General features: G+C 56.4%; 56 protein-coding genes (2 of these 56 only partly in view). 28 read left to right on the top strand and 28 right to left on the bottom strand.

Annotated features, from left to right (window positions below):
• Positions 1-240 carry the 3' portion of a putative phage terminase, large subunit gene (locus tag KPHS_48040; RefSeq protein ID YP_005229104.1) on the top strand. Its footprint begins 1,422 nt before the window's first position, so only the last 240 of its 1,662 coding nucleotides appear in the window; the start codon falls outside the window, past its left edge; the stop codon is at positions 238-240.
• A gap of 2 nt (positions 241-242) precedes the next feature.
• Positions 243-434, top strand: coding sequence for a hypothetical protein (locus tag KPHS_48030; protein ID YP_005229103.1), 192 nt, complete (start codon positions 243-245; stop codon positions 432-434).
• Positions 435-587: 153 nt separating this feature from the next.
• Here KPHS_48030 and KPHS_48020 read toward each other — a convergent pair whose 3' ends face one another.
• The 10 genes from KPHS_48020 to KPHS_47930 all read right to left on the bottom strand — a co-directional run bounded on the left by KPHS_48020 (position 588) and on the right by KPHS_47930 (position 9,054).
• Positions 588-884, bottom strand: coding sequence for a DNA-binding protein Fis (locus tag KPHS_48020; RefSeq protein ID YP_005229102.1), 297 nt, complete (start codon positions 882-884; stop codon positions 588-590).
• Positions 885-908: 24 nt separating this feature from the next.
• Positions 909-1,781, bottom strand: a complete 873-nt coding sequence (locus KPHS_48010; RefSeq protein YP_005229101.1) for an FMN-linked protein — start codon at positions 1,779-1,781, stop codon at positions 909-911.
• A 450-nt stretch (positions 1,782-2,231) separates the two neighbouring features.
• Positions 2,232-3,113 carry a 50S ribosomal protein L11 methyltransferase gene (locus KPHS_48000; protein YP_005229100.1) on the bottom strand — a complete coding sequence of 294 codons (882 nt, stop codon included), beginning with the start codon at positions 3,111-3,113 and terminating at the stop codon, positions 2,232-2,234.
• 11 nt (positions 3,114-3,124) lie between these two features.
• Complete coding sequence (locus KPHS_47990; protein ID YP_005229099.1) at positions 3,125-4,576, bottom strand: sodium/panthothenate symporter; 1,452 nt, start codon at positions 4,574-4,576, stop codon at positions 3,125-3,127.
• Positions 4,566-4,808 carry a YhdT family protein gene (locus tag KPHS_47980; RefSeq protein ID YP_005229098.1) on the bottom strand — a complete coding sequence of 81 codons (243 nt, stop codon included), beginning with the start codon at positions 4,806-4,808 and terminating at the stop codon, positions 4,566-4,568. The genes KPHS_47990 and KPHS_47980 overlap by 11 nt, the downstream gene beginning before the upstream one ends.
• 110 nt (positions 4,809-4,918) lie before the next feature.
• Positions 4,919-6,268: an acetyl-CoA carboxylase biotin carboxylase subunit gene (locus KPHS_47970; RefSeq protein YP_005229097.1), complete on the bottom strand. Its 1,350-nt coding sequence runs from the start codon at positions 6,266-6,268 to the stop codon at positions 4,919-4,921.
• A gap of 10 nt (positions 6,269-6,278) precedes the next feature.
• Positions 6,279-6,746, bottom strand: a complete 468-nt coding sequence (locus tag KPHS_47960; RefSeq protein YP_005229096.1) for an acetyl-CoA carboxylase — start codon at positions 6,744-6,746, stop codon at positions 6,279-6,281.
• A gap of 22 nt (positions 6,747-6,768) precedes the next feature.
• Positions 6,769-7,221 carry a type II 3-dehydroquinate dehydratase gene (locus tag KPHS_47950; protein ID YP_005229095.1) on the bottom strand — a complete coding sequence of 151 codons (453 nt, stop codon included), beginning with the start codon at positions 7,219-7,221 and terminating at the stop codon, positions 6,769-6,771.
• A 223-nt stretch (positions 7,222-7,444) separates the two neighbouring features.
• A complete protein-coding gene (locus KPHS_47940) occupies positions 7,445-8,053 on the bottom strand; it encodes a protein-methionine-sulfoxide reductase heme-binding subunit MsrQ (RefSeq protein YP_005229094.1) in 609 nt (202 codons plus the stop codon).
• A complete protein-coding gene (locus tag KPHS_47930) occupies positions 8,053-9,054 on the bottom strand; it encodes a putative sulfite oxidase subunit YedY (RefSeq protein ID YP_005229093.1) in 1,002 nt (333 codons plus the stop codon). The genes KPHS_47940 and KPHS_47930 overlap by 1 nt, the downstream gene beginning before the upstream one ends.
• 228 nt (positions 9,055-9,282) lie before the next feature.
• Between KPHS_47930 and KPHS_47920 the strand changes: the two genes are divergently transcribed.
• From KPHS_47920 to KPHS_47840, 9 genes are all read left to right on the top strand, one after another.
• Positions 9,283-9,474, top strand: a complete 192-nt coding sequence (locus tag KPHS_47920) for a hypothetical protein (protein YP_005229092.1) — start codon at positions 9,283-9,285, stop codon at positions 9,472-9,474.
• A 79-nt stretch (positions 9,475-9,553) separates the two neighbouring features.
• The gene (locus tag KPHS_47910) at positions 9,554-11,494 is read left to right on the top strand and encodes an RNase E specificity factor CsrD (RefSeq protein YP_005229091.1); all 1,941 of its coding nucleotides are present in this window, start codon (positions 9,554-9,556) and stop codon (positions 11,492-11,494) included.
• 305 nt (positions 11,495-11,799) lie between these two features.
• Positions 11,800-12,843 carry a regulator of ftsI, penicillin binding protein 3, septation function gene (locus KPHS_47900; protein YP_005229090.1) on the top strand — a complete coding sequence of 348 codons (1,044 nt, stop codon included), beginning with the start codon at positions 11,800-11,802 and terminating at the stop codon, positions 12,841-12,843.
• A 70-nt stretch (positions 12,844-12,913) separates the two neighbouring features.
• Positions 12,914-13,906 (top strand): cell wall structural complex MreBCD transmembrane component MreC, encoded by a 993-nt coding sequence (locus KPHS_47890; protein ID YP_005229089.1) that lies wholly within the window; start codon positions 12,914-12,916, stop codon positions 13,904-13,906.
• Positions 13,906-14,394 (top strand): rod shape-determining protein MreD, encoded by a 489-nt coding sequence (locus tag KPHS_47880; protein ID YP_005229088.1) that lies wholly within the window; start codon positions 13,906-13,908, stop codon positions 14,392-14,394. Before KPHS_47890 ends, KPHS_47880 begins: the two co-directional genes overlap by 1 nt.
• 7 nt (positions 14,395-14,401) lie before the next feature.
• Positions 14,402-14,983: a Maf-like protein gene (locus KPHS_47870; RefSeq protein YP_005229087.1), complete on the top strand. Its 582-nt coding sequence runs from the start codon at positions 14,402-14,404 to the stop codon at positions 14,981-14,983.
• A 2-nt stretch (positions 14,984-14,985) separates the two neighbouring features.
• On the top strand, positions 14,986-16,455 hold the full coding sequence (locus KPHS_47860) for a ribonuclease G (RefSeq protein ID YP_005229086.1): 1,470 nt from the start codon (positions 14,986-14,988) through the stop codon (positions 16,453-16,455).
• Positions 16,456-16,492: 37 nt separating this feature from the next.
• Positions 16,493-20,290 carry an AsmA2 domain-containing protein gene (locus KPHS_47850; RefSeq protein YP_005229085.1) on the top strand — a complete coding sequence of 1,266 codons (3,798 nt, stop codon included), beginning with the start codon at positions 16,493-16,495 and terminating at the stop codon, positions 20,288-20,290.
• Positions 20,291-20,378: 88 nt separating this feature from the next.
• Positions 20,379-21,824 (top strand): protease TldD, encoded by a 1,446-nt coding sequence (locus tag KPHS_47840; protein ID YP_005229084.1) that lies wholly within the window; start codon positions 20,379-20,381, stop codon positions 21,822-21,824.
• 35 nt (positions 21,825-21,859) lie between these two features.
• On the opposite strand, the gene KPHS_47830 is transcribed toward KPHS_47840, so the two are convergent.
• On the bottom strand, positions 21,860-22,771 hold the full coding sequence (locus KPHS_47830; protein ID YP_005229083.1) for a putative LysR-family transcriptional regulator: 912 nt from the start codon (positions 22,769-22,771) through the stop codon (positions 21,860-21,862).
• A 149-nt stretch (positions 22,772-22,920) separates the two neighbouring features.
• Here KPHS_47830 and KPHS_47820 point away from each other — a divergent pair, with 149 nt between their 5' ends.
• The 4 genes from KPHS_47820 (at position 22,921) to KPHS_47790 (ending at position 26,392) form a co-directional block, all read left to right on the top strand.
• Positions 22,921-23,124, top strand: a complete 204-nt coding sequence (locus tag KPHS_47820; protein ID YP_005229082.1) for an AaeX family protein — start codon at positions 22,921-22,923, stop codon at positions 23,122-23,124.
• 7 nt (positions 23,125-23,131) lie between these two features.
• Entirely contained in the window at positions 23,132-24,064 is a 933-nt protein-coding gene (locus KPHS_47810; RefSeq protein ID YP_005229081.1) for a putative membrane located multidrug resistance protein, read from the top strand.
• Between the two features lie 65 nt (positions 24,065-24,129).
• Complete coding sequence (locus tag KPHS_47800) at positions 24,130-26,037, top strand: p-hydroxybenzoic acid efflux subunit AaeB (RefSeq protein ID YP_005229080.1); 1,908 nt, start codon at positions 24,130-24,132, stop codon at positions 26,035-26,037.
• 79 nt (positions 26,038-26,116) lie between these two features.
• Positions 26,117-26,392 (top strand): barstar family protein, encoded by a 276-nt coding sequence (locus KPHS_47790; RefSeq protein YP_005229079.1) that lies wholly within the window; start codon positions 26,117-26,119, stop codon positions 26,390-26,392.
• Between the two features lie 50 nt (positions 26,393-26,442).
• On the opposite strand, the gene KPHS_47780 is transcribed toward KPHS_47790, so the two are convergent.
• The 3 genes from KPHS_47780 to KPHS_47760 form a co-directional block, all read right to left on the bottom strand.
• Positions 26,443-26,559: a YcfR family protein gene (locus tag KPHS_47780; protein YP_005229078.1), complete on the bottom strand. Its 117-nt coding sequence runs from the start codon at positions 26,557-26,559 to the stop codon at positions 26,443-26,445.
• 248 nt (positions 26,560-26,807) lie between these two features.
• Positions 26,808-27,071: a peroxide/acid stress response protein YhcN gene (locus KPHS_47770; RefSeq protein ID YP_005229077.1), complete on the bottom strand. Its 264-nt coding sequence runs from the start codon at positions 27,069-27,071 to the stop codon at positions 26,808-26,810.
• A 375-nt stretch (positions 27,072-27,446) separates the two neighbouring features.
• Positions 27,447-27,917, bottom strand: coding sequence for an arginine repressor (locus KPHS_47760; RefSeq protein YP_005229076.1), 471 nt, complete (start codon positions 27,915-27,917; stop codon positions 27,447-27,449).
• Positions 27,918-28,331: 414 nt separating this feature from the next.
• On the opposite strand from KPHS_47760, the gene KPHS_47750 reads away from it, so the two are divergent.
• Entirely contained in the window at positions 28,332-29,270 is a 939-nt protein-coding gene (locus KPHS_47750; RefSeq protein YP_005229075.1) for a malate dehydrogenase, read from the top strand.
• A gap of 136 nt (positions 29,271-29,406) precedes the next feature.
• Here KPHS_47750 and KPHS_47740 read toward each other — a convergent pair whose 3' ends face one another.
• The 3 genes from KPHS_47740 to KPHS_47720 all read right to left on the bottom strand — a co-directional run bounded on the left by KPHS_47740 (position 29,407) and on the right by KPHS_47720 (position 32,492).
• Entirely contained in the window at positions 29,407-30,465 is a 1,059-nt protein-coding gene (locus tag KPHS_47740) for a serine endoprotease (RefSeq protein ID YP_005229074.1), read from the bottom strand.
• Positions 30,466-30,552: 87 nt separating this feature from the next.
• A complete protein-coding gene (locus KPHS_47730; protein YP_005229073.1) occupies positions 30,553-31,920 on the bottom strand; it encodes a serine endoprotease in 1,368 nt (455 codons plus the stop codon).
• Between the two features lie 173 nt (positions 31,921-32,093).
• The gene (locus KPHS_47720; RefSeq protein YP_005229072.1) at positions 32,094-32,492 is read right to left on the bottom strand and encodes a cytochrome d ubiquinol oxidase subunit III; all 399 of its coding nucleotides are present in this window, start codon (positions 32,490-32,492) and stop codon (positions 32,094-32,096) included.
• Positions 32,493-32,682: 190 nt separating this feature from the next.
• On the opposite strand from KPHS_47720, the gene KPHS_47710 reads away from it, so the two are divergent.
• The 6 genes from KPHS_47710 (at position 32,683) to KPHS_47660 (ending at position 37,189) form a co-directional block, all read left to right on the top strand.
• The gene (locus KPHS_47710; RefSeq protein ID YP_005229071.1) at positions 32,683-33,810 is read left to right on the top strand and encodes a putative ATPase; all 1,128 of its coding nucleotides are present in this window, start codon (positions 32,683-32,685) and stop codon (positions 33,808-33,810) included.
• A gap of 265 nt (positions 33,811-34,075) precedes the next feature.
• Positions 34,076-34,504 carry a 50S ribosomal protein L13 gene (locus tag KPHS_47700; RefSeq protein YP_005229070.1) on the top strand — a complete coding sequence of 143 codons (429 nt, stop codon included), beginning with the start codon at positions 34,076-34,078 and terminating at the stop codon, positions 34,502-34,504.
• Between the two features lie 15 nt (positions 34,505-34,519).
• The gene (locus KPHS_47690; protein YP_005229069.1) at positions 34,520-34,912 is read left to right on the top strand and encodes a 30S ribosomal protein S9; all 393 of its coding nucleotides are present in this window, start codon (positions 34,520-34,522) and stop codon (positions 34,910-34,912) included.
• 311 nt (positions 34,913-35,223) lie between these two features.
• Positions 35,224-35,862: a stringent starvation protein A gene (locus KPHS_47680; protein YP_005229068.1), complete on the top strand. Its 639-nt coding sequence runs from the start codon at positions 35,224-35,226 to the stop codon at positions 35,860-35,862.
• Positions 35,863-35,865: 3 nt separating this feature from the next.
• Positions 35,866-36,360 (top strand): ClpXP protease specificity-enhancing factor, encoded by a 495-nt coding sequence (locus tag KPHS_47670; protein ID YP_005229067.1) that lies wholly within the window; start codon positions 35,866-35,868, stop codon positions 36,358-36,360.
• 124 nt (positions 36,361-36,484) lie between these two features.
• Complete coding sequence (locus KPHS_47660; RefSeq protein YP_005229066.1) at positions 36,485-37,189, top strand: N-acetylmannosamine-6-phosphate 2-epimerase; 705 nt, start codon at positions 36,485-36,487, stop codon at positions 37,187-37,189.
• Between the two features lie 54 nt (positions 37,190-37,243).
• Here KPHS_47660 and KPHS_47650 read toward each other — a convergent pair whose 3' ends face one another.
• Complete coding sequence (locus KPHS_47650; RefSeq protein YP_005229065.1) at positions 37,244-38,662, bottom strand: glutamate synthase small subunit; 1,419 nt, start codon at positions 38,660-38,662, stop codon at positions 37,244-37,246.
• 9 nt (positions 38,663-38,671) lie between these two features.
• Positions 38,672-43,132: a glutamate synthase large subunit gene (locus KPHS_47640; protein ID YP_005229064.1), complete on the bottom strand. Its 4,461-nt coding sequence runs from the start codon at positions 43,130-43,132 to the stop codon at positions 38,672-38,674.
• A gap of 715 nt (positions 43,133-43,847) precedes the next feature.
• Here KPHS_47640 and KPHS_47630 point away from each other — a divergent pair.
• A complete protein-coding gene (locus KPHS_47630) occupies positions 43,848-44,738 on the top strand; it encodes a TIGR01212 family radical SAM protein (RefSeq protein YP_005229063.1) in 891 nt (296 codons plus the stop codon).
• Between the two features lie 51 nt (positions 44,739-44,789).
• Here the strand turns inward: KPHS_47630 and KPHS_47620 are convergent, their stop codons facing one another.
• Both KPHS_47620 and KPHS_47610 read right to left on the bottom strand, forming a co-directional pair.
• Entirely contained in the window at positions 44,790-46,073 is a 1,284-nt protein-coding gene (locus KPHS_47620) for a putative transport protein (RefSeq protein YP_005229062.1), read from the bottom strand.
• Positions 46,074-46,158: 85 nt separating this feature from the next.
• Positions 46,159-47,175: a putative dehydrogenase, NAD(P)-binding, starvation-sensing protein gene (locus tag KPHS_47610; protein ID YP_005229061.1), complete on the bottom strand. Its 1,017-nt coding sequence runs from the start codon at positions 47,173-47,175 to the stop codon at positions 46,159-46,161.
• On the opposite strand from KPHS_47610, the gene KPHS_47600 reads away from it, so the two are divergent.
• The 5 genes from KPHS_47600 to KPHS_47560 all read left to right on the top strand — a co-directional run bounded on the left by KPHS_47600 (position 47,143) and on the right by KPHS_47560 (position 52,631).
• Positions 47,143-47,307, top strand: a complete 165-nt coding sequence (locus tag KPHS_47600) for a hypothetical protein (RefSeq protein YP_005229060.1) — start codon at positions 47,143-47,145, stop codon at positions 47,305-47,307. The two genes, KPHS_47610 and KPHS_47600, sit on opposite strands and share 33 nt — an antisense overlap.
• Before the next feature lie 164 nt (positions 47,308-47,471).
• Entirely contained in the window at positions 47,472-48,536 is a 1,065-nt protein-coding gene (locus KPHS_47590; protein ID YP_005229059.1) for a mannonate dehydratase, read from the top strand.
• Between the two features lie 146 nt (positions 48,537-48,682).
• Entirely contained in the window at positions 48,683-51,022 is a 2,340-nt protein-coding gene (locus KPHS_47580; RefSeq protein YP_005229058.1) for an aerobic respiration control sensor protein ArcB, read from the top strand.
• A 233-nt stretch (positions 51,023-51,255) separates the two neighbouring features.
• A complete protein-coding gene (locus KPHS_47570) occupies positions 51,256-51,909 on the top strand; it encodes a sigma cross-reacting protein 27A (RefSeq protein ID YP_005229057.1) in 654 nt (217 codons plus the stop codon).
• Positions 51,906-52,631: a monofunctional biosynthetic peptidoglycan transglycosylase gene (locus tag KPHS_47560; RefSeq protein YP_005229056.1), complete on the top strand. Its 726-nt coding sequence runs from the start codon at positions 51,906-51,908 to the stop codon at positions 52,629-52,631. The genes KPHS_47570 and KPHS_47560 overlap by 4 nt, the downstream gene beginning before the upstream one ends.
• Positions 52,632-52,694: 63 nt before the next feature.
• Here KPHS_47560 and KPHS_47550 read toward each other — a convergent pair whose 3' ends face one another.
• The 7 genes from KPHS_47550 to KPHS_47490 all read right to left on the bottom strand — a co-directional run.
• Complete coding sequence (locus KPHS_47550) at positions 52,695-52,967, bottom strand: phosphohistidinoprotein-hexose phosphotransferase component of N-regulated PTS system (Npr) (RefSeq protein YP_005229055.1); 273 nt, start codon at positions 52,965-52,967, stop codon at positions 52,695-52,697.
• Positions 52,964-53,818, bottom strand: a complete 855-nt coding sequence (locus KPHS_47540) for an RNase adapter RapZ (protein YP_005229054.1) — start codon at positions 53,816-53,818, stop codon at positions 52,964-52,966. The genes KPHS_47550 and KPHS_47540 overlap by 4 nt, the downstream gene beginning before the upstream one ends.
• 45 nt (positions 53,819-53,863) lie before the next feature.
• On the bottom strand, positions 53,864-54,352 hold the full coding sequence (locus KPHS_47530) for a sugar-specific enzyme IIA component of PTS (protein YP_005229053.1): 489 nt from the start codon (positions 54,350-54,352) through the stop codon (positions 53,864-53,866).
• Positions 54,353-54,422: 70 nt separating this feature from the next.
• Positions 54,423-54,710, bottom strand: a complete 288-nt coding sequence (locus KPHS_47520) for a putative sigma(54) modulation protein (protein YP_005229052.1) — start codon at positions 54,708-54,710, stop codon at positions 54,423-54,425.
• A 22-nt stretch (positions 54,711-54,732) separates the two neighbouring features.
• On the bottom strand, positions 54,733-56,166 hold the full coding sequence (locus KPHS_47510) for a DNA-directed RNA polymerase subunit N (RefSeq protein YP_005229051.1): 1,434 nt from the start codon (positions 56,164-56,166) through the stop codon (positions 54,733-54,735).
• A 47-nt stretch (positions 56,167-56,213) separates the two neighbouring features.
• Positions 56,214-56,939 (bottom strand): putative ABC transporter ATP-binding protein YhbG, encoded by a 726-nt coding sequence (locus KPHS_47500; RefSeq protein YP_005229050.1) that lies wholly within the window; start codon positions 56,937-56,939, stop codon positions 56,214-56,216.
• Positions 56,940-56,945: 6 nt separating this feature from the next.
• A protein-coding gene (locus KPHS_47490) for a lipopolysaccharide ABC transporter substrate-binding protein LptA (RefSeq protein YP_005229049.1) crosses the window boundary here: on the bottom strand, positions 56,946-57,170 show its final stretch. The gene runs 321 nt beyond the window's last position; the window shows 225 of its 546 coding nt (coding positions 322-546); the start codon falls outside the window, past its right edge — the gene reads right to left on this strand; it ends in the stop codon at positions 56,946-56,948.

The following is a 57,170-nucleotide window of genomic DNA, read 5'->3' as shown; positions in this document are numbered from 1 at the left end:
AACCGCAAGGTGGTGCGCCATCGTGGCGATCCGGTTCTGGCCTGGGCGATTGGAAACGTGGTGATGGAGTCCGACGCCAACGCCAATATCAAGCCCAACAAAAAGAAATCCTCTAACAAGATAGACCCTGCGGTTTCTGCGCTTATGGCGTTCGGCACATTCCAGGCAGAGCACGAGGATTTTGCATTCGATATGAGCGATAGCCATAAGCAGCGACTTGCCGAATTTACCGGGATTTGAATATGCTCAAACACAAGAAAATTGAATCTGTGATCGACGAAATGGCACGTCAATTGGGCCATGAACTTAACGGGCAGGATAAGCTGGTAATCCGCACTAAAACAGCTATGGTTTTGGCCGCTAAACAGCGGCACCGCCAGCGGATGGAAGCGCCACCCTATCAGTGGAAAAAGCCCGATAAATTAAGGCGTTGAAAGAGGTTCATCCCCCATAAAGCACCAGTATTGTTCTGGTGCTTTTTTGTTTGTTCAGACAAAGCTGTATAAACATCTGTATAAACATTAATAAAAAAGGCGCTATCCCATGCCGAGTAGCGCCTTTTTATTCAATAACATAGCTGAAATGTATCAGTTCATGCCGTATTTTTTCAGTTTTTTACGCAGCGTACCGCGGTTGATGCCCATCATCAGAGCAGCGCGGGTCTGGTTACCACGGGTGTATTGCATCACCATGTCCAACAGGGGCTGTTCAACTTCAGCCAGTACCAGCTCATACAGGTCATTCACATCCTGACCGTTCAGTTGAGCAAAATAGTTCTTCAGTGCCTGTTTAACCGAGTCACGCAGGGGCTTTTGAGTTACCTGATCCTGAGAGTTAACGGTAGAAACGGTCAGTACGTCAGAATTTACGCGTTGTTCGAACATAGTTCTGTCAGCTCTTTATTTCTATTACGCAAAATTTTCGAAGTATGCCTCCAACGCCTCCAGCTGTTCGCTGGCATCCTCAATGGCGTTGAATGTGCGCCGAAACTGGTCATCTGGAGCATGTTCCTGAAGATACCAGGAGACGTGTTTACGCGCGATTCGGTACCCTTTTGCCTGACCATAAAAGTCATGCAACTCCCGAACGTGCGCACAAAGCAAGCGCTTCACCTCTGCCAGCGGCAGCGGGGGCAGCAGCTCTCCAGTGTCCAGATAATGCTGGATTTCCCGAAAGATCCAGGGTCTTCCCTGAGCTGCACGGCCTATCATCAGGGCATCAGCCCCTGTATAGTCGAGCACAGCTCTGGCTTTAAGCGGGTCAGTAATGTCGCCATTCGCGATAATCGGAATGGAAACTTTCTGCTTAACTGCCCGAATACTGTCGTACTCAGCGTCTCCGTTAAACAAACAGGCGCGGGTGCGTCCGTGAATAGTCAGAGCCTGAATGCCACACTCTTCGGCCAGTTGGGCAATCTCTACGCAGTTACGGTGTTCCGGTTCCCAACCGGTGCGAATCTTGAGAGTCACAGGAACGTCCACCGCGTTAACGACCGCCGTCAGGATCGACTTCACCTGGTCGGGGTACTGCAAGAGGGCTGAACCTGCAAGCTTGCGATTCACCTTTTTCGCCGGGCATCCCATATTGATATCAATAATCTGGGCGCCGCTTTCCACGTTAATCCGCGCGGCGGCAGCCATCTCTTCCGGCACGCTACCGGCGATTTGCACGGTACGAATACCGGGCTCATCGATATGCACCATCCGTAAACGGGACTTGTCGCTCTCCCACACCTGTGGGTTAGAAGACATCATCTCGGAAACGGTTAAACCCGCTCCCATCTCGTAGCACAGCGTCCGGAATGGTCTGTCAGTAATGCCAGCCATGGGCGCTGCGATCAGGCGATTTCTGAGCTGGTGGTGTCCGATGCGCATGAGTTAAGAAATGACCATACTGTGACTGCAAGGCGGCGTATATTACGCATTTTTTGCACGAGATGAAAGGCCAAACTTTGAGCAATCCTCTGTTGCAGATCAATGAATCCGGGACTAGCGTAAAAGGGATGAATAAATACTTATATTAATCATTGATTTAATGGATGATGGATAATTTGTGTCCATTTATAAAATCATAAAACTTCTCGATTTTTCTTGGATAAACTGGCCGCATGGCGATATAAAACGCTGTTTTTGTAGCCAAAAAAGTGCTCTGTAGTGCGATCTGCCTCTCATTTCCTGGCATTATTTGGTGGCTACTGGAAACAAAAATGCGGCCCGTAGGCCGCATCGCGCTTAGTTTTTCCGGCCGGTAATCCGGCACCACTCTTCCTTCTCGACCACCGGGTCAAGGGCGAAGAGATCGGCATAGGCTTCACAGACGCTCTCCGCCTGGCTGGCAAGGATGCCGGAAAGCCCCAGCAAACCGCCTGAAACGGGCAGGACGCTGATTAACGGCGCCAGCTCACGTAACGGGCCTGCCAGGATATTCGCGACCACCACGTCGGCTTTCATCGACTCCGGTTGGTCCTGAGGAAGATAGAGCTCCAGGCGTTCAGAAACGCCGTTACGCTGCGCGTTATCACGACTGGCCTGAATAGCCTGCGGGTCGATATCAATCCCGATTGCTTTTGCCGCCCCCAGCTTCAGTGCGGCAATCGCCAGGATGCCGGAGCCGCAGCCGAAATCAATCACCGTTTTTCCGTTGAGGTCGAGTCCATCCAGCCACTGCAGACACAAGGATGTCGTCGGATGCGTACCGGTGCCAAAGGCCAGACCCGGATCGAGCATCACGTTGACGGCATTTTCATCCGGAACATCGCGCCAGCTTGGGCAGATCCATAGCCGCTCCCCGAAGCGCATGGGGTGGAAGTTATCCATCCATTCCCGTTCCCAGTCTTTATCTTCCAGCTGCTCGATCTTATGCGCGAACCCGGCGCCCAGCAGCGGATGCTGCTCCAGTTGGGCAACGACCGCTTTCATATCGGTTTCAGCATCGAACAGGCCGATTACGTCGGTATCCCCCCACAGGCGGGTTTCCCCGGGCAATGGCTCAAATACCGGCGTATCGTGCGTATCCTGGAAGGTGATCGAGACCGATCCGGCCTCCATCAGCGCATCGCTAAGATCTTCAGCGTTCGCGCCGGTGGTATTTAGTTTCAGTTGGATCCATGGCATAGCAAAACTCTTTATTTATCAGTAGTCAAAATGGGGGACTGTGGGGCGGGACGACCGAAACTGTTCCCCGTCACAAACGCCAGCAAACTCAGCAGCAGCGCGGGAACGATCGGGTGAAAGCCCAGAAACTGCACTTTCAGCGTGGCCAGTACGGCATACAGGACGCCGCCTACGATCATCGCGCTCAGCGCGCCAGCCGCGTTGGCGCGTTCCCAGTAAAGGCCCAGCACCAGCGGCCACAGGAAGACGGCTTCCAGGCCGCCGAAGGCCAGCAGGTTCAGCCAGATTATCATCTCCGGCGGCCGCCAGGCCGCGAGCAGCAACAAGACCCCCAGCAGGAGCGTGATGCCGGCGGACATGCGTTTAAGCCGCTTTTCGTTAGTCGCCTGATCCGGCCGCCAGTTCAGGTACAGATCTTTGATGATCGTAGCGGAACTTTGCAGAAGTTGGGCATTGATCGTCGACATAATCGCCGCCATCGGCGCGGCAAGGAAGATCCCGGCGGCAAAGGGCGGAAGCACTTTAACCATCAGCGTCGGGATCACCAGATCCGGCACGGTTAAATCGGGGATCACCGCCCGGCCTAATGCCCCAGCCAGATGCATGCCAAACATCAGGATCGCCACCACGATGGTGCCGATAATGATGCCGCGATGCACGGCTTTGCTGTCTTTGTAGGAGATACAGCGCACTGCGGTATGTGGCAGACCAATAACGCCGAAGCAGACCAGCACCCAAAACGAGGCCATAAAGGTTGGCGAGAGGATATCCTCCGCGCCCTGCGGGGACACCAGCTTGACGTCGATCGACTGCAGCGTCTCTACCGCATGGCCAACCCCCCCGGCGGCGTGGATCACGCCCACCAGCAGCACGATCGTGCCGATCAGCATTACCATGCCCTGCATCGTGTCGTTGAGCACGCTGGCGCGAAAGCCGCCATAGGCGGTATACAGCGCGATGCTGACCCCGAAGATCAGCAGGCCGGTATCGTAAGGAATACCGGCAGCCGTCTCCAGCAGGCGGGCGCCGCCGATAAACTGGACGGTCATGGCGCCGACAAAGGCCACCAGCAGACTCAGGCTGGCCAGCCAGACCAGCAGGCGACTCTGATAGCGAGCAAACAGCATGTCATTGAGGGTGACAGCATTATAGCGACGCGCAAGGATGGCGAATTTTTTCCCCAGCACGCCCAGCGACAGCCAGATGGCGGGGAGCTGGATCATCGCCAGCAGCACCCAGCCCAGGCCGTATTTATAGGCGGCGCCGGGTCCGCCGATAAATGAGCTGGCGCTGATATAGGTGGCGGTTAGCGTCATGGCCAGCACGAAGCCGCCCATCGAGCGGCTGCCGAGAAAGTACTCATTAAGAAAGCTACCTGAGGCGCGTTTTCTCATGGCGTAGAGGGATAAACCGAACACCACCACCAGGTAGGCGATCAGGGGAATAATGACCTCAAACTGCATCATCGTCCTCCAGAGAAATATCGCGGAAAATCAGTTTGACCATCGCCCAGCACAGCAGAATGAACAGCAGCGGTACCAGCAGGCAGGCCATTTCAAACCAGTGTGGCAGGCCGGTAAAGCCAATAGCCACCCCCGGCAGATAGGCGGCGGCCAGCCAGGCGGCAAGGTAGAGAAGGGTCAGCCACAGCGCCCAGCGCGCTTCTTTGTGGGCCTGAACAAAGCGTTTGTCCATTTTTTGTCCCTTGAGGATGAAGAAAGCGGGGATTGTACCGCATGGTATAGATGAGGAGAGAGAAAAAGAAAAAAGGCCGGTTTACCCGGCCTTTTGCTGAGAGAGCAGAATTATTTTTCCTGCAAGCCGAGTTTTTTCTCCAGATAGTGGATATTGGTGCCACCATGCTGGAAATTCTCGTCGCTCATAATGCGCATCTGCAGATCGACGTTGGTTTTGATGCCATCGATGATCAGCTCCTGCAGCGCATTCTTCATGCGGGCAATCGCCACGTCACGGCTTTCGCCGTAGCAGATCAGTTTACCGATCATGGAGTCATAGTACGGCGGTACGGTGTAACCGGCGTAAATATGTGACTCCCAGCGCACGCCAAAGCCACCCGGCGCGTGGAAACGGGTGATTTTGCCCGGGCTCGGCAGGAAGGTGTTCGGGTCTTCGGCGTTGATACGGCATTCCACCGCATGGCCGCGAACTACCACTTCATCCTGCTTGATGGACAGCGGCTGGCCGGCTGCGATACGCAGCTGCTCTTTGATCAGGTCAACGCCGGTGATCATTTCAGTTACCGGATGCTCTACCTGGATACGGGTGTTCATTTCAATGAAGTAGAACTCGCCGTTTTCGAACAGGAACTCAAAGGTACCCGCCCCGCGGTAGCCGATATCCACACAGGCTTTCGCGCAACGCTCGCCGATGTAGCGACGCAGTTCCGGGGTGATGCCCGGCGCCGGCGCTTCTTCGACCACTTTCTGATGACGGCGCTGCATGGAGCAGTCGCGTTCAGCCAGATAGATCGCGTTACCCTGACCATCCGCCAGCACCTGAATTTCAATGTGGCGTGGGTTTTCCAGGTATTTCTCCATGTAGACCATGTCGTTGTTGAAAGCCGCTTTGGCTTCCGCTTTGGTCATGGAGATGGATTGCGCCAGTTCAGCGTCGCTACGTACAACGCGCATACCGCGACCGCCGCCGCCGCCGGAGGCTTTGATGATCACCGGATAGCCGATGCGTTTGGCATGGGCGCGGTTAGCGTCCATGTCGTCGCCCAGCGGGCCATCAGAACCTGGAACGGTCGGAACGCCAGCTTTCTTCATGGCGGTGATGGCGGACACTTTGTCGCCCATCAGGCGGATAGTGTCGGCTTTCGGGCCGATGAAGATGAAACCGGAACGCTCAACCTGCTCAGCAAAATTAGCGTTCTCAGAGAGGAAGCCATAACCCGGGTGAATCGCTACCGCGCCAGTGATCTCAGCGGCGCTGATAATGGCCGGAATGTTCAGATAGCTTTTTACGGACGGAGCCGGACCGATGCAGACCGTCTCATCCGCTAACAATACGTGTTTTAGATCGCGATCCGCAGTGGAGTGCACAGCGACAGTCTTGATGCCCAGTTCTTTACAGGCACGCAGGATGCGCAGTGCGATCTCGCCACGGTTAGCGATGACAATTTTATCCAGCATGTTCGCCTCGTTACTCGATAACTACCAGCGGCTCGTCGAATTCTACCGGTTGGCCGCTTTCGATCAGAATGGCTTTCACCACGCCGGCTTTGTCGGCTTCGATCTGGTTCATCATTTTCATCGCTTCGACGATGCACAGGGTGTCGCCCACGTTAACTTTCTGGCCAACTTCCACAAACGCTTTCGCGTCCGGGCTCGGCGTACGATAGAAAGTACCAACCATCGGGGAACGTACGATGTGACCACTGATTTCCGCTTTCGCCGGCGCTTCAGCCGCAGCAGCTGGTGCGGCAGTCGCGGCGGCAGGCGCCTGAGGCTGCATCATCGGCGCAGCATAAGCCTGCTGCATAACCGGATAGCTTGCGGCCGGTGCAGAGCGGCTGATGCGAACAGACTCTTCGCCTTCAGAAATTTCCAGTTCGGAGATACCTGATTCTTCAACCAGCTCGATCAGTTTTTTAATCTTACGAATATCCATGAGTGGGTTCCGTACTCTTTGTTTAGTGTGATTGTGACAGGCGTTTTACCGCCGTCTGTAAAGCGTATGAATAACCATCCGCCCCCAGCCCGCAAATGACGCCAGCGGCGACATCTGACAGATACGAGTGCTGGCGGAAGGGTTCGCGTGCATACACATTGCTCAGGTGAATCTCGATAAACGGGATGTTCACGGCGAGCAAAGCGTCACGGATTGCTACGCTGGTATGCGTGAACGCGGCCGGATTAATCAGGATATAGTCCACGTTGTCTTTAGCCTGATGAATTCGGTCGATTAACGCATGCTCCGCGTTGGACTGCAGGTGATCCAGACTCACATTCAGCGCCGCCGCTTCAGATGTTAAACGGTTAACAATTTCAGCCAGCGTGAGAGGGCCATACTTCTCAGGCTCGCGGGTACCGAGCATGTTAATGTTTGGACCATTCAAAAGCAAAATGTGAAACTTCACTGCCATTGTGTGGCGATCTCCTGCCATTTTCGGGTAAAAAACAACATATACCTTCAATGCGCCCTTGTCACCTTTTCAGGGTCAGAAAACCCCGTCAGGAAAACCAAAGTCGCACATTATAACGATTTCGTAGCAATTGGCAGCTAAATACTGGTCTTATCAGGGAAGATTATCAACCGCTATCTGAAAAAGAGTCGCGGTTGATAAAGGATCTGCGGGAAACTGCACATTACCGGATTGCGCGCCACCACTGGCGGAACTTCTTGTAACGCCATGTCAATAGCCCCGCTGCCAGCAGGGCATATATAACGGGCTGCGGCGAGACGATCTTCACTGACCACAGGTAGTGTATCGGCGCGAGGATCACCACCAGATAGACGAAGTTGTGTAAAAGTTGCCAGCGACGCCCCAGTTTTCGCTGCATCGCTTGCGTGGAGGTCACCGCCAGCGCCAGCAGAATCGCCCAGCTGATCATGCCCAATGTCAGATAGGGGCGGGTGATAATCTCCGAGCCCAGCAGCGCCAGATTGTTAATGCCCAGCTCCAGTAGGGTATAGCTGGTCAGGTGCAGCGTCGCCCAGGCAAAACACCATAAACCTAACAGCCGACGAACGCGAATCAATAATGGCTGCTTCGCATAGCGCGCCAGCGGAGAGACCAGCAGCGTCGCCAGCAGAAACTTAAGCGCCATTCTGCCGGTAAAGTGCTGGATATCCTTGGCTGGATCGGCGCTAAAGTAGCCCTGGTGCCCGGCCCAGAATAACCAGACCAGCGGCAAAAACCCCGCAAGGTGAAGTAAAACCTTCAGCCAGACGATCTGTTTGACGGTGAAACGCACTAGAAGTTCTCCCGCAGATTCATGCCGCGATACAGCGACGCCACTTCGTCGGCATAGCCATTAAACAGCAACGTCGGTTGACGCTTCACATCGAGCACGCCGCCGGCGCCGATAAACCGCTCGCTAGCCTGCGACCAGCGGGGGTGATCGACGTGCGGATTGACGTTGGCGAAGAAGCCGTATTCGTCCGGCGCCGCCAGGTTCCAGGTGGTTGGCGGCCGCTCGCGGGTCAGCTCGATACTAACAATGGATTTTATGCCTTTAAAACCGTACTTCCACGGCACGGTCAGGCGGACCGGCGCGCCGTTTTGCGGCGGCAGCGCTTTGCCATACACCCCGACGGTGAGTAGCGTCAGCGGGTGCATCGCTTCATCCAGCCGTAGCCCCTCCACGTAAGGGTAAGCGAGCCCCCCGCCGATAAACCGGTCTTTCTGGCCGGGCATTTGATCCGGAGCATAGAGGGTTTTGAAGGCCACATAGCGCGCGCTGCTGGTGGGCTCCACCAGCGCCAGCAGTTTATGCAGCGGGAAGCCGACCCAGGGGACCACCATCGACCAGGCTTCCACACAGCGCATACGATAAATGCGCTCTTCCAGCGGGAAGCGTTTGGTCAGATCGTCATGGTCAAGGGTCAGAGGTTTCGCCACTTCGCCACCGATGGTGAGCGTCCAGGGATCGGTGCGCAGGCTACCCGCGTTCGCCGCCGGATCGGCTTTATCGAGGCCGAATTCATAAAAATTATTGTAACCGGCGACCTTATCTTCCGGGGTAAGCGTCAAATTAGCCTGCCACTCGGCGGGTTTAGCAAACTCCAGGGCCTTGCCCGCTGGCGCTGGTGGGCGGTCGTGGCCTTTAAACCAGTCCAGCAGGTCGGCCTGCGCGGCGGCGGGAAGGGAAAGCGCGGTCGCGCTGATGCCCAGCATTTTCAGCATCTGGCGCCGCTTGAGCATAAAAACGGATTCGGCCGTGACGTCGGCTTCCGTCAGTTTTTTTCTTTTCATGGTGTCCTCCGTCATGCGTTTTCCTAAGCATGACGGAGACGGCGATGAATGGCGAATATGTCACGAAAAATTGCACATTAGGATGAGGAGCCGCCGCCGAAGCAGAGGCGCGGTCGTCCAGGAATCATCGGAAAGTGGCGCAAGGCGTTTCCTTTGCCGCGCATGACCCGGCATCTTTAGCAGGGAAAAGGGGGCGGTAAGCTGGCCAGACGGTATAGCGGTAATAATTTGCGTCGTTGGCGCGGGTTTGCCATCCTGCGTCTAAAATTAAAGCGCTTCTGGCGCAGGCCGCAGGCTGGCGACGATTGGCAAATTTTTTCTGCAAACTATACTCGCTATCGGCATACTTTTACCGATAATACGCATTCCATTGCCAGACTCGCCATCTTTGATAGTATGCGTCGCGCTTTAAAAGGTTAATGCTTGCGGCAAGGCGCGCGCCGGCACGGGAGCCTGATGGTTCATCGGGTAGTCATTCACTCGCGGAGTTAACACAGGGATGCGATTAACGACGAAGTTCTCAGCCTTTATTACGCTGCTAACTAGCCTGACCATCTTTGTCACGCTGATTGGCGCTTCGCTGAGTTTTTATAACGGCATTGAGAACAAGGTCGAAAACCGCGTTCAGGCGGTGGCGACCATGCTGGATAACCGGCTCATCACCACCTCTTTCGATAAGCTTGAACCGCAGTTGGATGAGCTGATGACGCCGATCGAGATCGTGCATATCGATTTCATGCTCAACGGCAAACCGCTCTACAGCCATTCCCGACCCGATAGCTATCGCCCGCTCGGCAGCCATGAGCAATTCCGTGAGATCACGGTTCAGTCGCTTAAACATCCTGGTATTACGCTGCATCTGGTCTACGTTGACCCGATGGTGAACTATTTCCGTTCGCTGTCGATCACTGCCCCGCTGTCGATCTCCATTGGCTTCATGGTGGTGATTATTTTCTTCGCCGTCCGCTGGATCCGCCGCCAGCTGGCCGGCCAGGAGCTGCTGGAGCTGCGTTCCACGCGTATCCTGAGCGGCGAGCGCGGGCCGCAGGTGCGCGGGTCGGTCTATGAATGGCCGGCCAGCACCAGTAGCGCGCTGGATATGCTGCTGTCGGAGCTGCAGTTCGCCAGCGATCAGCGCAGCCGGATGGATACGCTTATTCGCTCCTACGCGGCGCAGGATTCGAAAACCGGACTGAATAACCGCCTGTTTTTTGACAATCAGCTGGCCACGCTGCTGGAAGACCAGGAGAAGGTGGGAGCCTACGGCATCGTGATGATGATCCGTCTGCCGGAGTTTGATCTGCTACGGGACAACTGGGGACGGGCGGCGGCCGAAGAACATTACTTTACGCTTATCAACCTGCTCTCTACCTTTATTATGCGTTACCCCGGCGCGCTGTTAGCGCGCTATCACCGTAGCGACTTCGCCGTGCTGCTGCCGCACCGTACGTTGAAAGAGGCGGATAGTATCGCCGGCCTGTTGCTGAAGGCGATGGATGCGCTGCCTCCAACGCGTATCCTCGATCGCGACGATATGATGCATATCGGCATCTGTTCTTTCCGCAGCGGGCAATCGGCGGCGCAGGTGATGGAACATGCGGAAGCGGCGACGCGCAACGCGGTGCTGCAGGGCAGCAACAGCTGGTCGGTCTATGATGACACCCTTCCGGAGAAAGGTCGCGGCAACGTTCGCTGGCGAACGCTGATCGAACAGATGCTGAGCCGCGGCGGGCCGCGGTTGTACCAAAAACCTGCTGTCACCCGCGACGGGCGGGTACATCATCGTGAACTGATGTCGCGGATGTACGACGGTAAAGAAGAGGTGATTGCAGCGGAATACATGCCGATGGTGCTGCAGTTTGGCCTGGCGGAGGAGTATGACCGCCTGCAGGTAACGCGCCTGCTGCCGTTTTTAGGCTTCTGGCCCGAGGAGAATTTGGCGCTCCAGCTGTCGGTGGAGTCGCTGATCCGTCCGCGTTTCCAGCGCTGGCTGCGCGATGCCTTGATGCAGTGTGAAAAATCGCAGCGTCAGCGGATTATTTTTGAACTTGCAGAGGCAGATGTTTGTCAATATATCGGCCGTCTGCAGCCGGTTATGCGATTGGTTAACGCTCTGGGCGTTCGGGTGGCAGTGGTTCAGGCGGGGTTAACCCTGGTTGGAACCAGCTGGATCAAGCAGCTGGATGCGGAGCTGATCAAACTGCATCCGGGTCTGGCGCGCAACATCGAAAAGCGCAGCGAGAACCAACTGCTGGTGCAAAGCCTGGTGGAAGCCTGTAAAGGCATGCCTATGCAAGTTTTTGCGACGGGCGTACGCAGCCGCAGCGAGTGGTTGGTACTGTCCCAATGCGGTGTCACGGGCGGGCAGGGGGAATTTTTTGCCGCCTCACAGCCACTTGACACAAATGTGAAAAAATATTCGCAAAGATACTCGGTTTGATCTGCCGTTTAGCGTGATTTCACGTAGAATAACGCGCGCCATCGTGAAGGGGGTGTGCTTGTCTACCTGCCGGATCATCGCAATGTAAATGCCAGTGACCCTCCTTTGACAGGTTACAAATTCAGGCGTGGAGCGCTGCTGAAGATTTCAGCAATGAACGGAGTCGGGAAAATTTGTAACAAAGGAAATGAACTGCACTAATTTTCACCGCAGCAGGTGATTTTTGCGCCTTGTCGCTGCTGCGTGTGGTTGGTAAAGTAAGCGGATTTTGTTTTCCGCCCCAGCTTTCAGGATTATCCCTTAGTATGTTAAAAAAATTTCGTGGCATGTTTTCCAATGACCTGTCCATTGACCTGGGTACCGCGAATACCCTTATTTACGTAAAAGGACAAGGCATCGTATTGAATGAGCCTTCCGTGGTGGCCATTCGTCAGGATCGTGCCGGATCGCCGAAAAGCGTCGCCGCCGTGGGTCATGAAGCGAAGCAGATGCTCGGCCGTACCCCGGGTAATATCGCGGCGATTCGCCCGATGAAGGACGGCGTTATCGCTGACTTCTTCGTGACGGAAAAGATGCTGCAGCACTTTATCAAACAAGTGCACAGCAACAGCTTTATGCGCCCGAGCCCGCGCGTGCTGGTGTGTGTACCGGTTGGCGCAACCCAGGTCGAACGTCGCGCTATTCGTGAATCCGCGCAGGGCGCAGGCGCCCGTGAAGTCTTCCTGATCGAAGAGCCGATGGCGGCAGCGATTGGCGCAGGCTTACCGGTTTCTGAAGCGACCGGCTCCATGGTGGTGGATATCGGTGGCGGTACCACTGAGGTGGCGGTTATCTCCCTGAACGGCGTGGTCTATTCCTCTTCTGTACGTATCGGCGGTGACCGCTTCGACGAAGCCGTTATCAATTACGTGCGTCGTAACTACGGCTCCCTGATCGGTGAAGCGACCGCTGAACGTATCAAGCATGAAATCGGTTCGGCTTACCCGGGCGATGAAGTGCGCGAAATTGAAGTGCGCGGTCGTAACCTGGCGGAAGGCGTGCCACGCGGCTTCACCCTGAACTCAAACGAAATTCTTGAAGCGCTGCAGGAGCCTCTGACCGGCATCGTGAGCGCGGTCATGGTTGCCCTTGAGCAGTGCCCGCCGGAACTGGCGTCTGATATCTCTGAACGCGGGATGGTTCTCACCGGCGGTGGTGCGCTGCTGCGCAACCTGGACCGTCTGTTAATGGAAGAAACCGGTATTCCAGTCGTGGTTGCTGAAGATCCGCTGACCTGCGTAGCGCGTGGCGGCGGCAAGGCGCTGGAGATGATCGACATGCACGGCGGCGACCTGTTTAGCGAAGAGTAGTCAGCCTGAAGGTCCGGGGCGGCATACGAGCTGCCCCTGGTCTTTACTGACACGAGAATACGCATAGCCTATGAAGCCAATTTTTAGCCGTGGCCCCTCGCTACAGATTCGCCTTATTCTGGCGGTGCTGGTGGCGCTTGGCGTGATTATCGCCGACAGCCGCCTGGGTACGTTCAGTCAAATCAGAACGTACATGGATACAGCCGTCAGCCCTTTCTACTTTGTCTCTAATGGTCCCCGGGAACTGCTCGACAGCGTATCGCAGACGCTAGCTACCCGCGACCAGCTCGAACTGGAAAACCGCGCGCTGCGCCAGGAGCTGTTGCTGAAAAACAGCGATCTGCTGATGCTGGGCCAGTACAAGCAGGAGAACGCGCGCCTGCGTGAACTGCTTGGCTCGCCGCTGCGCCAGGACGAGCAAAAAATGGTGACGCAGGTCATCTCAACGGTCAACGACCCTTACAGCGATCAGGTGGTTATTGACAAAGGCAGCGTGAACGGCGTCTATGAAGGCCAGCCGGTTATCAGCGATAAAGGCGTCGTGGGGCAGGTCGTGGCCGTGGCGAAAATGACCAGCCGGGTGCTGCTGATCTGCGATGCCACTCATGCGCTGCCGATCCAGGTTCTGCGTAACGACATTCGCGTCATTGCCGCCGGTAACGGCTGCACGGACGATCTCCAGCTTGAGCATCTGCCGGCGAATACCGATATTCGCGTCGGCGACGTGCTGGTGACCTCCGGTCTCGGCGGTCGTTTCCCTGAAGGGTATCCGGTTGGGGTAGTCTCCTCGGTGAAACTGGACACCCAGCGCGCCTATACCGTGATTCAGGCGCGTCCGACGGCCGGGCTGCAGCGCTTGCGCTATCTGTTGCTGCTGTGGGGCGCCGATCGTAATGGCGCTAACCCGATGACCCCGGAAGAGGTTCATCGGGTGGCTAACGAACGTCTGATGCAGATGATGCCGCAGGTACTGCCTGCGCCGGATGCGATGGGGCCGCAGATGCCGGCGCCCGCCACCGGGTTGACGCCGCCTCAGCCGTCGCAGCCTGCAGGGGGGCAATAGTGGCAAGTTACCGTAGCCAGGGACGCTGGGTTATCTGGCTCTCGTTTCTTATCGCGCTATTGCTGCAAATTATGCCCTGGCCGGCGGACATCAGCGTTTTCCGGCCCAACTGGGTATTATTGATCCTGCTGTACTGGATCCTCGCGTTGCCGCACCGGGTAAACGTGGGGACGGGTTTCGTGATGGGGGCTATTCTTGATCTCATCAGCGGTTCAACGCTCGGCGTTCGCGCGCTGTCTTTAAGCATCGTCGCCTATCTGGTCGCGCTGAAGTATCAGCTGTTCCGTAACCTGGCGCTGTGGCAACAGGCGCTGGTGGTAATGCTGTTATCCCTGGCCGTGGATATCATTGTTTTCTGGGCAGAGTTTTTAGTGATCAACGTCTCTTTCCGTCCGGAAGTATTCTGGAGTAGTGTAGTAAACGGCATCCTCTGGCCATGGCTCTTCCTGCTGATGCGTAAAGTGCGTCAGCAATTTGCAGTGCAATAAGGTTGATATGACAACTCTGTATCTCGCTTCTGGTTCCCCGCGTCGGCAGGAACTGCTGACTCAGCTTGGTCTCGCTTTCGAGCGTCTGGTTCCTGGTATTGAGGAGCAGCGCCAGCCGCAGGAGAGCGCCCAGCACTATGTCGTCCGCCTGGCGCGCGAAAAAGCGCAGGCCGGGGTGGCGATGGCCACCCGCGATTTGCCGGTGCTGGGAGCGGATACGATTGTCATTTTGAACGGCGAAGTGCTGGAAAAACCGCGCGACGCCGAACACGCTGCAGCGATGCTGCGTTTGCTTTCCGGCCACACCCATCAGGTCATGACCGCGGTGGCGCTGGCGGATAAGCAGCAAACGCTGGACTGTCTGGTGGTCACGGAAGTGACCTTCCGGCGGCTCAGCGAGCAGGATATCGCCGATTATGTGGCCAGCGGCGAGCCTTTAGATAAAGCAGGTGCATACGGTATTCAAGGGTTGGGTGGTTGCTTCGTCAGGAAGATTAATGGCAGCTATCACGCCGTAGTCGGCTTACCGCTGGTGGAAACGTATGAGTTGCTCAGTAACTTTAACTCACTGCGTAAAGGAAAGGGATAAAGATGACGGCTGAATTATTAGTTAACGTAACGCCATCCGAAACGCGCGTTGCGTATATTGATGGCGGTATTCTGCAGGAAATCCATATTGAGCGTGAAGCGCGACGCGGAATAGTAGGCAATATCTACAAAGGTCGTGTTAGCCGAGTGCTGCCGGGAATGCAGGCGGCTTTTGTAGATATTGGTCTGGATAAGGCGGCGTTCCTTCACGCCTCCGATATCATGCCGCATACCGAGTGCGTCGCCGGTGAGGAGCAAAAGCAGTTTACCGTGCGCGATATTTCGGAGCTGGTGCGCCAGGGCCAGGACCTGATGGTCCAGGTGGTTAAAGATCCGCTGGGTACCAAAGGCGCGCGTCTGACCACCGATATTACCCTGCCTTCCCGCTATCTGGTCTTTATGCCAGGCGCCTCCCACGTGGGGGTCTCTCAGCGGATTGAAAGCGAAGCCGAGCGCGAGCGCCTAAAAAAGGTCGTCGCAGAATATTGCGATGAGCAGGGCGGGTTTATCATTCGCACCGCTGCGGAAGGCGTTCACGAGCAGGAGATGGCCGCCGATGCCGCTTATCTTAAGCGCGTATGGACCAAGGTGATGGAGCGCAAAAAGCGCAACCAGACCCGCTATCAGCTGTATGGCGAGCTGGCTCTGGCCCAGCGCGTGCTGCGTGATTTTGCCGATGCGCAACTGGATCGCATTCGCGTCGACTCGCGCCTGACCTATGAGGCGTTGCTCGAATTCACCGCCGAATATATCCCGGAAATGACCAGCAAGCTGGAACACTACAGCGGCCGTCAGCCGATATTCGATCTCTTTGACGTTGAGAACGAAATTCAGCGCGCGCTGGAGCGTAAAGTCGAGCTCAAATCCGGGGGCTATCTGATCATCGACCAGACCGAGGCGATGACCACCATCGATATCAACACCGGGGCCTTTGTCGGGCACCGCAATCTTGACGATACGATCTTCAATACCAACATCGAAGCCACCCAGGCGATAGCCCGCCAGCTACGTTTGCGTAATCTCGGCGGCATTATCATCATTGATTTCATAGACATGAACAATGAAGATCACCGTCGACGGGTGTTGCACTCTTTAGAGCAGGCGCTGAGTAAAGATCGGGTGAAGACCAGCATTAACGGCTTCTCCCAGCTGGGCCTGGTGGAGATGACCCGTAAACGCACCCGTGAAAGCGTGGAGCATGTGCTGTGCAACGAGTGCCCAACCTGCCACGGACGTGGAACGGTAAAGTCGGTGGAAACGGTGTGCTATGAGATTATGCGTGAGATCGTCCGCGTACATCATGCTTATGATTCCGATCGCTTCCTGGTCTATGCTTCCCCTGCGGTGGCGGAAACCCTGAAAGGGGAAGAGTCGCATGCGCTGGCGGAAGTGGAAATCTTTGTCGGCAAGCAGGTGAAGGTACAAATTGAGCCGCTCTATAATCAAGAGCAGTTCGATGTGGTTATGATGTAAGACACCGCGTCATTGTGCGGCTGACAAGGAGAGAGGCGTGAGGCGACTGCCCGGGATTTTATTGCTCACCGTGGCAACATTGATTGTTATCGTCGCGCTGCTGGTGAGTGGCTTGCGTCTCGTGTTGCCACAGCTCGACGCCTGGCGTCCGCAGCTGCTGGAGAAGATCTCCACCCTCACCGGTACGCCGGTGGACGCCTCGCAGATCACCGCCAGCTGGCAGACTTTTGGTCCGACGTTAGACGCCCGCGATATCCATGTCGGGCTGAAAGATGGCGGCACAATGGCGGTCAAGCGCGTAACCCTGGCGCTGGATGTCTGGCAGAGCCTGCTGCATATGCGCTGGCAGTTCCGCGACCTCACCTTCTGGCAGCTGCAGGCCCATACCAATACCCCTATTCAGACCAATGACGGTGGCGAAAGCCTGAAAACCGACCGCATCAGCGATCTCTTTTTACGTCAGTTCGATCACTTTACTCTGCGCGACAGCCATTTGAGCTTCCTGACCCTTTCCGGTCAGCGGGCGGAGCTGGCGGTTCCGCAGCTGACATGGCTTAACGGCAGGAACCGTCATCGCGCCGAGGGGCAGCTCAGCCTCTCCAGCCTCACCGGCCAGCATGGCGTCATGCAGGTGCGGATGGATCTTCGCGATGAGGATGGCCTGCTGAATAAAGGCCGGGTCTGGCTGCAGGCGGATGATATCGACGTCAAACCGTGGCTGGGACGCTGGATGCAGGACAATATCGCCCTGAAAAGCGCCCGCTTCAGCCTCGAAGGCTGGATGACCATTGAAAAAGGCGATGTGGCCAGCGGCGACGTATGGCTGAAAAAAGGGGGCGCCAGCTGGCAGGGCGATAACGAAGTCCATCATTTGTCGGTGGATAACCTGACGGCGCATCTCTCCCATGATAAGCAAAGCTGGGCCTTTTATATTCCCGATACGCGGATCGCTATCGATGATAAACCCTGGCCAAGCGGAGCCCTGGCGATGGCATGGATCCCGGCGCAGGACGTTGGTGGCGACGATCGTCAGCGTAGCGATGAGTTACGTATTCGCGCCAGCAATTTGGCCCTCAGCGGCCTGAGCGGGTTACAGCCGTTTGCTGATAAGCTGGCGCCTTCTCTGGGCGAACTCTGGCGTACCACGCAGCCTGGCGGCAAAATCAATTTGCTGGCTCTCGATATCCCCCTGCAGGCGACGGAGAAAACGCGTTTTCAGGCGCAGTGGAGCGATCTGGCGTGGAAGCAGTGGAAACTCCTGCCGGGGGCAGAGCACTTCTCCGGCAGTCTGAATGGCAGCGTTGAGCACGGGGAATTACGCGCCCATATGGCGAAGGCGCTGATGCCGTATGCCGGCGTCTTCCGCGCGCCGCTGGAGATAGCCGCTGGCGAAGCCACGCTCAGTTGGGTGAAAAACGACAAAGGGTTTATGCTTGATGGCCGCGATATAGACGTGCAGGCGACAGGCGTACGCGCCCGCGGCGGCTTCCGCTATCTGCAACCGCAGGGGGACGATCCCTGGCTGGGCATTCTGGCGGGCATCAGCACCAATGACGGTGGCCAGGCATGGCGTTATTTCCCGGAAAATCTGATGGGCAAAGCGCTGGTGGACTATCTCAGCGGCGCGATTAAAGCGGGGCAAGCCAGCGATGCGACGCTGGTGTATGGCGGCAATCCGCATCTATTTCCTTATCCGCATAATGAAGGCCAGTTCCAGGTTTATGTTCCGCTGAAGAACGCCACTTTTGCCTTCCAACCGGACTGGCCGGCGCTAACCGGGCTGAACATCGACCTCAATTTTATCAACAACGGCCTGTGGATGCGGGCGGATAAAGCGATGCTTGGCAACGTGACCGCCAGCAATCTCGATGCCGCAATCCCGGACTATGCGCAGGAAAAACTGCTGATTGATGCCGATATCAAAGGCCCGGGCAAAGAGGTTGGACCTTACTTTAATACTACGCCGCTGAAAGAGTCGCTCGGGGCGGCGCTGGATTCCCTGCAGCTGGATGGGGATGTGAGCGCTCGCTTACATCTGAATATCCCCCTCGACGGCGAGATGACCACCGCGAAAGGCGATGTGCGCCTGCAGAATAATAGCCTGTTTATCAAACCGTTAGATACTACGCTGCAGAACCTGAGCGGTAATTTCAGCTTTGTGAATGGCGATCTCAATAGTCAAACGTTGAGCGCGACCTGGTTTAATCAGCCGCTGAACCTCAATTTTTCCACCCGCGAAGGTGAAAAAGCGTTTCTGGTGGATGTCGGGATGAATGCCAACTGGCAGCCGTCGCGCACCGGGCTGCTGCCGAAAGCCGTGAGTGAGGCGTTGAGCGGTAGCGTCCCGTGGGATGGCAAGGTCGCCATCGAACTGCCGTACCATGGCAATGCCAGCTATAAGGTCGATATCAACGGCGATCTGAAGAATGTGAGCAGTCGCTTACCTTCGCCAGTCAGTAAGCCCGCCGGCGAACCCCTTCCGGTCAAAATTAACGTCGCCGGCGGCCTGAGCAGCTTCGACCTGACCGGCTCCGTCGGGGCGAAGAATCATATTAACAGCCGCTGGTTGCTCAATCATAAGCTGACGCTGGATAGAGCGATCCTTACCACTGACAGCAAAGGGCACTCTCCGCTGCCCGATCAGCCCGGTATCGAGCTTAATCTGCCGCCGATGGATGGCGCGCAGTGGCTGGCGCTCTTCGAGAACGGCGCGGCAAATGAAGTGAGCAGCAGCGTGCTCTTTCCACCGCGCATTGTGCTGCGTACGCCGTCGCTGGCCCTTGCGGGGCAACAGTGGAACAACGTCAGTCTGATGTCCCAGCCGGTCGCCGGCGGCTCGCAGGTTGAGGCGCAGGGGCGTGAGATCAATGCCACATTGACGATGCGCGACAATGCTCCGTGGCTGGCAAATGTGCGTTATCTCTATTTCAATCCGGCCAGCGCCAGCGGCCAGAACGCAACAGAGAATGTGGCCCCCCAGACGGCGACGCGGCTGGATTTCCATGGCTGGCCCGATCTGCAGCTACGCTGCGCGGAATGCTGGCTGTGGGGACAAAAATATGGCCGCATCGATGGGGATGTGGCGATCAAAGGGGATACCTTAACGCTCTCCAACGGCCTGGTGGATACCGGGTTTGGCCGGCTGACGACCAACGGCGTGTGGGTGAACGCCCCTTCAGGGGTTCGAACCTCGCTGAAAGGCAGACTGCACGGCAATAAGACGGATGCATTTGCGGATTTCTTTGGCGTCTCCACGCCGGTGAAGGATTCGCCGTTTGATATCGACTACGATCTGCACTGGCGCGCGCCGCCCTGGTCACCCGATGTCGCGTCGCTCAATGGCATCATTAAAAGCCACCTGGGCAAGGGGCAGTTTACCGACCTGAGTACCGGGCACGCTGGCCAGCTGCTGCGTCTGCTGAGTGTGGATGCCCTGCTGCGTAAACTGCGTTTCGATTTCAGCGATACCTTCAGCGAAGGCTTTTACTTCGATTCGATTAACAGTACGGCATGGATTAAGGATGGCGTACTGCATACCGATGATACGCTGGTAGATGGCCTTGAAGCGGATATTGCTATGAAAGGGTCGGTCGATCTGGTGCGTCGCCAGCTGGATCTGCAGGCGGTGGTGGCGCCGGAGATCTCCGCGACCGTCGGCGTGGCGGCGGCCTTTGCCGTCAACCCCATCGTCGGCGCGGCGGTATTTGCCGCCAGCAAAGTGCTGGGTCCGCTGTGGAATAAAGTTTCGATTCTGCGCTACCGCATCACCGGCCCGATTGACCAGCCGCAGATCAATGAAGTGCTGCGCCAGGCGCGCAGCAATAAAAAGCAATGATTTGACGATTGCCGGGAATTGCCGCAATCTCAATAGATAGCCTTCTGTATTTCCGCCTGTCAGGCGGCAACAAACGAGTAGCATAACGATGAGTCTGAACCTGGTAAGTGAACAATTACTGTCGGCAAATGGCCTGAATCATCAGGACCTGTTTGCCATTCTTGGTCAACTGACCGAGCGCCGCCTCGATTACGGCGATCTCTATTTTCAGTCGAGCTATCACGAATCCTGGGTTCTGGAAGACAGCATCATTAAAGATGGGTCGTACAATATCGATCAGGGCGTAGGCGTGCGCGCCGTCAGCGGCGAAAAAACGGGCTTTGCCTACGCCGATCAGATCAGCAAACTGGCGCTGGAGCAGAGCGCCCAGGCGGCGCGGACCATTGTGCGCGACACCGGCAATGGCAAAGTGCAGACCCTCGGCGCCGTAGAGCATCGTGCCCTGTACACCAGCATCGACCCGCTGCAGAGTATGACCCGGGAAGAGAAGCTGGATATTCTGCGCCGGGTAGACAAAGTCGCCCGGGCGGCGGACCAGCGGGTGCAGGAGGTTTCAGCCAGCCTGAGCGGGGTGTATGAGCTGATCCTGATCGCCGCCACCGATGGCACTCTGGCCGCCGACGTTCGTCCGCTGGTTCGTCTTTCCGTCAGCGTGCTGGTGGAAGAGGATGGCAAGCGTGAGCGCGGCAGCAGCGGCGGTGGCGGGCGTTTTGGTTATGACTATTTCCTCGCCTCCCAGGAGGGCGACGTGCGGGCCGATGCCTGGGCGAAAGAAGCGGTGCGCATGGCGCTGGTCAACCTCTCGGCGGTCGCCGCCCCTGCGGGGATGCTGCCGGTGGTGCTCGGCGCCGGCTGGCCTGGCGTCCTGCTGCATGAAGCGGTCGGCCATGGGCTGGAAGGCGATTTCAACCGGCGTGGCACCTCGGTCTTTAGCGGCCATATGGGGGAATTAGTCGCCTCTGAACTGTGCACCGTAGTGGATGACGGCACCATCGCCGATCGCCGTGGCTCGGTGGCCATTGATGACGAAGGGACGCCGGGGCAATACAACGTGCTAATCGAAAACGGCATTCTGAAAGGCTATATGCAGGATAAACTCAACGCGCGCCTGATGGGCGTCGCACCGACCGGCAATGGCCGACGTGAGTCGTATGCCCATCTGCCGATGCCGCGTATGACCAACACCTATATGCTGGCGGGCCAGTCGACGCCACAGGAGATTATCGAATCGGTCGACTACGGTATCTTTGCGCCTAACTTCGGCGGCGGGCAGGTGGATATCACCTCCGGTAAATTCGTCTTTTCCACTTCCGAGGCCTATCTGATCGAAAAAGGGAAGGTCACGAAGGCGGTGAAAGGGGCCACGCTGATTGGCTCCGGCATTGAGACCATGCAGCAGATTTCGATGGTGGGCAACGACCTGCGCCTGGATAACGGCGTCGGCGTCTGTGGCAAAGAGGGCCAGAGCGTGCCGGTGGGCGTCGGCCAGCCGACCCTGAAGGTCGATAACCTTACCGTCGGCGGCACCGCCTGATCCTGACCTGGTTCCCGGCGCTGCCGGGAACCGCTTCACCGGGCGATCCCGCGCCCGTGCATGCCCTGATAGATCTTCGCCACGTCGACAAAATACTCCGTCAGATAGTTGATACAGACCTGCACTTTCAGCGGCAGTTTATCCTTTTCCGTATACAGGGCGTAGACCGGTCGCGGATCGGACTGATAGCTGGGCAGCAGGATCTCAAGCTCACCGCGGTTGATCTCTTCGATCGCCCACATTAAGGGTACATAGGCGATACCCACCCCGGCGGTCAGCCAGCGCACCAGCGTCATAGGGTCGTTGGTCACGAAGCGCCCCTGCGGGGTCAGGCGGGTCGAGATCCCTTCCGGCGCGATAATGACAAACTCATTGTCCGGCCGCACGCTATATTCCAGCCAGGCATGTCCGGCAAGGTCGGCCGGTTTCTCTGGATTGCCAGCCTGCGCCAGATAGCTTTTAGCGGCGCATAATACCATCGGCATTGAGCCCAGGCGGCGGGAAAAAAGGCTGGAATCCTGCAGGGCGCCCACGCGGATCACCACGTCAAGGCCGTCGGCGATCAGGTCTGGCGCAGGTATGCCTGTGACCAGATTAACAGAGAGCCCGGGGTATTCTTTGAGCATTTTCGCCGTTATGCGCGCCAGAACATTCTGTGCCATAGTTGAAGAGCAGCCGATGCGCAGCGTCCCGATGGGGGTATTGTTAAATGCGTATAATTGCTCATGGACATCCTGCGCTTCAAACAGCATCCTACGGCAGCCCTGGTAATAGATTTTACCTGCTTCAGTTAAGCCAAGGCTGCGGGTGCTGCGGTTGAGTAGCTTTACCTGCAGTTCATCTTCCAGTTTGGCGACGGTCTGACTGATCGAGGAAACGCTCATCTGAAGCTGGCGGGCCGCTGCGGTGAATGAACCTAATTCGACCACTTTGGCGAAAACGGACATGCGTTTTAATCGTTCCATTATTCACTCTGGCTTAAAAGTGATTTAGATCACACATTGTAGATAATGCGGCAATCGTTACGTTAATATATTGTTAGCTACATAATAAACGCATCTGCTCACTACCTGTACGCTTCTTATTCAAGGTCATCATGAGTCTGTTTCCTGTCATCGTGATTTTCGGCTTATCGTTTCCGCCGATCTTCTTCGAGTTGCTTTTGTCGCTGGCTATCTTTTGGCTGGTGCACCGACTGCTGGTTCCGACCGGCATTTACGATTTTGTCTGGCACCCAGCACTGTTTAATACGGCGCTCTATTGCTGCCTTTTTTATTTGATATCGCGCTTGTTCGTTTGAGGTTGATGTGAAAACACTAACAAGAAATATCCTCCGTACTGCCATTACCGTGATACTGGTCATTCTGGCCTTCGTGGCGATTTTCCGCGCCTGGGTTTATTACACCGCCTCGCCGTGGACGCGTGATGCGCGCTTTAGCGCCGACATTGTGGCGATTGCCCCCGACGTCTCCGGGCTGATTTCTCAGGTAAACGTCAAGGATAACCAACTGGTTAAGAAAGACCAGGTATTGTTCGTTATTGACCAACCTCGTTACCAAAAAGCGCTGGCGCAGGCGGAAGCTGATGTCGCCTATTATCAGACGTTAGCTCAGGAAAAACGCGTCGAAGCCGGTCGGCGTAATAAGCTTGGCGTACAGGCGATGTCGCGGGAAGAGATTGATCAGGCGAACAACGTACTGCAAACCGTTGAACATCAGCTGGCGAAAGCGGTGGCTAGTCGCGACCTGGCCAGGCTAGATCTGGAGCGGACGGTCATTCGCGCCCCTGCGGATGGCTGGGTGACTAACCTTAACGTCTACACTGGGGAATTTATCACCCGTGGCTCCACGGCGGTGGCGCTGGTGAAAGAGAATACGTTTTACGTCATGGCCTATCTGGAAGAGACCAAACTGGAGGGCGTCCGTCCAGGCTATCGTGCGGAGATTACCCCGCTGGGCAGCAGCAAAACCATTAAAGGGACGGTGGACAGTATCGCTGCGGGGGTGACCAACGCCAGCAGCAGCAGCGACTCGAAAGGGATGGCCTCGGTCGACTCCAACCTTGAGTGGGTGCGTCTGGCGCAGCGTGTGCCGGTGCGTATTCGCCTCGATCACCAGCAGGGGAATCTGTGGCCATCGGGCACCACGGCGACGGTAGTGATCACCGGTCAAGAAGATCGTGATACCAGCCAGGCCAACTTCTTCCAGAAACTGGCTATGCGCCTGCGCGAATTTGGTTAATCGCTATGGGGACATATACCATTGCTCCCCGGCATCTCCGCTTTGCCATTAAGCTTGCATGCGCGGTGGTGCTGGCGCTGTTTGTCGGTTTCCATTTTCAGCTCGAAACGCCGCGCTGGGCGGTACTGACGGCAGCGATCGTCGCCGCCGGGCCGGCCTTTGCTGCTGGCGGCGAACCGTACTCCGGCGCGATCCGCTATCGCGGTATGTTGCGTATTGCCGGGACCTTTATTGGCTGTATTGCGGCGCTGGTTATCATCATCCTGATGATCCGCGCGCCTCTGTTGATGATGCTGGTCTGCTGTCTGTGGGCCGGGTTTTGTACCTGGGTTTCGTCGCTGGTCAAGGTCGAAAACTCCTATGCCTGGGGGCTGGCCGGGTACACCGCGCTGATTATCATTATTACCATCCATACCAATCCGATGCTGGCGCCGCAGTTTGCTGTCGAACGCTGCAGCGAAATTGTCATCGGTATTGTCAGCGCCATCGTCGCCGATCTCCTGTTTTCGCCGCGTTCGATTAAAAAAGAGATCGACCTCGAGCTCGATAATCTGCTAATTGCACAGTATAAGCTGATGCAGTTATGCGTCGCGCACGGTGAAAAAGAGGAAGTGGATCAAGCCTGGGGAGCGCTGGTACGCCGCACTACGGCGCTGGAAGGTATGCGTAGTAACCTGATTATGGAATCCTCACGCTGGGCAAAGGCCAATCAGCGCCTGAAGGCGATCAACACCCTTTCGCTAACCCTTATCACCCAGGCTTGCGAAACCTATCTGATTCAGAACTCACGCCCGGAAATGGTCACGGACGACTATCGCGAGCTGTTCGCCGAGCCGGTTGAGACGGTGCAGGATGTTCACCAGCAGCTGAAGCGCATGCGCCGCTTCCTGACCTGGAAAGGCGAGCATAATACCCCGGTCACGATTTATAGCTGGGTGGGCGCCGCCACGCGTTACCTGCTGCTTAAGCGCGGCGTGGTGGGGAATACTAAAATCAGCCGTATCGAGGATGGCGTGTTGCGCGGCGAAACGGTGGTTAAAGTGGAATCCGCCGAACGTCATCACGCGATGGTGAACTTCTGGCGCACCTCTGTCTCCTGTATTCTCGGAACGCTATTCTGGCTGTGGACGGGCTGGACCTCAGGCAGCGGCGCGATGGTAATGATCGCCGTGGTTACCGCGCTGGCGATGCGCCTGCCAAACCCGCGTATGGTGGCGATAGACTTCCTCTATGGCACCCTGGCGGCGTTACCGTTGGGCACCTTGTACTTCCTGGTGATCATGCCGGCGACGCAGCAGAGCATGCTGTTGCTCTGCATCAGCCTGGCGGCGATGGCGTTCTTTATCGGGATCGAAGTGCAGAAAAGGCGTCTCGGATCGCTGGGGGCGCTGGCGAGCACCATCAACATTCTTGTGCTGGATAACCCGATGCAGTTCCAGTTCAGCCAGTTCCTCGATAGCGCGCTGGGGCAGATCGTCGGCTGTTTCCTCGCTCTGATGGTTATTCTTATTGTCAGGGATAACTCCCGGGCCAGAACCGGTCGGGTGCTGCTGAACCAGTTTGTCTCCGCGGCGGTCTCTTCGCTGACCACCAACTCGGCGCGTCGCAAAGAGAATCATCTGCCCGCGCTCTATCAGCAGCTGTTTTTATTACTCAATAAATTCCCAGGTGACGTCGCCCGTTTCCGTCTGGCCTTGACGTTAATCATCGCCCATCAGCGCTTGCGCGATGCGCCCGTGCCGGTGAACGACGATCTCTCCGCCTTCCATCGTCAGCTGCGACGTACCGCGGACCATGTGATCTCCGCCGGCAGCGATGATAAGCGTCGGCGCTATTTTACCCAGCTGCTGGCGGAGCTTGATGTCTATCAGGAGAAGCTGCGGGTCTGGGAGGCCTCGCCGCAGGTCACCGAGCCGGTACGGCGACTGGTTGAGATGTTGCATAAGTACCAGCATGTGCTGACCAGCAGCTAACCCATAAACCGACGCCCAGGCGTCGGTTTTTTTATCGCTATACTTAACGGCGACAGAAAGAGAAGCGGGAGGGGCTGTCATGACCACCTATACGTTTGATTTTGACGAAATCGCCGAACAACAGGATTTCTACCGGGAGTTTTCCCGAACCTTCGAGCTGGCTCAGGATAAGGTCAACAACCTGGATTCGCTATGGGACGCAGTGACCGGTGGCCTGCTACCGCTGCCGCTGGATATTGAGTTCATCCATTTAAATGACAAGCAGCGCCGGCGCTTTGGCGCATTGATTTTATTGTTTGATGAAGCAGAGGAAGAGCTGGAGGGGGAGTTGCGTTTTAATGCCCGACAAGCATAAAAAAGCCCCCGGCAGGCGGGGGCAAGTCGTCGAAATAAGACGACGAGGGTTTATTTGTACAGCTCAGCGGTGGCGTGCCAGCTATCGCCGGTACGTGCTTCAATAATACGGTAGCTGCTGGCGCCTTCTTTCTCGGCTTTAGCCGCCAGTTCCTGACGCATGTCCATTGGCGCACTACCTACCTGGGATACGGAGATGGTGCCCATGGATTGCAGATTTTGGGCTTGTTCTGCGTTCACTTGCTGGACAGCCGCGCTGGCACCGAAAGAGAGAAGGGAAGCCAGGCCAAGGGATGCGATGATCATTGCGCGTTTCATAATCTTTACTCCAGTCTTTGTTTTGCCGCGGCGGGGCGATGTATGTCGCCGGGCCGCGGTAGAGAATTTTTGTCAGGTTAATCGTTGACGTCTAAAACTTATTTATACAGCTCAGCAGTGGCATGCCAGTGGTCGCCAGTGCGGGCTTCAATAATGCGGTAAGAAGAAGCCCCTTCTTCCTGCGCTTTTTTGTTCAGCATTTCATGCATATCCATCGGGGAAGATGCTACCGCGCCGACGGAAACCGTGCCGATGGCCTCGCGGCCCTGGGCCTGCTCGCTGTTGATAATATCAGCGGCGAAAGCGCCAAACGACACGACGGACAGGATGCTGATAGCAGCTACAGTGGTTTTGATTTTCATGATGTTCACCTCGTCGAATCTTTTTGTTGGGGGGCTTTGTTTCGTGACCCTCATCACAAAACCAAGTATACACTAATCACCAAAAATATTAATACCATGCTAATTGTTTTGTGCGTTAATAGTTACAATGGATTGCGCTTTTTATAACGGATAAGAATTAAAAATGACACGTTAGCGACAGCGATAAGATTTATTTCTAATAAATTCATAAAGGTATACGAATTTGATCTTTTGTGCGTTTTACGATTTTCGCGTTAGTAAAAGAACGTATAGACGGCGTAAATGACACTAAGTGTTAAATAGTTGTTGTGCCGGAAGGGGGGAGAGGCAAAAGAAAAGGGAGTCGCCCTCTGACGGTAGCCAGAGGGGAATTACTCAGAGTTCCTGCTCAAACAGAACCAGAATGGCGTCGTGCAGATCTTTCACCGTAAAACCGCGCGCAGGCGTGGTAAAGATGGTGTCATCCCCGGCGATACTGCCAAGAATGCCTTCCGCTTTGCCCAGCGAGTCGAGAAGACGGGCGATCAGCTGCGCGGCGCCGGGGCTGGTATGAATCACCACTACGGCATCGTTATAGTCGATATCCAGCACCAAATTCTTCAGCGGGCTGGAGGTGGTCGGTACCCCAAGCTCGGCAGGCAAGCAATAGACCATTTCCATTTTGGCGTTACGGGTACGCACCGCGCCAAATTTGGTGAGCATGCGGGAAACCTTCGATTGGTTGATATTCTCGAAGCCCTCTTCCTGCAGCGCCTGGACGATCTCTCCCTGCGAGCTGAATTTCTCTTCTTTAAGCAGCGCTTTAAACGCTTTAACCAGTTCTTCTTGTTTTGCCGAACTTCGCATAAGTCACCCAGATTATGGTGGTAAAATCAACATCATTATGCATAACCATGAATTTTTATGCAAATAATCCGCGAAAGGATAGGTCAATAATGTTATGAAGGGGGCATATTTTAGCAAAAAAACCGTATAAGGAACATGTTCTCATCACAACGCTTAAAGCCATGTAAAAGTAAATGAAATGTTATTGAGTTGGTGTTGTTTTGCGCAACTGGCTGGGTGTATTGTAACCAATAGTCGATCCGGTACTTCGCTTTGCTGGATGGTCAGTCAGGAAGCATAAAGTGCGCCGCTGTTCTATTGCTACGCACAATAATGCATTCTTCAGCCATAATCATTGTAATTGTTCATCTTGTGAATTAAGGTCCAGGCGACGGAATAACGAAAGACTAAATTAACCATAATAAGGAGTTTAGGATGAAAGTTGCAGTCCTTGGCGCTGCCGGTGGTATCGGCCAGGCGCTTGCCCTACTACTTAAGACCCAACTGCCTTCAGGTTCAGAGCTCTCGTTGTACGACATCGCTCCGGTTACGCCGGGCGTGGCGGTAGATCTAAGTCATATCCCCACAGATGTAAAAATTAAAGGATTTTCCGGTGAAGACGCTACTCCGGCGCTGGAAGGCGCGGATGTAGTGCTGATCTCCGCGGGCGTGGCGCGTAAGCCCGGCATGGATCGTTCCGACCTGTTTAATGTGAATGCGGGTATCGTGAAGAACCTCGTGCAGCAGATTGCCAAAACCTGCCCGCAGGCCTGCATCGGCATTATCACCAACCCGGTGAATACCACCGTGGCTATCGCCGCCGAAGTACTGAAAAAAGCCGGCGTGTACGATAAAAACAAACTGTTCGGCGTTACCACGCTGGACATCATCCGTTCCAATACCTTTGTGGCGGAGCTGAAAGGTAAATCGGCAACCGAGGTGGAAGTCCCGGTCATTGGTGGTCACTCCGGGGTCACCATTCTGCCTTTACTGTCGCAGATCCCCGGCGTCAGCTTTAGCGATCAGGAAATTGCCGACCTGACTAAACGTATTCAGAACGCCGGTACCGAAGTCGTGGAAGCGAAAGCGGGCGGCGGGTCGGCGACCTTGTCGATGGGCCAGGCGGCTGCCCGTTTTGGTCTCTCTCTGGTTCGCGCCATGCAGGGGGAAAAAGGCGTGGTGGAGTGCGCCTACGTGGAAGGCGACGGCCACTATGCGCGTTTCTTCTCCCAGCCGCTGCTGCTGGGGAAAAACGGCGTGGAAGAGCGACAGTCTATCGGCAAACTCAGCGCCTTTGAACAGCAGGCGCTGGAGGGCATGCTGGACACCCTGAAGAAAGATATCGCGCTCGGCGAAGACTTCGTCAACAAGTAATCTCGCCCTAACAGAAGAGCCGGAACCGCTGTTCCGGCTTTTTATTGTCCAGCATTCATGGAAACCGGGTTTCTGGTCAGATTCCCGGCCGGTCCGGTATTTAGCGATTAACGTGGCTCCCCAAACGGGGAGCCGTTTAGTTGGTGGCCGGGTATTCCTGGACGGCGATATGGAGCGTGATTTTCTTATCATCACGCATGATGACCACCGGAATTTCCGATCCCGGGCGGATCTCGGCCACCTGATCCATCGTCTCCAGTGCCGAGACGGCGGGTTTGTCATTCACGGAGATGATTACGTCGTTGGCGCGGATCCCGGCTTGCGCCGCTGGACCGTCCGGGGCGACATCGTTAACGACGATCCCCTGAATCTGATCGATCCCTCCGCCCTGCGCGTGCAGCGGGGCGATCTCCCGGCCGCTAATGCCGATATAGCCGCGGATCACCCGGCCATCGCGGATCAGTTTATCCATAATTTTGGTCGCTAACTGGAACGGGATCGCAAAGCCAATGCCTTCCGGCGTTTCGCCGTCATTGCTCTTGTCAAAGGAGAGGGTGTTAATCCCCATCAGCTCGCCGAGGGAGTTCACCAGCGCCCCGCCGGAGTTACCGTGGTTGATCGAGGCGTCAGTCTGCAGGAAGTTCTGGCGGCCGGTCGGATTGAGGCCAATGCGCCCTGTGGCGCTGATAATCCCCTGGGTGATGGTCTGCCCCAGGTTATAAGGGTTGCCAATCGCCAGCACCACGTCGCCGATGTGCGGCGTGCGTTTCGGATTGATCGGGATCACCGGCAGCCCGCCGGTAGCATTGATTTTGAGCACGGCGAGATCGGTGAGGGAATCGGATCCTACCAGCAGCGCTTCGAAGACGCGGCCGTCCTGCAGGGCGACGATAATCTGATCGGCATCGTTGATAACATGCTTGTTGGTCAGGATATAGCCGCGCTGATCCATAATCACCCCTGAGCCAAGCGTCAGCTGATTATGGCTGGTGCTGTTAAGGGCGCGGTTATAGACGTTCACCACGGCGGGCGCCGCGCGGCGCACCGCGGCGTTATAGCTCGCCGGGGAGTCGTCTGCCGTATCGTTCTGGGTAGTCGGCGCCAACTGCCACTGGCGCAGCGAGGGCATCAGGGCCAGCAGCAGACCCCCGACAAGCAAACCGATGAGTACTGAACGTAATAACTTTCCAGGCATGATGCAGATATCGTTAATGAATGGTCAGGCGCAGCATAGCACGAGTTGTCCGGACATCGCACATGGCGGCGATGCCCGGAGAGACAATCAGCGCAGCAGCAGATAGATGCTTTCGTTGCCGCGGATCACGTTCAGGGCGATGACCGGCGGTTTGCCTTCGAGCACTTTGCGCAGTTCGGCAATTGAGTGAATACGCTGCCGGTTAAGGCCAATGATAATGTCATCCTTATGCAGACCGACCTGGGCGGCGGCGCTGCCTTTATCCACATTACCGATCACCACTCCTTTGGTGCCATCTTTCATCTGGCCGTCGCTGAACGAGGCCCCCTGCAGCGCCGGGATAATCAGTTCCGCGCTGGCGGTTGAGGAGGTGCTCTTATCCAGGGTCACTTCGACATCGACCGGCTTTCCATCGCGCAGCAGGCCCAGTTTGACCTTGGTACCCGGCTCGGTGGTGGCGATCCGCGAACGCAGTTCGGCGAAACTGTTCAGCGGTTTGCCGTTCAGACTCACGATGACGTCCCCGGATTTAATCCCCGCTTTGGCGGAGCCGGAGTTTGGCAGGACTTCACTGACGAAGGCGCCGCGCTGAACGTTGAGATTCATCGCTTTGGCGATGTCGGCGCTCATTTCCATGCCTTTAATGCCCAACAGGCCGCGCTTGATTTCGCCAAACTGAATAAGCTGGTCGGCGAGGGTTTTCGCCATATTGCTTGGAATGGCAAAGCCGATGCCGATGCTGCCGCCGCCCGGCGCGAGGATCGCGGTGTTGATCCCGATAAGCTCGCCGTTGAGGTTCAGCAGCGCGCCGCCGGAATTGCCGCGGTTAATCGAGGCGTCGGTCTGAATGAAATTCTCCAGCCCTTCAAGGTTCAAGCCGCTGCGGCCAAGGGCAGAGATAATGCCGGATGTGGCGGTCTGGCCAAGGCCGAACGGGTTGCCGACGGCGACGGCGAAGTCGCCGACGCGAAGTTTATCAGAGTCAGCAATGGCGATTTGCGTCAGGTGGTCTGGCTTAATCAGCTGCAGCAGAGCGATATCGCTCTGTTCATCGCTCCCGACCAGTTTGGCATCGAACTCACGGCCATCGTTCAGCTGGACGCTGATCTTCTGCGCCTGATTGATGACGTGGTTATTGGTCAGCACATAGCCTTTCGCCGCGTCGATGATAACGCCGGAGCCGAGCCCTTCAAACGGCTGCGCCTGCTCCTGCGGGGCGTTATCGCCAAAATATTTTTTCAGCTCTTCCGGCATATTGAGCGTCGGCGAGGCAGTGCCTTCCACCTGTACGCTAACCACCGCCGGCAGAACCTTTTCCAGCATCGGCGCCAGGCTTGGTAACGCGCCCTGGCCGGGCACCTGAGTCGGTAAGGATGCCGCTGCCGGAGGCAGGACCGACAACGATAACCCAATGCTTAACGCTAACGCACTCAACAGCAAAGTCTGTTTCTTCATTAGATGCTGGCTCTCGTAACCTGAGGTGTATGGAAAAATGTCCTGAATAACCTGATGTTATTGAATTTTTGCACAGGTAACAACGTGGGGACTGGTTTAAATTGTAGCCGGGAAGTGGGGGAAGGAGCGGGCGCGACGGGCGCGCCCGGAGAATATTTTAATCGCAGCGAGGCTTAATCGCGTTTTGCGCCTCCGCGCAGTAAACCGGATGCGCCCTCGGAGTAGTCGCGCGGCATCTGGACCGGCGCCTGATCGTTACTGGCTTCAGACTCTTCCAGACGGTTGCGGAACGGGTTGGCGTCTGCCATCGAGTCCGGCAGCAGGTTGTTAGAGCTTTTCGCCATATGCTGATATAGCTGACGATAGTCGTGCGCCATGTTATCCAGCAGTTCGGCGCTACGCGCAAAGTGGCTCACCAGCTCTTCACGGTACTCTTCAAGCTCGGCTTTATTCTTTTCCAGTTCGTACTGCAGCGCCTGCTGTTGGCGCAGTTTGCGGTTGCCGAAACGCATGGCGACGGCACCAATGATGATACCGACGACTAACCCAATTAGCGCGTATTCCCAGGTCATGAACATCTCCCGTTGTATTGTGGTTCCGTAGGGTGGCTCTTAGGCTCTCCGCCTGCGCCCGATAGTGCCACTATAACCGCTAATTCCACAGAAGTGGAATCCTGGCGTATCATCGCGTAGTGTAGAACGGCCTTTTTTTCGTCAATCGTGAGCTTCGGCATTACGGTTTTCAAGGAATAACAATTAGATCATGCAAAGCCTGTCTCCAACATCGCGTTACCTTTTAGCCCTGAAAGAGGGCAGCCATCAACCCGACGACGTCCAGCAAGAAGCGGTGAGCCGCCTTGATACCATTTACCAGGAACTGCAGACGCAGCCCGCGCCGGTCGCGTCAGGCGGCGGTTTGCGCGCGAAATTCGGCAAACTGCTGGGTAAGCGCGAGCCGGCTGCCGGGACGGCACCTGTCCGCGGCCTGTATATGTGGGGCGGCGTGGGGCGAGGCAAAACCTGGCTGATGGACCTGTTTTACCAGAGCCTGCCGGGCGAGCGTAAACAGCGCCTGCATTTCCATCGTTTCATGCTGCGCGTACACGAAGAGCTGACCACCCTGCAGGGACATAGCGACCCGCTGGAGATCGTCGCCGACCGCTTTAAAGCGGAAACCGACGTGCTCTGTTTCGACGAGTTTTTTGTCTCCGATATTACCGACGCCATGCTGTTGGGCGGGCTGATGAAAGCCCTGTTCGCCCGCGGCATCACCCTGGTGGCGACCTCCAATATTCCGCCGGATGAACTCTATCGTAATGGCCTGCAGCGGGCCCGTTTTCTGCCGGCGATCGATGCCATCAAGCAGCATTGCGATATTATGAACGTCGATGCCGGCATCGATTATCGACTGCGTACCCTGACGCAGGCGCACCTGTGGCTGTCGCCGCTGAATAACGACACCCGCGAACAGATGGATAAATTGTGGCTCGCGCTGGCGGGCGCGCCGCGCGCTGCCGGGCCGACGCTGGAGATTAACCATCGCGAGCTGCCTACCCTCGGCGTAGAAAACCAGACGCTGGCGGCGTCATTCGCCACGCTATGCGTGGATGCGCGCAGCCAGCATGACTATATCGCGCTCTCCCGACTGTTCCATACGGTGATGCTGTTCGACGTGCCGGTGATGACCGCGCAGCTGGAGAGCGAGGCCCGCCGCTTTATCGCTCTGGTGGATGAGTTTTACGAGCGCCATGTAAAGCTGGTGGTCAGCGCGGCAGTACCGCTGTACGACATTTACCAGGGCGAGCGGCTGAAGTTTGAGTTCCAGCGCTGTCTCTCTCGTCTGCAGGAGATGCAGAGCGAAGAGTACCTCAAACGTCCGCATATGCCCTGACAGGGGACTTTTTCAGGCGGATTCAGGGCCGCAAGGCCGCCCCGGGCGCGGCCTGAAAAATCTCATAAAGGGGTCGATCTTTGACCCCGACTTCTCTATAATCTTGCGACCCCACGTTACGAGAAGGTTTTTTTCCCGAAACTTTCTATGCGCCGGCATAGGCTATTCGAAGGGGTAGGTTTGCTGGACAATGTCGTGTGAACCTCAACTGACTAAACGTTTGGGTGTTCACCAACGTGTAACTTATTATTTGGGTAAGCTTTTAATGAAAACTTTTACAGCTAAACCAGAAACCGTAAAACGCGACTGGTATGTTGTTGACGCGACCGGTAAAACTCTGGGCCGTCTGGCTACTGAACTGGCTCGTCGCCTGCGCGGTAAGCACAAAGCGGAATACACTCCGCACGTTGATACCGGTGATTACATCATCGTTCTGAACGCAGAAAAAGTTGCTGTTACCGGCAACAAGCGCGAAGACAAAATGTACTACCACCACACCGGCCACATCGGTGGTATCAAAGAAGCGACCTTTGAAGAGATGATTGCCCGCCGTCCTGAGCGTGTGATTGAAATCGCGGTTAAAGGCATGCTGCCAAAAGGCCCGCTGGGTCGTGCTATGTACCGTAAACTGAAAGTTTACGCGGGTAACGAGCACAACCACGCGGCACAGCAACCGCAAGTTCTTGACATCTAATCGGGATTATAGGCAATGGCTGAAAATCAATACTACGGCACTGGTCGCCGCAAAAGTTCCGCAGCTCGCGTTTTCATCAAACCGGGCAACGGTAAAATCGTTATCAACCAGCGTTCTCTGGAACAGTACTTCGGTCGTGAAACTGCCCGCATGGTAGTTCGTCAGCCGCTGGAACTGGTCGACATGGTTGAGAAACTGGATCTGTACATCACTGTTAAAGGTGGTGGTATCTCTGGTCAGGCTGGTGCGATCCGTCACGGTATCACCCGCGCTCTGATGGAGTACGACGAGTCCCTGCGTTCCGAACTGCGTAAAGCTGGCTTCGTTACTCGTGACGCTCGTCAGGTTGAACGTAAGAAAGTCGGTCTGCGTAAAGCACGTCGTCGTCCGCAGTTCTCCAAACGTTAATTGTTTTCTGCTCACGCAGAACAATTTGCGAAAAAACCCGCTTCGGCGGGTTTTTTTATGGATAAAACGGCTGTTATCCACAAGCATAGCGCCGGTTCTCGCCACTTTTTCAGCATTTCCAGAATCCCCTCACCACAACGTCTTCAAAATCTGGTAAACTATCATCCAATTTTCTGCCCAAATGCTGGTGATTGTTCATTTTTTGTTTTATTCGTGAACGAAGGTGACATCGCGCTAATGGGGTTTTTACATCTGGCTGGTCATGAGTGGCCGGCAGCAGTACAAAATTCTGAATATACCTGGAGGTTTTCATGGCTGTCGCTGCCAACAAACGTTCGGTAATGACGCTGTTTTCTGGTCCTACTGACATCTATAGCCATCAGGTCCGCATTGTGCTGGCCGAGAAGGGTGTCAGTTTTGAGATAGAGCACGTGGAGAAGGATAACCCGCCTCAGGATCTGATTGACCTCAACCCGAATCAAAGCGTACCGACGCTGGTGGATCGTGAGCTCACTCTGTGGGAATCCCGCATCATTATGGAGTATCTGGATGAGCGTTTCCCGCACCCGCCGTTAATGCCGGTTTATCCGGTGGCGCGTGGTGAAAGCCGCCTGTATATGCAACGTATCGAGAAGGACTGGTATTCGCTGATGAACACCATCCAGAGCGGTACCGCAGCGCAAGCTGATGCTGCGCGTAAGCAGCTGCGTGAAGAATTGCTGGCCATCGCGCCGGTCTTCACCCAGAAACCTTACTTCCTGAGCGATGAGTTCAGCCTGGTGGACTGCTACCTGGCGCCGCTGCTGTGGCGTCTGCCGGTTCTTGGTGTGGAGCTGGTTGGCGCTGGTGCGAAAGAGCTCAAAGGCTATATGACTCGCGTATTTGAGCGTGATTCCTTCCTCGCTTCTTTAACTGAAGCCGAGCGTGAAATGCGCCTCGGTCGGGGCTAAATAATGGATGTATCACAGCTGACGCCGCGTCGCCCGTATCTGTTACGGGCGTTTTATGACTGGCTGCTGGATAACCAGCTGACGCCGCACCTGGTGGTGGATGTGACGCTGCCGGGCGTGCTCGTGCCGATGGAGTACGCGCGCGATGGGCAAATCGTTCTCAATATTGCCCCGCGTGCGGTAGGCAATCTCGAGCTGGCGAACGACGAAGTGCGCTTCAACGCGCGCTTTGGCGGGGTACCACGCAACGTGTCTGTCCCGCTGGCTGCGGTACTCGCCATCTACGCCCGTGAGAACGGCGCTGGTACGATGTTCGAACCGGAAGCGGCCTATGACGAAGACGTCAGCAGCCTCAACGATGATGACGTCGCGCCGGAGAGTGAAAGCGAAACGGTGATGTCGGTGATCGATGGCGATAAGCCGGATAATCACGACGACGATCCTGACGACACGCCGCCGCCGCGCGGTGGTCGCCCGGCGCTGCGCGTGGTGAAGTGAATCCCTTCTCTGACAGGCCCTGCGGGGCCTGTTTTTTTGTCTGTCCGCTTTGTTAACTCTGCCACAAACGAGGCGTCCCATGGCTGGTATCGTCATCGCCACAGGTAGTTTTTAGGGAGCAGACATGTCTTTACTCGCACAACTGGACCAGCGTATCCGTCATCATGGCGGATTAATTGTCTCCTGCCAGCCGGTGCCGGGCAGTCCGCTGGATAATCCCGCTATCGTCGCGGCAATGGCGCTGGCGGCTGAGCAGGCGGGAGCGGTAGCGCTGCGCATCGAAGGCCTGGCCAACCTGCAGGCCGTTCGTCCGTTAGTGACGGTGCCCGTTATTGGGTTGATAAAACGCGATTTGCCCGATAGCCCGGTGCGTATTACGCCATGGCTGGAAGATATCGACGCGCTGGCGCAGGGCGGAGCGGATATTATTGCTATTGACGGCACCCAGCGTCAGCGTCCGGCGTCAGTGTCGGCGCTATTAGCAGAAATTCATCAGCTGGGAAAAGTGGCGATGGCCGATTGCTCATCTCTCGACGATGCTCTCGAGTGCTGGCAGTTGGGGGCTGAGATTGTCGGGACGACTCTCTCCGGCTATACCGCAGAGGAGACGCCGGATGAGCCGGATCTGGCGCTGGTGCAATGCCTGAGCGCGGCGGGCTGCAGAGTGATTGCCGAAGGGCGCTATAACACGCCTGCCCAGGCGGCGGAGGCGATGCGCTGCGGCGCGTGGGCGGTGACCGTCGGCTCGGCGATTACCCGCCTGGAGCATATCTGCGGCTGGTATAATACGGCGCTGAAAGCGGCGGTTTGCCCGGCGAATGAGCAATAAAAAAGCCCGATGACGTTAACCATCGGGCTTTTATGCGTGAGGCTCCGGACCTAATCAGACTTCAAGGTAGTTGAGGATCCCGTCCGCCGCTTTACGGCCTTCGGCAATCGCGGTGACCACCAGATCGGAACCGCGAACGATATCGCCACCGGCGAAGATTTTCGGGTTGCTGGTCTGGAAGGCGTTTTCGCTGCCTTCCGGGGCGATAATACGGCCCTGGGAGTCCAGCTCGACGCTGTGCTTCGCCAGCCACTCCATGCTGTGCGGACGGAAGCCAAACGCCATGACTACGGCGTCAGCCGGCACCACGTGCTCAGAGCCGGGGACGATCTCCGCGCGGCGGCGGCCCTTCGCATCCGGCTGGCCCATTTCGGTGCGCGCCATCTTCACGCCGCAAACCTTACCGTTGGCATTCACTTCCACGCCCAGCGGCTGGACGTTAAACTGGAACTCAACGCCTTCTTCGCGCGCGTTTTTCACTTCGCGTTTTGAGCCGGGCATGTTCTCTTCGTCACGGCGATAGGCGCAGATCACGTGCGCCGCATTCTGACGGACGGAGGTGCGTACGCAGTCCATCGCGGTGTCGCCACCGCCGAGCACCACCACGCGTTTGCCTTCCATGCTGACATAGGGCTCATCGGCGGTTTCACCAAAGCCCATGATCTGCTTAGTGTTAGCGATCAGGAACGGCAGCGCGTCGTAAACACCCGGGGCGTCTTCGTTGTCCAGTCCACCGCGCATCGACTGATAGGTCCCGACGCCGAGGAACACCGCATCGTACTCCTTCAGCAGGTCATCGAGCTGCACGTCGCGGCCCACTTCGGTATTGAGTTTGAACTCAATGCCCATGCCGGTGAAGATCTCCCGGCGGCGGGTCATCACCTCTTTTTCCAGCTTGAACGCCGGGATACCGAAGGTCAGCAGGCCGCCGATTTCCGGATGGCGGTCAAATACCACCGCCTTGACGCCGTTACGGGTCAGCACGTCGGCGCAGGCGAGGCCCGCCGGGCCAGCGCCGATGATCGCGACGGTTTTACCGGTCGGCTTCACGTCGGAGAGATCCGGACGCCAGCCCATCTCGAATGCCTTATCGTTGATATAGCGTTCGATGTTGCCGATGGTCACCGCGCCGAACTCATCGTTCAGCGTACAGGAGCCTTCACACAGGCGGTCCTGCGGGCAGACGCGCCCGCAGACTTCCGGCAGAGTGTTGGTTTGATGCGACAGCTCGGCCGCTTCAAAAATACGCCCCTCGTTGGCCAGCTTCAGCCAGTTCGGGATGTAGTTATGCACCGGGCACTTCCATTCGCAGTACGGGTTGCCACAGGAGAGGCAGCGATCCGCCTGCGCCTTGGCCTGGCCTTCTGAAAACGGCTCGTAAATTTCCACAAACTCAATTTTACGGATCTTCAGCGGTTTCTTTGGCGGATCAACGCGCTGCAGGTCGATAAATTGATAAACGTTCTGACTCATCTTAACCCCTTACTGCGCCTGCACCCGCAGCTCAGCTGCGGAACGACTACGGTGACCCAACAGTGCTTTAACATCGCTGGACTTTGGTTTAACCAGCGCAAACTTCGCGGAGAAGGCCGGCCAGTTGGCGAGGATCTCTTCGCCGCGTTGCGAACCGGTAAGCTGTACGTGCTCGGTGATTAAACCGCGCAGGTGCTCTTCATGGATGGCCAGAGAATCAACGTCCAGCACTTCCACCAGCTCCGGGTTCACGCGTTTGCGGAAGTCGCCATCTTCATCCAGGACATAGGCAAAGCCGCCGGTCATCCCTGCGCCAAAGTTGACGCCGGTTTTTCCGAGCACGCAGACGATGCCGCCGGTCATATATTCGCAGCCGTTGTCGCCGATGCCTTCCACCACGGTGATGGCGCCGGAGTTACGCACGGCGAAACGCTCGCCCGCGCGGCCTGCGGCGTACAGACGACCACCGGTCGCTCCGTACAGGCAGGTGTTGCCGATAATACTGGCTTCATGGCTGCGGAACGCAGAGCCCACCGGCGGACGAATGGCCAGCAGACCGCCCGCCATGCCTTTCCCGACGTAGTCGTTGGCGTCGCCAGTCAGATGCAGTTCCACGCCGCCGGCGTTCCACACGCCGAAGCTCTGGCCCGCGGTGCCGCTAAAGTGAGCGACGATCGGGTCGCCCGCCAGTCCCTGGTCGCCATGGGTCTGGGCGATATACCCGGACAGCGAGGCCCCCACGGAGCGGTCGGTGTTACGGATATCAAACCAGAACGTCTTGCTCTGCTTTTCATCCACGTACGGTTTCGCCTGCTGCAGCAGCTGGGCGTTGAGCACGCCGTTATCGAACGGTGGGTTGTTCTCGGTGCAGTACAGCGCTTTGCCCGGATGCGGCTCTGCGGTCTCCAGCAGTTTACCCAGATCTAGTTTCTGCTGCTTGGCGGTGAACCCATCCAGCTCTTTGAGCAGATCGGTGCGGCCAATCAGATCCACCAGACGCTTGACGCCCAGCTGGGCCATCAGCTCGCGGGTCTCACGGGCGATAAATTCAAAGTAGTTGGTCACTTTGAACGGCAGACCGTGATAGTGATTCTTACGCAGTTTGTCATCCTGGGTCGCCACGCCGGTAGCGCAGTTGTTCAGGTGGCAAATACGCAGGTATTTACAGCCCAGCGCGACCATCGGGCCGGTACCGAAACCGAAGCTCTCCGCGCCGAGGATCGCCGCTTTGATGATATCGAGGCCGGTTTTCAGGCCGCCATCCACCTGCAGACGGATCTTATGACGCAGACCGTTGGCAACCAGCGCCTGCTGGGTTTCCACCAGGCCGAGCTCCCACGGGCAGCCGGCATATTTCACCGAAGAGAGCGGGCTCGCCCCGGTGCCGCCGTCGTAGCCGGCGATGGTGATCAGGTCGGCATAGGCTTTGGCCACGCCGGTGGCGATGGTGCCAACGCCCGGCTCAGAAACCAGTTTGACCGAAATCATCGCTTTCGGATTGACCTGCTTGAGGTCGAAAATCAGCTGCGCCAGATCCTCGATAGAGTAGATATCGTGGTGCGGCGGCGGGGAAATCAGCGTGACGCCCGGTACCGAATAGCGCAGTTTGGCGATGTACGGGGTGACTTTATCACCCGGCAGCTGGCCACCTTCACCCGGTTTCGCCCCCTGGGCGACTTTGATCTGGATGACGTCGGCATTGACCAGGTAGGCTGGCGTGACGCCGAAGCGGCCGGAAGCGACCTGCTTGATGCGCGACACTTTATTAGTGCCGTAGCGCGCCGGGTCTTCACCGCCTTCACCGGAGTTGGAGAAGCCGCCGATGCTGTTCATCGCTTCCGCCAGCGACTCGTGCGCTTCCGGGCTCAGGGCGCCGATCGACATCGCCGCGGTATCGAAGCGTTTAAACAGCTCCTTCGCCGGCTCTACTTCGTCGATGCTGATAGCGTCTTCGCCTGGGTTGAGCGCCAGCAGGTCGCGCAGCGTGGCCGCTGGACGTTCGTTAACCAATTTCGCGTATTGTTGATAATCGCTGTATTCGCCGCTCTGCACGGCCTGCTGCAGGGTGCGCACCACGTCCGGGTTGTAGGCATGATATTCGCCGCCGTGCACATATTTCAGCAAACCGCCCTGGGCCAGTGGCTTACGCGCCAGCCAGGCGCGTTTCGACAGATTCAGCAGATCCTGCTGGAAGTCGTCGAAGCTGGCGCCGCCGATGCGGCTGACCACGCCCTGGAAGCAGAGCTCGGAGACATCGCGATGCAGACCGACCGCTTCGAACAGCTTCGAGCAGCGGTAGGAGGCGATGGTCGAGATCCCCATCTTGGACATGATCTTATACAGACCTTTATTGATACCGTTGCGATAGTTCAGCATCACCGCACGGTACGGTTTATCGATGGCTTTGCTGTCGACCAGCTTCGCCAGCGTTTCGTAGGCGAGGTATGGATAGATAGCCGTCGCCCCAAAGCCGAGCAGCACGGCGAAGTGGTGCGGATCGCGGGCGCTGGCGGTTTCAACGATGATGTTGGCATCGCAGCGCAGGCTTTTATCGACCAGACGGGTCTGGATCGCGCCAACGGCCATCGGCGCCGGTACCGGCAGACGGTCTTTGGCGATGTTGCGGTCAGAGAGCACCAGCAGCACGGTGCCGTCGCGCACCATTTGCTCCGCTTTATCGCACAGCGCTTTCACCGTCTCGCTGAGGGAGGCCTCTGCCGGGTTGAACGTGATATCGAGGACGTCGGCGCGATAGTGCTCTTCTTCCATCGTCGTCAGCTGTTTAAAATCGGAGTACAGCAGGATCGGCGATTTGAAGCTCAGACGATGCGCCTGGCCTTCCGCTTCGCAGAAGACGTTCATTTCGCGACCGATGCTGGTAGCCAGCGACATGACGTGCGCTTCGCGCAGCGGGTCGATCGGCGGGTTAGTCACCTGGGCGAACTGCTGACGGAAGTAATCGTAGATAATGCGCGGCTGGCTGGAGAGCACGGCGAAAGGCGTGTCATCGCCCATCGAACCGACTGCTTCCTGGCCATTTTCGCCGAGCACGCGCAGGACGGAGTCCAGCTCTTCCGCGCTGTAGTTAAACTGTTTCTGGTAGCTGGCGAGCGTGTCGTCATCCAGCTGGCGGCTGCCAACCTCTTCGTCCGGCAGATCTTCGAACGGCACCAGGCGACGAACGTTTTTCTCCATCCACTCTTTATACGGATGGCGGCTCTTCAGATCGTCATCGGTTTCCGCTGAGTGCAGAATGCGTCCGGCACGGGTATCGATAACCATCAGCTCGCCCGGGCCCACGCGGCCTTTCTCGACCACTTCGTCAGGCTGGTAATCCCAGATGCCGACTTCGGAGGCGCAGGTGATGAGCTTATCTTTGGTAATGACGTAGCGCGCCGGGCGCAGACCGTTACGGTCGAGGTTACAGGCCGCGTAGCGGCCATCGGACATGACGATGCCCGCCGGGCCGTCCCACGGCTCCATATGCATGGAGTTAAAGTCGAAGAACGAACGCAGCTCCGGATCCATATCCGGGTTGTTCTGCCAGGCTGGCGGCACCAGCAGACGCATGGCGCGCACGATGTCCATCCCGCCGGCCAGCAGCAGCTCCAGCATGTTGTCCATAGAACTGGAGTCGGAGCCGGTTTCGTTAACGAACGGCGCGGCGTCGTGCAGGTCTGGGATCAGCGGGGTCTGGAACTTATAGGTACGGGCGCGGGCCCACTGGCGGTTGCCGGTAATGGTGTTAATTTCACCGTTGTGCGCCAGGTAGCGGAACGGCTGCGCCAACGGCCAGCGTGGTACGGTGTTGGTGGAGAAGCGCTGGTGGAACAGGCAGATAGCCGACTCCAGGCGCAGGTCCGCGAGGTCCAGGTAGAAGCGCGGCAAATCCGCCGGCATACACAGACCTTTATAGATGTTGACCAGATTGGACAAGCTACAAACGTAGAAATCTTTGTCTTCCTGCAGACGTTTTTCAATGCGACGACGCGCAATAAACAGACGGCGCTCCATATCGCGCGGGCGCCAGCCAGCCGGGGCGTTGACAAAGATTTGCTCAATACGGGGCAGCGAGGAGAGGGCGATTTCACCGAGCACGCCTTCGTTGGTCGGCACATCGCGCCAGCCGACAATCGACAGGGTCTCAAGCTGAAGTTCTTCTTCAACGATGCGGCGCGCCGCTTTAGCCAGCTCAGGATCTTTATTCAGGAACAGCATCCCAACGGCGTAGTTTTTGGCTAAACGCCAGCCGCGCTCTTCGGCAACGATGCGGAAGAAACGATCGGGTTTTTGCAGCAGCAGACCGCAACCGTCGCCGGTTTTACCATCGGCAAGGATTGCGCCACGGTGCTGCATGCGGGCCAGTGCGTGTATTGCGGTTCGCACTACCTTGTGGCTAGGTTCGCCTTCTATGTGGGCGATCAGGCCGAAACCACAGTTATCCCTCTCAAGGGATTTGTCGTACAACATATCAGTGAACCTCCCCAGGCTCTACGGACACCCTCCGATACCGATTGCGCACAGGCACAGAAAGAGCATGGCGACGGGGTTTACACCTCGCATTCGCCCTCTTTAAATCCTTTTCGCATCGGTACACAAGTTTGAGGACTTGCTGTTAAGAGGGAATCTCAATTACTGCATAAATATGATGAGCAGAGTGCTCATCCAGAAAGCTTCCAGCGGATTCCCAACTTATCGGGAATCCACACTTACGTCAAATGGCAATCTTATTAATACAAAAATGTGCTATACCCAAGTTAACTAATTGTTATTAAAGAAAATAATGGCAATTTTTATGCTTTGAATACGCCTGCTGGTGGTGCGGCTAGTGTGATCTGTCTCACTGTGCACGCGGCTTTGCATTACCAATATGCGCTGAAATATATTTCATTATTAGCATATTTGACTGCAATATTTTTAACTACTGGACATTAATACCGTTTTTTACCAGAAAGCAGATTAGGGCAATGCGAAGATAAAATATAAGGAAAACTCATCACCTGGTGGTTGAATGAAATTGCAGTAATCTTGATTGTTTATGCAATAGGGTTGGTCGCCGCGCTGACGATTGATCCAGGTCATCGCCGTCGGTGACGAAAAGTGGCAGGCTTGGCCCCCTTTGTTGAGGGCGGTCTATCAGATTATGCAGTTACAGAAATTAGTCAATATGTTTGGTGGGGATCTTATGCGTCGCTATGGCGAAAAGGTCCATAAGCTAACGCTGCACGGCGGTTTTAGCTGCCCAAACCGCGACGGCACGCTGGGCCGCGGCGGTTGCACTTTCTGTAACGTGGCATCGTTTGCCGATGAGGCGCAGCAGCATCGCTCTATCGCCGAACAGCTCGCTCATCAGGCGCAGCTCGTCAACCGGGCGAAGCGCTATCTGGCCTATTTTCAGGCCTACACCAGCACCTTCGCTGAAGTGCAGGTGCTCCGTTCAATGTATCGTCAGGCCGTCAGTGCCGCAAATATCGTTGGCCTGTGCGTCGGCACCCGCCCGGACTGCGTTCCGCAGGCGGTCCTTGACCTGCTGAGTGAATACCATCAGCAAGGGTATGAGGTATGGCTGGAGCTGGGGCTGCAAACTGCTCATGACAAGACCCTGCATCGCATTAACCGTGGACACGATTTCGCCTGTTATCAGCGTACCGCGCGCCTGGCGCGAGAGCGGGGGCTGAAAGTCTGTGCGCATCTGATCGTCGGTCTGCCCGGAGAGAGCCAGGGGCATTGTCTGCAGACGCTGGAGCAGGTAGTGGCGACCGGCGTGGATGGGATCAAATTGCATCCACTGCATATTGTGAAAGGCAGCATTATGGCCAAAGCGTGGCAGGCCGGGCGTCTCGATGGCATTGAGCTGGAGGCGTATACCGTCACCGCTGGAGAGATGATCCGCCATACGCCGCCGGAGGTGATCTACCACCGTATTTCCGCCAGCGCCCGTCGGCCCACGCTGTTGGCGCCGCTGTGGTGTGAAAATCGCTGGACCGGCATGGTTGAACTGGATCGTTATCTGAATCAGCAGGGCGCTCAGGGCTCGGCGCTGGGCCGTAGCTGGGTTGCTCCCCAGGCTGAGTGAGAAGTACGAGCGCGATGTCGGGAACAATGCCGGACATCGCGCTCCTGCCATTTATGCCTGGCTGGCTTTCATCGTCACACGCGGAGTTTTGATCACGAACAGCACCAGCAGGGCGCCAAGCGCGGCGATAGTGCCGGCGAGAACGAAAGCGCTGTCAAATTTACCAGTAGACTGCACGATATAGCCGGTAACAATCGGCCCCACGATGCCGGAGACGCTGCCGATAAGATGGATAAAGCCGCTGGCGCCGCCGACGCGGGATTTATGCACCACGTCCTGGATAATCGCCCAGTAGATCGCCCCGGTTACATAGAGGAAAAAGATGGAGACCGACATCAGCAGAACGGCAGGCACGACGCTGCTGACGGTACCCGCCAGTCCCACGCAGATAGCGGCCATCAGCAGGCATACCACCAGCACAATTTTGCGCGACAGCAGCAGGCGCCCGGTGAGTTTAAAAATTTTATCGGAAATATAGCCCCCAAGCGCCAGACCGACAAAGCCGACTATCCATGGGATCATAGTGGTAAGGCTCATCTGTTTAATATCCAGATGGTGCTGTTGTACCAGATAGGACGGGAACCAGCTGAGAAAGAAAAACAGAATATAGTTGTAGCAGAAGAAGGCAAAGGCCGTTACCAGAATAATTGGCTGTTTCAAATAATAACCCAGCGAGTGAGCTGTTTGATTTTCTATTGTTTCCAGCGCGACTTCTTCTTCTTTCATTTTATTAATCAGCTTAAGTTCTTCCTGGCTGACTTTTTTGTGCTTTTCGGGCGAATTAGCGGCAATGAAAAACCACGCTATCATCCATACAATACCGATAGCGAAAATAATCATAAAAGCCGGGCGCCAGCCGAATGCCAGGGCCAGGTAACCGACGATGGGGCCGGCGACCGCGCCGCCCAGCGGAGAGCCTGCGCTGAGAAAGCCGACGGCGGTAGCCGCTTGCTTTTTAGGAAACCAGCCGTTGATCATCTTGTTCGCCGATGCGCAGATCGGGCCTTCCGCCATCCCGAAAAGCACCCGCAGCACCAGCATGGAATAAAAGCCGGTGGCTACCGCGGTTAAGCCGCAAAACAGCGACCACAGACCGACCGCCAGGCCCATTACCAGCGTTGCGCCAAACTTATCCACGGCCAAACCGCCAATAAAATTAAATACCGCGTAGCCGAAGAAAAAGCTGCCGAAAATAATGCCGAATTGTTCAGCGTTAAGTGCAAGGTCCTTTTCAATCATCGGGACCGTAATGGATAATGCCACCCGGTCCAGATAATTTATCATATATACTAAAAATAATAACAGGACGATAATCCAGCGGATATTTTTTCCCATGATAACACCATGCTCATTATATTATTTATATCAGGCGCGGCGGATATGCAGATATCCGTCGGCCGTTATTCTATACGATGCCGGTTTAACCCAGCTGCAGCAGCACTTTGCAGCAGGTCTTACGGTCGTTAGCAAAAATCTCCATGGCCTCTTTCACCTGCTCCAGCGGCATACAATGGGTGATTAACGCCTCCGGACGAATAAGGCCTTTCTCCATCCAGTCGATGACCAGCGGAAAACGCCCGCTGTTCAGCCGGGAGGAGAAAATAGAAATTTCTTTACTGGTGATGCTTTGCTGAGTGAGGGTCGAGGCCTCGCCGGAGAAACCGAGTATACCGATGCGGGCGGCGGGGGAGGCGAGGAGAATGGCTTCCTGCAGGATCGCCGGGTGGCAGGCGGCATCAATGACCAGCGTGGGGGCAAGCTGCCGCTGCGCCAGCTGTTCCGCGAGCGGCTGGTCAGTGTTATCGAGCGTCAGATCGGCGCCGTTTTCCCGGGCCATCTGCAGACGTTCGGCAATGCGATCCACGACGATCACCTGCTTAACGCCATATACCCCCTTTAGCGCCTGAATGATCGTCAGCCCCATCGGGCCAGCGCCGTAAACCAGGGCAATATCTTGCGCCGTGGGCTGCAGCTGGGCGGTAATATTTGCCGCGATGGTAAAAGGCTCAACCATCGTTGCCTGACGGTCGCTGATAGCCTCGGGGATGCGCCAGGCATTTTTCGCCGGCACGCAGGCATAGTCGCTAAATCCCCCGTCGCGGTGAACTCCTATGACCTGGAGCTGCGTACAGACATTCGGCCTTCCTACCGAGCAAGGATAACAATGGCCGCAGCTGACAACGGGGTCCACCGCGACACGCTCGCCGATGCGTGCCGGAGATACCTGCTCGCCGACGGCGTCGATGATGCCATAGAATTCATGGCCGATGACGCGGGGATATTTCGCGAAAGGGTTGTGGCCGTGATAGATGTGTACATCGGAACCACAGATCCCGGCAAAAGCAATTTTCACCCGTACTTCATGGGCGCCCGGAACTGGAACCGGACGTGATTCAATGTTCAGTTGGCCTGGCTCTTTGACGACGACGCTTCTCATTTTGATTCCTTCCATTGTCTTTTTTCTGAACAAATTACGCTACTTTTATTACCATACAAGTATGCAAAAGATCATAATCAGGCCTGGATCACATTTGAGAAAGCTCGGCAGAAAAAGCCATGGCATGATTAATCTATTGAAATAAATTGAAAAAAATTATGAATGCGCCGACGCATTCGCCGCTTGCGAGCCGGTCGGCAGGAATGTGATCGCTATCACGACAGCCAACGCTCAATCATCTATGATTACTGGTATGGTAGTAGGGTAAATTAAACTAAGTTGAGCAGGTGAAGACAATGCAGATGACAATGCGCTGGTTTGGACCAGAGGAAGACAAGATTTCATTAGAACATATTCGCCAGGTGCCTGGCGTTGAGGGGGTGGTCGGCGCGCTCTACGACGTCGCGGTGGGCGAAGTATGGCCGGTGGATAAAATTGAGCGTCTGGTCGGTCAGGCCCATGCCGCAGGCCTGAAAATGGAGGTGATAGAGAGCGTCAACATCCATGACGACATCAAAATCGGCCTACCTACCCGTGAGCGCTATATTGCCAACTACCAGCAGACCATCCGCAACCTTGCCCGCTTTGGCGTTAAAGTCATCTGCTATAACTTCATGCCGGTTTTCGACTGGATGAAGACGGATATGAACTACGTCCTGCCGGATGGCTCGCTGACGATGGCGTTTGAGAAGAAAGATATCGATAAGCGGCTGGAAGACGTGGTGAAGGAGGTGCTTGAGAATTCAAACGGCTTCGCCTTGCCGGGCTGGGAGCCGGAACGGCTGGCGGAGGTGCAGACCCTGTTTGCCAAATATAGCGCGGTGGATGATCAGAAGCTGCGGGAGAACCTGGTTTATTTTCTGCAGGCGGTGATCCCGGTTTGCGAAGAGGTTGGGGTGAAAATGGCGATCCACCCGGACGACCCGCCGTACTCCATTTTTGGCCTGCCGCGGGTGGTCAAAAACCGCGACGATCTGGACTGGATCTGCCGGGCCGTCGATTCACCCGCCAACGGCATTACGCTCTGCACCGGCTCGATTGCCGAAGATCCTGATAATGACGTGTACGCCATCCTGGCCGAATTTACGCGGCGTAAGCGAATTCATTTTGCCCACGTCCGCAATATAAAGCTGATGCAGGATAAAGACTTTTACGAGTGCGCCCATCCGTCAGAGTACGGCTCCCTGGATATGTACAAAGTGATGCAAGCGCTGTATGACAACGGATTCGACGGCTATATTCGCCCGGATCATGGTCGCTTTATCTGGGGAGAGACCGGACGGCCGGGCTATGGCCTGTTCGACCGCGCCCTTGGCGTGACCTACCTGAAAGGACTCTGGGAGGCGTTAAGCAAGCGTTAATCCCTCTCCTGATCCCCCTCTTTTGCGGCTGGTTCGCCTCAGCGGCCGGCCGCCGTATCGACTCCTGCCCGCATTTTTTGCACAACTTACAGCGCATTGCTCAGAATTGAGTATTATTGTGCGGAGTTGTCGTGAAGGAATCCCCTATGAAGCAAATTCGTATGCTGGCGCAGTATTATGTCGACCTGATGATGAAGCTGGGTCTGGTCCGCTTTTCGATGCTGTTGGCTCTTGCGCTGGTGGTGCTGGCCATCGTGGTACAGATGGCGGTTACCATGGTGCTGCATGGCCAGGTTGAAAGTATCGACGTTATCCGCTCTATCTTCTTTGGCCTGCTGATCACGCCTTGGGCGGTCTACTTTCTCTCGGTGGTGGTGGAGCAGCTCGAAGAGTCCCGTCAGCGTCTTTCGCGGCTGGTGGACAAGCTGGAGGAGATGCGTGAGCGCGATCTAAAGCTGAACGTCCAACTGAAAGATAACATCGCGCAGTTGAATCAGGAGATTGGCGAACGTGAAAAAGCGGAAGCCGAGCGCGAGACCACCCTCGAGCAGTTGAAGATTGAGATGAAAGAGCGTGAAGAGACGCAGATCCAGCTCGAACAGCAATCCTCCTTTCTGCGCTCTTTCCTTGATGCTTCCCCGGACCTGGTCTTCTATCGCAATGAGGATAAGGAGTTTTCAGGCTGTAACCGGGCGATGGAGCTGCTGACCGGCAAAAGCGAGAAACAGCTGATCCACCTCAAACCGCAGGACGTCTATAGCGAAGAGGCGGCGGAAAAGGTACTGGAGACCGACGAGAAGGTGTTCCGCCATAATGTATCGCTGACCTATGAGCAGTGGCTGGACTATCCCGATGGCCGCAAAGCGTGCTTTGAAATCCGCAAGGTCCCCTACTACGATCGCGTCGGTAAGCGTCGCGGCCTGATGGGCTTCGGCCGCGATATCACCGAACGTAAACGCTATCAGGACGCTCTTGAGCGCGCCAGCCGGGATAAAACCACCTTTATTTCCACCATCAGTCATGAGCTGCGTACCCCGCTAAACGGGATCGTCGGGCTGAGCCGAATTTTGCTGGATACCGAACTGACCAGCGAGCAGGAAAAATACCTGAAAACTATCCATGTCTCGGCGGTGACGCTGGGGAATATCTTCAATGATATTATCGACATGGACAAAATGGAGCGCCGCAAGGTGCAGCTCGATAACCAGCCGGTGGACTTCACCAGCTTCCTTGCCGACCTTGAAAACCTATCCGGCTTGCAGGCACAGCAGAAGGGGCTGCGCTTTGTGCTGGAGCCGAGCCTGCCGCTGCCGCATAAGGTAATCACGGATGGGACCCGCCTGCGGCAGATCCTGTGGAATCTTATCAGTAACGCCGTGAAGTTTACCCCGCAGGGCGGAGGGGTGAACGTCCGCGTGCGCTATGACGAAGGCGATATCCTGCACTTCGAAGTGGAAGACTCCGGAATTGGTATTCCTGAAGCGGAACAGGACAAAATTTTCGCCATGTATTACCAGGTCAAAGACAGCCACGGCGGCAAACCGGCCACCGGAACCGGGATTGGTCTCGCCGTCTCGCGTCGCCTGGCGCGTAATATGGGCGGTGATATCAGCGTTACCAGCCAGCCGGGTAAAGGGGCGACCTTTACGCTTACCGTCCATGCGCCTGCCATTGCGGAAGAAGTGGAAGATACGCTGGCGGAAGACGACATGCCATTACCGGCGCTCAACGTGCTGCTGGTTGAGGACATTGAGCTCAACGTTATTGTGGCCCGTTCAGTGCTGGAAAAACTGGGTAACAGCGTTGATGTGGCGATGACCGGGAAAGCCGCGCTGGAGATGTTTGAGCCAGGCGAATATGACCTTGTGCTGTTGGATATTCAGTTACCGGACATGACCGGACTGGATATTTCCCGGGAACTGAAACAGCGCTTTGCCGCTGACGAGCTACCGCCGCTGGTCGCCCTCACCGCCAACGTGCTGAAGAATAAAAAAGAGTATCTCGACGCCGGGATGGACGATGTGTTGAGTAAGCCGCTATCGGTGCCAGCGCTAACGGCCATGATCAAGAAATTCTGGGATGCACCGGATGAGGAAGCGCAGGAAGCGCCGGCGGCCGATCTGCATAAAGCCGACGCGGTGCTGGATACCGATATGCTGGAGCAATATATCGAGCTGGTGGGACCGAAGCTTATCAACGATGGTCTCGCGGTGTTTGAGAAGATGATGCCGGGCTACATGTCCGTTCTGGAGTCTAATCTGACCGCCCGCGACCAAAAAGGGATTGTCGAAGAGGGGCATAAGATCAAAGGGGCGGCCGGTTCTATCGGACTGCGCCACATCCAGCAGCTGGGCCAGCAGATCCAGACTCCGGATCTGCCTGCCTGGTCTGATAATGTCGCTGAATGGGTTGAAGAGATGAAATCCGAGTGGCAAAACGATGTAGCGGTACTGAAGGCGTGGGTGGCGAAAGCCAGCAAAAAATGACCCCGGACAGACCGGGGTGCGCGAATACTGCGCCAACACCAGGGAACTGGTGGTTGAGCCAGTGTTGTTTGAGTGATGTTGTTACGTGGCGCAACCGAAGAAGTGGATTGCTCGCTCATTAAGATAGCAAAGCTTAACTAATTTGTTACATGAATCAGTAAAATATGTGAAGCATAGCGAGTTAATCGACATTTTTGACTGGTTTCAGCGAGTTGCATGGAGGAGCGAAAGCGATGAAAAAAATTGGTGTGGTACTGGGCGGCTGCGGCGTGTACGACGGCAGTGAAATCCATGAGGCGGTGATTACCCTGCTGGCGATCGCGCGCAACGGCGCGCAGGCAGTGTGCTTTGCGCCCGATAAACCGCAGCGCGATGTCATCAACCATCTGACCGGGGAGGCGATGCCAGAGCAGCGCAATGTGCTGGTGGAAGCAGCGCGTATCGCCCGCGGCGACATCCTGCCGCTGGCGCAGGCGCGTGCGGAGACGCTGGACGCGCTGATCGTCCCTGGCGGCTTCGGCGCGGCGAAAAATCTAAGCAGCTTCGCCGCCGAGGGCAGCGAATGCCAGGTGGATCCCGATCTGCGGGCCCTGGCGCTGGCGATGCATCAGGCCGGCAAGCCGCTGGGCTTTATGTGCATTGCCCCGGCGATGCTGCCGAAGATCTTTGCGTTTCCGCTGCGGATGACCATTGGGACCGATCTTGATACCGCCGATGTGGTGGAAGAGATGGGGGCAGAGCACGTGCCTTGCCCGGTCGACGACATCGTGGTGGATGAAGACAACAAAGTGGTCACCACTCCGGCGTATATGCTGGCGGAGGACATTGCGCAAGCCGCCACCGGAATTGAGAAGCTGGTGGCCCGCGTGCTGGCGCTGAGCGCATGAGGCTCCGCGTTGCGCCCTTTGCGCTGCTGAAACGTCTGGCATTGCGTCTGCTGCTGATCGCCGCCGTCCTCTGGGGCGGGGGGATCGCGCTGTTTAGCGTGCTGCCGGTGCCGTTTTCGGCGGTGATGCTTGAGCGGCAGGTGAGCGCCTGGCTGTCCGGTGATTTCCATTATCTGGCGCATTCCGACTGGGTTGCCATGGATAAGATCTCCCCATGGATGGGGCTGGCGGTGATTGCCGCCGAAGATCAGAAGTTCCCGGAACACTGGGGGTTCGACGTGTCGGCGATTGAGAAAGCGCTGGCGCACAATGAGCGGCATGATACCCGGATTCGCGGCGCGTCAACGCTGTCGCAGCAGACGGCGAAAAACCTGTTTTTATGGGATGGCCGCAGCTGGCTGCGTAAGGGGCTGGAAGCCGGGCTGACTGTCGGGATCGAAACCGTGTGGAGTAAAAAGCGGATCCTGACCGTCTACCTGAATATTGCCGAGTTCGGCGATGGGATATTTGGTGTGGAAGCGGCCGCCCAGCGCTATTTTCATAAACCCGCCAGTCAGCTGACGCCGGGGGAAGCGGCTCTGCTGGCCGCGGTGCTGCCGAACCCGATCCGCTATCGCGCCGATGCGCCGTCAGGCTATGTGCGCAGTCGTCAGGCCTGGATCTTACGCCAGATGCGACAGCTGGGCGGGGAAGGGTTCATGCGCGAGCATAAGCTCTATTAGCGGGTTACTCCGGCGCCGGGGCTGGTACAATCGCCAGTCGTCCGTCGCCGGGAAGCGTCACGTTTAGTCTTCGTCAAAGCCAGCGTTAAACAGGGCAATCACCGCGGCGAGGGCTTCAACTTCCTGCGGACCGCTGGCCTCCACCTCTATCTGTCGCCCTTTCGCCGAGTCCAGCATCAGCAGGGCAATCACGCTGTTGGCTTCCGCCTCCGTGCCTTCATCGTTGCGCAGCAGTACTTCGGCATCGAAATTCTGCATCAGTTCGAACAGCTTCATCGCCGGGCGGGCGTGCATGCCCAGCTTATTGGTGATTTCAACGGTCTGCTTTACGGTCATGATTTACGTTTTTCCAGCGTCCGATGACGAGACTGCACGTTCTTGCCGCGCGAGCGGAAGTAGTCAGCCAGTTGTTCAGCAATATAAACCGAACGATGTTTACCGCCGGTACAGCCAATGGCCACCGTCAGATAGCTGCGATTGTTGGTCTCCAGCATCGGTAACCATAGCTCAAGATAGCTTCGGGTCTGATAAATAAAGTTGTGCACTTCAGTGTGCCGATCGAGGAAGGCGGCCACTGGTTTATCCAGACCGGTCATTGGACGCAGTTTCGGATCCCAGTGCGGGTTGGGCAGAAAGCGCACGTCAAAGACGTAATCGGCATCGATCGGAATACCGTGCTTGAAGCCGAAGGATTCGAAGACCATCGTCAGTTCACGCTCGCGTTTACCCAGCAGTCGGGTACGCAGCATCTCGGCCAGCTCATGCACCGACATTTCCGACGTATCGACGATCAGATCGGCGCGGGAGCGCAGGGGCTCCAGCAGATCGCTCTCTTCGTCGATGGCGCTTTCCAGCGACAGATTCTTGCTGGAGAGCGGGTGCAGGCGACGGGTATCGCTGTACCGGCGGATCAGGGTATTGCGGTCGGCATCAAGGAACAGCAGCTGCGGAGAAAAACATTCCGGCAGATTCTGCATCGCCTGCTCGAAGATCTCCGGGGATTCCGGCATGTTACGCACGTCGATGCTGACGGCCGCGGAGATATTACGGTCAGCCAGCGACCGCGCCAGGTCGGGCAGCAGCACGACCGGCAGGTTATCCACGCAGTAAAAGCCCATATCTTCCAGCGCTCGCAGAGCGACGGATTTCCCCGAGCCCGAGCGGCCGCTGACGATCATCAGTACCATGTACCGTTTCTCCTCAGTACGATAAAGGATAAGGTGCGACTGCCGTTATGCGTCATCGCTGCTTCCTGCTTCGGTGATGATCTCATACAACTCTTCATCGCTCTGCGCCGTGCGCAGGCGACGACAAATCGCTTTGTCCGCCAGCCGTTTGGCCACCAGGGAGAGCGTATGCAGGTGAGTTTTTGTCTGGTCGGCCGGCACCAGCAGCGCGAACAGCAGGTCGACAGGTTGATTGTCGATCGCGTCGAAGGCGATGGGGGTTTCCAGCTGGACAAAAACGCCGACAGCACGCAGCGTATCCTCTTCCAGTTTTCCGTGGGGAATGGCGATACCATTGCCGATCCCGGTACTGCCCATTTTTTCGCGGGTGAGGATCGCTTCGAACACCACCTGCGGCGGCAAACTTAACTGTTTGGCGGCCAGTTCGCTGATGATTTCCAGAGCACGCTTCTTGCTCTGGCAGTGCACCTGGCTACGGGTACATTCCTGGTTCAGGACGTTGCTCAGTTGTAGAGCCGAATCGTTGTTCATCATAATTTCACCTGAGCGCCCCCGCGCCCGTCGCCGATGATATCCAGCGGCGGGCGCAAGGGGGCCCGGACAATTAGTGTTGTTTTAGTTTATCTTTGTGCTTCGTTAACTGTCTTGCCAGCTTGTCGATAAGACCATCGACAGCCGCATACATATCCTGCCCTTCCGCACTGGCATGGATTTCGCCACCGTTGACATGCAGATTCGCGTCCGCAATTTGCGTCACTTTCTCTACTTTTAACACAATATAGACCTGATTGATCCGGTCGAAAAATTGCTCCAGCTTGCTGAACTTCGCCGTAACGAATTCGCGCATCGCAGGCGTAATTTCGACGTTGTGTCCTGTAATGTTGAGCTGCATAGTGTCTTCCTTATCGGTTATGTCAGACCAGTTGTTTACGCTGGTTTGACGGCGGGATGGATAAAGACTCTCTGTACTTCGCGACAGTGCGGCGCGCCACCATAATACCCTGCTCGGACAGCATGGAGGTGAGCTTACTGTCGCTCAACGGCTTCGCGGGGTTTTCCGCGGCGATGAGCTTCTTCACCAGCGCGCGAATCGCCGTCGACGAGGCTTCGCCTCCGCCTTCGGTATTCACATGGCTGGAGAAGAAATACTTCAGTTCAAAAATACCGCGCGGACTGTGCAGATATTTTTGCGTGGTGACACGGGAAATCGTCGATTCATGCATCTCGACGGCCTGGGCGATATCAGCCAGCACCATCGGCTTCATATACTCTTCACCCTGTTCGAAAAAAGCCTGCTGCTGCTCTACGATGCAGCGGCTGACGCGCAGCAGGGTATCGTTGCGGCTTTCCAGACTTTTAATCAGCCAGCGGGCTTCCTGCAGATTGCTGCGAATGAACTGGCCGTCGGCGTCATTGCGGGCGCTGTTGCCCATTGCCGCATACTGCTGATTTATTTTCAACCGTGGAATGCTGTCGGCGTTGAGCTCGACGGTCCAGCGGCCGCTCACCTTGCGCACCAGCACATCCGGGATGACATATTCCGGTTCGCTGGTCTGAATGGACTGGCCAGGGCGAGGATCCAGGGACTGGATTAGGTTGACCGCCTCTTTAAGCACCTCTTCTTTCAGGCGGGTGACTCGCATTAGAGTGCGGAAATCATGGTTGGCCAGCAGATCAAGATGGTCGCTGATAATCAGCCGCGCCTCTTCCAGCCACGGCGTCTCTTTAGCAAATTGCGACAGCTGGATCAGCAGGCAGTCGCGCAGATCTTTCGCTGCGACGCCAACCGGATCAAAACGCTGGATTCGCTTGAGGACCGCTTCCACCTCCTCCAGGCCGATCTCGTCATCGCCGATGCTGTCGACAATATCTTCAATCTGAATCGTGAGGTAGCCCGTATCGTCGACGGCGTCGACGATAGAGGTGGCAATAGCGCGGTCGGTGTCGGTGAAAGGCGTCAGCTCAACCTGCCACATCAGATAGTCCTGCAGCGTCTGGGTGGTCTCGCCTTGATAGACTGGAAGCTCGTCGTCCTGATAGTCGACGCCGTTACCCGACGGCGTGCCAGCGGTATAGATTTCATCCCAGCTGGCATCGAGAGGCAGTTCGTCGGGCATCTCTTTTTGCTCAAGCGCATCGACGGTATCGAGGGACTCGCGGTCCTCCACCTCTTTTGCCTCTACCTCGTCGTGAAGATCGGTTTGCTCAAGCAACGGGTTACTTTCCAGCGCTTGCTGGAGCTCTTGCTGGAGTTCTAACGTGGACAACTGCAGCAAACGAATCGCCTGCTGCAGCTGCGGCGTCATGGCAAGCTGTTGGCTAAGCCTTAATTGCAAACCTTGCTTCATGTTCAGGGTAAATATCTCCGGCTAAAACGTCTGTAACCTCTACCCTATCAGAGTCTGAAGTCTTCCCCAAGATACACGCGCTTAACCTGCTCATCTTCGAGGATCTGCTGCGGTGTACCATGAGCGATAAGGTGTCCCTGACTGACAATATACGCGCGTTCGCAGACCGCGAGGGTCTCACGGACGTTATGGTCGGTAATCAGAACGCCGAGACCGCTGTCGCGCAGGTGCTCAATGATGCGTTTAATATCGATAACGGAGATCGGATCCACGCCGGCAAAGGGTTCATCTAGAAGAATAAATTTCGGATTCGCCGCCAGCGCGCGGGCGATTTCGACGCGGCGGCGTTCACCACCGGAGAGCGCCTGACCGAGGCTGTCGCGCAGGTGCTCAATATGAAACTCTTCCATCAGCTCTTTAGCGCGATCTTCCCGTTGTTCGCTGGTTAGATCGTCACGGATCTGCAGGACCGCCATCAGGTTGTCATAGACGCTGAGGCGACGGAAAATCGACGCTTCCTGCGGCAGGTAGCCGATGCCCCGTCGCGCGCGCGCGTGCAGCGGTAGCAGGCTGATGTCTTCGTCATCGATGATGATATTGCCTGCGTCGCGGGGCACAATCCCGACCACCATGTAGAAGGTGGTCGTTTTACCGGCGCCGTTCGGGCCGAGCAAGCCGACAATCTCGCCCGAGTTAACGGTGAGACTGACATCTTCCACCACGCGGCGGCCTTTATACGCTTTAGCGAGATTCTTCGCAGTTAAGGTTGCCATAACGGATTAGTTACTCTTCTTTTGCTGGTTGCCGCTTTTGTCCTGCAGCTCGGACGGCACCAGAACGGTGGTGACGCGTCGACCTTTGTCGCTGAAGGCCTGCATTTTTTGCTCTTTCACCAGATAGGTGATCTTGTCGCCCTTGATGTTGCTGTCGAGCTGTTCCAGATAAGCGTTGCCCGTCAGCACGACGTAATCGTTCTGCAGCTCGTAGCGCATTTTCGACGCCCG

Source organism: Klebsiella pneumoniae subsp. pneumoniae HS11286, assembly GCF_000240185.1.
Lineage (GTDB): Bacteria > Pseudomonadota > Gammaproteobacteria > Enterobacterales > Enterobacteriaceae > Klebsiella > Klebsiella pneumoniae.
The sequence above is the reverse complement of the archived record's forward strand: the minus strand, read 5'-3'. Positions and strand labels throughout refer to the sequence as shown.

What these genes read in the sequence shown, in the direction of transcription:
- KPHS_48030 (YP_005229103.1), top strand. Translation starts at nt 243, where the DNA reads ATGCTCAAACACAAGAAAATTGAATCTGTGATCGACGAAATGGCACGT.
- KPHS_48020 (YP_005229102.1), bottom strand. Translation starts at nt 884, where the DNA reads ATGTTCGAACAACGCGTAAATTCTGACGTACTGACCGTTTCTACCGTT.
- KPHS_48010 (YP_005229101.1), bottom strand. Translation starts at nt 1,781, where the DNA reads ATGGGAGCGGGTTTAACCGTTTCCGAGATGATGTCTTCTAACCCACAG.
- KPHS_48000 (YP_005229100.1), bottom strand. Translation starts at nt 3,113, where the DNA reads ATGCCATGGATCCAACTGAAACTAAATACCACCGGCGCGAACGCTGAA.
- KPHS_47990 (YP_005229099.1), bottom strand. Translation starts at nt 4,576, where the DNA reads ATGCAGTTTGAGGTCATTATTCCCCTGATCGCCTACCTGGTGGTGGTG.
- KPHS_47980 (YP_005229098.1), bottom strand. Translation starts at nt 4,808, where the DNA reads ATGGACAAACGCTTTGTTCAGGCCCACAAAGAAGCGCGCTGGGCGCTG.
- KPHS_47970 (YP_005229097.1), bottom strand. Translation starts at nt 6,268, where the DNA reads ATGCTGGATAAAATTGTCATCGCTAACCGTGGCGAGATCGCACTGCGC.
- KPHS_47960 (YP_005229096.1), bottom strand. Translation starts at nt 6,746, where the DNA reads ATGGATATTCGTAAGATTAAAAAACTGATCGAGCTGGTTGAAGAATCA.
- KPHS_47950 (YP_005229095.1), bottom strand. Translation starts at nt 7,221, where the DNA reads ATGGCAGTGAAGTTTCACATTTTGCTTTTGAATGGTCCAAACATTAAC.
- KPHS_47930 (YP_005229093.1), bottom strand. Translation starts at nt 9,054, where the DNA reads ATGAAAAGAAAAAAACTGACGGAAGCCGACGTCACGGCCGAATCCGTT.
- KPHS_47910 (YP_005229091.1), top strand. Translation starts at nt 9,554, where the DNA reads ATGCGATTAACGACGAAGTTCTCAGCCTTTATTACGCTGCTAACTAGC.
- KPHS_47900 (YP_005229090.1), top strand. Translation starts at nt 11,800, where the DNA reads ATGTTAAAAAAATTTCGTGGCATGTTTTCCAATGACCTGTCCATTGAC.
- KPHS_47890 (YP_005229089.1), top strand. Translation starts at nt 12,914, where the DNA reads ATGAAGCCAATTTTTAGCCGTGGCCCCTCGCTACAGATTCGCCTTATT.
- KPHS_47870 (YP_005229087.1), top strand. Translation starts at nt 14,402, where the DNA reads ATGACAACTCTGTATCTCGCTTCTGGTTCCCCGCGTCGGCAGGAACTG.
- KPHS_47860 (YP_005229086.1), top strand. Translation starts at nt 14,986, where the DNA reads ATGACGGCTGAATTATTAGTTAACGTAACGCCATCCGAAACGCGCGTT.
- KPHS_47840 (YP_005229084.1), top strand. Translation starts at nt 20,379, where the DNA reads ATGAGTCTGAACCTGGTAAGTGAACAATTACTGTCGGCAAATGGCCTG.
- KPHS_47830 (YP_005229083.1), bottom strand. Translation starts at nt 22,771, where the DNA reads ATGTCCGTTTTCGCCAAAGTGGTCGAATTAGGTTCATTCACCGCAGCG.
- KPHS_47820 (YP_005229082.1), top strand. Translation starts at nt 22,921, where the DNA reads ATGAGTCTGTTTCCTGTCATCGTGATTTTCGGCTTATCGTTTCCGCCG.
- KPHS_47790 (YP_005229079.1), top strand. Translation starts at nt 26,117, where the DNA reads ATGACCACCTATACGTTTGATTTTGACGAAATCGCCGAACAACAGGAT.
- KPHS_47780 (YP_005229078.1), bottom strand. Translation starts at nt 26,559, where the DNA reads ATGGACATGCGTCAGGAACTGGCGGCTAAAGCCGAGAAAGAAGGCGCC.
- KPHS_47770 (YP_005229077.1), bottom strand. Translation starts at nt 27,071, where the DNA reads ATGAAAATCAAAACCACTGTAGCTGCTATCAGCATCCTGTCCGTCGTG.
- KPHS_47760 (YP_005229076.1), bottom strand. Translation starts at nt 27,917, where the DNA reads ATGCGAAGTTCGGCAAAACAAGAAGAACTGGTTAAAGCGTTTAAAGCG.
- KPHS_47750 (YP_005229075.1), top strand. Translation starts at nt 28,332, where the DNA reads ATGAAAGTTGCAGTCCTTGGCGCTGCCGGTGGTATCGGCCAGGCGCTT.
- KPHS_47740 (YP_005229074.1), bottom strand. Translation starts at nt 30,465, where the DNA reads ATGCCTGGAAAGTTATTACGTTCAGTACTCATCGGTTTGCTTGTCGGG.
- KPHS_47730 (YP_005229073.1), bottom strand. Translation starts at nt 31,920, where the DNA reads ATGAAGAAACAGACTTTGCTGTTGAGTGCGTTAGCGTTAAGCATTGGG.
- KPHS_47720 (YP_005229072.1), bottom strand. Translation starts at nt 32,492, where the DNA reads ATGACCTGGGAATACGCGCTAATTGGGTTAGTCGTCGGTATCATCATT.
- KPHS_47710 (YP_005229071.1), top strand. Translation starts at nt 32,683, where the DNA reads ATGCAAAGCCTGTCTCCAACATCGCGTTACCTTTTAGCCCTGAAAGAG.
- KPHS_47700 (YP_005229070.1), top strand. Translation starts at nt 34,076, where the DNA reads ATGAAAACTTTTACAGCTAAACCAGAAACCGTAAAACGCGACTGGTAT.
- KPHS_47690 (YP_005229069.1), top strand. Translation starts at nt 34,520, where the DNA reads ATGGCTGAAAATCAATACTACGGCACTGGTCGCCGCAAAAGTTCCGCA.
- KPHS_47680 (YP_005229068.1), top strand. Translation starts at nt 35,224, where the DNA reads ATGGCTGTCGCTGCCAACAAACGTTCGGTAATGACGCTGTTTTCTGGT.
- KPHS_47670 (YP_005229067.1), top strand. Translation starts at nt 35,866, where the DNA reads ATGGATGTATCACAGCTGACGCCGCGTCGCCCGTATCTGTTACGGGCG.
- KPHS_47660 (YP_005229066.1), top strand. Translation starts at nt 36,485, where the DNA reads ATGTCTTTACTCGCACAACTGGACCAGCGTATCCGTCATCATGGCGGA.
- KPHS_47650 (YP_005229065.1), bottom strand. Translation starts at nt 38,662, where the DNA reads ATGAGTCAGAACGTTTATCAATTTATCGACCTGCAGCGCGTTGATCCG.
- KPHS_47640 (YP_005229064.1), bottom strand. Translation starts at nt 43,132, where the DNA reads ATGTTGTACGACAAATCCCTTGAGAGGGATAACTGTGGTTTCGGCCTG.
- KPHS_47630 (YP_005229063.1), top strand. Translation starts at nt 43,848, where the DNA reads ATGCGTCGCTATGGCGAAAAGGTCCATAAGCTAACGCTGCACGGCGGT.
- KPHS_47620 (YP_005229062.1), bottom strand. Translation starts at nt 46,073, where the DNA reads ATGGGAAAAAATATCCGCTGGATTATCGTCCTGTTATTATTTTTAGTA.
- KPHS_47610 (YP_005229061.1), bottom strand. Translation starts at nt 47,175, where the DNA reads ATGAGAAGCGTCGTCGTCAAAGAGCCAGGCCAACTGAACATTGAATCA.
- KPHS_47590 (YP_005229059.1), top strand. Translation starts at nt 47,472, where the DNA reads ATGCAGATGACAATGCGCTGGTTTGGACCAGAGGAAGACAAGATTTCA.
- KPHS_47580 (YP_005229058.1), top strand. Translation starts at nt 48,683, where the DNA reads ATGAAGCAAATTCGTATGCTGGCGCAGTATTATGTCGACCTGATGATG.
- KPHS_47570 (YP_005229057.1), top strand. Translation starts at nt 51,256, where the DNA reads ATGAAAAAAATTGGTGTGGTACTGGGCGGCTGCGGCGTGTACGACGGC.
- KPHS_47560 (YP_005229056.1), top strand. Translation starts at nt 51,906, where the DNA reads ATGAGGCTCCGCGTTGCGCCCTTTGCGCTGCTGAAACGTCTGGCATTG.
- KPHS_47550 (YP_005229055.1), bottom strand. Translation starts at nt 52,967, where the DNA reads ATGACCGTAAAGCAGACCGTTGAAATCACCAATAAGCTGGGCATGCAC.
- KPHS_47540 (YP_005229054.1), bottom strand. Translation starts at nt 53,818, where the DNA reads ATGGTACTGATGATCGTCAGCGGCCGCTCGGGCTCGGGGAAATCCGTC.
- KPHS_47530 (YP_005229053.1), bottom strand. Translation starts at nt 54,352, where the DNA reads ATGATGAACAACGATTCGGCTCTACAACTGAGCAACGTCCTGAACCAG.
- KPHS_47520 (YP_005229052.1), bottom strand. Translation starts at nt 54,710, where the DNA reads ATGCAGCTCAACATTACAGGACACAACGTCGAAATTACGCCTGCGATG.
- KPHS_47510 (YP_005229051.1), bottom strand. Translation starts at nt 56,166, where the DNA reads ATGAAGCAAGGTTTGCAATTAAGGCTTAGCCAACAGCTTGCCATGACG.
- KPHS_47500 (YP_005229050.1), bottom strand. Translation starts at nt 56,939, where the DNA reads ATGGCAACCTTAACTGCGAAGAATCTCGCTAAAGCGTATAAAGGCCGC.